The organism is Microbacterium sp. zg.B48 (assembly GCF_024623505.1).
In the GTDB taxonomy this organism is placed as follows: domain Bacteria; phylum Actinomycetota; class Actinomycetes; order Actinomycetales; family Microbacteriaceae; genus Microbacterium.
In genome coordinates this window covers 1-56,462 of the sequence record NZ_JANJFE010000017.1, presented here as the reverse complement: position 1 = coordinate 56,462, position 56,462 = coordinate 1, and the positions used below count along the sequence as shown (strand labels likewise).

Below are 56,462 nucleotides of genomic sequence, written 5' to 3'. Positions count from 1 at the left end.
GGAATGCGTCGACCAGCTCGACGTCGTTGCGCGCGGCACGCACGCGGCGCGAGTAGGTCGACCCGTCCGGTCCGCGCACGCCTTCCGGCGTGTGCATCACCGTCGCGCAGAAGGCGAAGCGCGCCTGCAACCGCCGCATCGGGTCCAGCTGCGGGGTGGCATCGGTGTACTGCGCGCAGACCCAGGAGTCCTCGTGCTCGCTGAAGCGCGCGTCGTTGAGCAGCTCGTCGAGGGACCCGCGCACGGTGGTCAGCGGTCGTGGGACGGGCAGGTCGAGCCATGCGACGGACGCGAGCCCGGCGGAGTCGAGCTCGACCAGCCACGAGCCACGGGGCTTGTCGGCCTCACCGAAGCTGTAGTGCAGCGGTGCCCCCGCGTAACGCACGCGCTCGGACAGCTGCTGCCGACCGTGGATGTGTCCCAGTGCCACGTAATCCGGCCCGTCGAAGGCACTCAGGGGCACCATGTCGAGGCTTCCCTGCCGGATCTCGCGCTCCACCCCGGGGGTCGAGTCCACGCCGGCCGCGAAGCAGTGTGCGATGGCCACCGACCGACCGCTCCGTCCGGCGAGGTCGGCGCGCACCAGGCCCATGACGTGCTCGATGGTGGCGCGTTGCGAGCGCAGTTCGGCCTCCGGCCAGAGGTGGCGGACCAGCGCCGGCTCGAGGAAGGGGATGCCATAGAAGTGGACCGCACCGTGGTCGTCGTCGATGGTGATCGGCGTGCCGGCGGACAGCGGAGCGGTGACGACGTGGATGCCCTCGCGCAGCAGCGCGGACTGGAATCCGAGCCGGGCGGCGGAGTCGTGGTTGCCGCTTGTCACGATGATCCGCGCTCCGGAGTCGGACAGCGCACGGAGGGCATCGGACAGCAGCGTGTAGCACGCGGCGGCCGGCGCGGCGGAGTCGAAGACGTCGCCGGCGACGATCACGACATCGACGTCGTTGTCGCGCACCTGCGCGGCGAGGGTCTCCAGGACGCCGCGCAGTGCGTCGAGCGTGGCGTGGCCGTGGAACGACCGCCCGATGTGCCAGTCCGAAGTGTGCAGGATGCGCATCCTCCCACGGTACGTGCGCCGTGCGACATCCCCCTCGAGGCGTGCGGGGGTTCGCTCATCGCGAAGTCCGTGCCGAGGGCGTCCCTGCTGCCCGGGATCAAGCGCCCTTCTTGCGGCGCCGCGAGCTCAGATCGATCACCGCGATCACGAAAGCGACGGCCACGAAGAGCGCGACGGCGGTCAGTCCGTAGGCGTACGCGTCGTGGTAGACGACGATGTCGCTGGCCGCCCCGCCCTGCTCGCGGTAGATCGTGGCGTAGAACAGTGACAGTCCGACGGCTGTGCCGATCGAACTGCCGATCCGCTGGCCCAGCTGGCCGATGGACCCGGCGATGCCGCCCTGTTTGACAGGGATGTCCGCCAGCGTCAGGGTCTGGTTCGGGGACAGCACCAGCCCGCCGCCCGCGCCGCCGAGGACCATCACTCCCGCCATGACCCACGCGACCCACTCCTGCGGGACGAACAGGGCCGTGGCAGCCAGCCCGAGGACGCAGAGGAGGACTCCGACCAGCCCCCAGACGACGATGGGACGTCCGTAGGTGCCGACGAGGTTTCCGCCGATCCACGAGAACAGCGCGTTCGCGAGGGCGAATCCGATCGTGACCATGCCAGCGAACACCGGCTCCAGGCCCAGGCCGGTCTGCAGGAACAGCGTCGTGAGCAGGAACAGCGCGGGTATCGCCGTGAAATACGCCGCGATCAGGAAGGTGCCGTTGCGGAACGACGAGATCCGGAACAGCGCGAACCGGATCAGCGGCTGCTTGCCGCGCGCCTCGTAGTGGCGCTCCCAGGCAACGAACGCGCCGGCGAACAGGACGAAGGCCACCAGGAGCCACCAGCGCCGCGGATCGTCGTCGGGGGATCCGGTCGTGAACAGGAACGGCCACATCAGGGAGAGCACGGCCAGCCCGAACAGGAACACTCCGAACAGATCGAACGAGAGGGCCCTGCGCGAGGGCGTCCGCGTCCTGGGCAGCAACCAGACCGTGAGGCCGATCGCGATGAGGCAGAGCGGCACGTTCACCCAGAAGATCCAGCGCCAGCCGTCGGTCGGGCCGCCCAGCAGGATCAGCAGTCCGCCCAGGGTCGGCCCGAACGCCGTGGCGATCCCCACCGTGGCGCCGAAGAGCCCGAACGCGCGACCGCGCTCCTTGCCCTGGAACAGCTGCTGGATGAGCCCCAGGACCTGCGGCATCTGGATGCCGGCTGCGACGCCCTGGAGCAGGCGACCGACCAGGAGCATGACCGGGTTGATCGCGAGTGCGCAGACCAGGCTGGTCACTGTGAACAGCGACAGGCCGACGATGAACAGGCCGCGCCGGGACCGCTGGTCGCCGAGCCGGCCCATCGGGACCAGGACGAGGCCGAAGGTGAGCACGTAGCCCGACACGATCAGCTGAAGCTCGGTCGAGCCGGCCCCGAGCGCGGACTCGATGGACGGCAGTGCCACGTTGACCTTGGACAGATCGAGGATGGTGATCGCCGCGACGGTGACGCACACCCAGAAGGCCCGCCAGCGCTGCGGCGAGGTCAGTGCGATGTCGGTGGTCGGAGGGTGCGCGCCCGGCCGGGCGCTGTCGGCGCGCGTGGGCGCCGGGGACGCCGCGGCGCTCGGGGAGATGGAATCCGACATCGCACCCAGGCTAGTCGCGCTGGTGGATTCCGGCATCAGGGGTTTCCGGTCGGTGGTATCCGAACCTCGGTTCAGTGCCCCTGGGAGGGCCCGGTCGGAGCCGCCTCGACCCGGATGAGCCGGAATTCGCGCCGGTGCAGCACACGGAGGATCGCGGCCGGCGCAGGGCCGTATGCGGCGAGGCCGGCTTCGGCCGAGAGAGGCTCGACCGAGACGATCCGGTAGGTGCGCCCGCGATGGATGACGTGCCCGCCGCCGTGCAAGATGTTCCGGTACCAGTTCACCCGATCGCCGTACGTCAGTTCCGCGACCAGACCGTCCGAGGACTCCGCGAGGATCACCGGCGTTTCGAACGTCCGCCCGCTCCTGCGTCCGACGGAGCGGATGACCGAGAAGGGTCCCCGGCCGCGCTTGGCCAGCCCCAGCGCGATCGGATTCAGCGTGCGGTTCAGCACGTGCAGGTAAGCCGTCTTGACCCGTCCCATGAGCACCGTTCCCGAATCGACCGCGCGTTGACCCCAGTCTGCCGCCGCGGCGTCCGCCGAGGTATCCGGTGCGGTCCGGATAGCCTCGACCGGTGAGCGACATCGCATTCTTCTCGCACGCGGGTGCGACTCTCGTGGCCGAGACCACCGTCGGCGCGGCCCCCGAAGCCGAGTCCCCCGTCTTCGTCCTGATCCACGGCATCGGCATGGGCCGGACCGTCTTCGCGGATCTGATCACCCGGCTGCACGCGCGCACGATCGCTATCGACCTGCCCGGTTACGGCGAAGCGCCGGAGCCCCGAAGCGTCCTGACGATGGAGCGCACCGCCGATCTGGTGGCCGCCTACCTACACAGCATCGACGCCGGACGCATCGTCCTGGTCGGACACTCGATGGGTTCGCAGGTGGCCGGTGAGGTGGCGGCGCGGCATCCGGAGCTGGTCGATCGGGTCGTCTTCATCGGACCGACGGTGGACGCGCGCCAGCGCACCGCCGTGCGTCAACTGCTGCGGTTGGCACAGGATCTCGCGGTCGAGAGCCCGCGCGTGATCGTGGTGGGTGCGCGCGAATATCTCCGCGCCGGCCCCAACCTGCGCGGCAAGCTCCGGGCGATGCTCGCGCACCGCCCCGAGCGGACGTACTCACTGGTGCGGGCTCCGGTGCTGGTGCTGCGCGGCGAGAACGACTACGTCAGCTCGCGAGACTGGTGCCGGATCGTCGTGGCCTCACTGCGGCAGGGGCGCCTCGCCGAGGTGCCCGGACACGGCCATGAAACGATGATCCGGGATGCCGCGCCGGCTGCGGAGTTGATCGCCGAGTTCGCGCGCGAGGGGTGAGCGCCTGCTCGGGGGGATAGCGGGAGCGGGCCGGGGGATAGCGGGAGCGGGCCGCGGAACCGGACCAGGTGGACCGGATCCGGTCGGCGATCCTCGGAATCCTGCCAACGCGGGAGGACCGGGCAATGTCGGACCCCCTCCCTACGTTGGAGTCATCGACACAGGAGGAATCATGCTCTCGATCGTGCACGCAGCCGAAGCGCAGTTCCATCACGAGGTCGCCACGCGCGCGCGTGAGTCGGCGCTCCTCGCCTCCATCCGAGAGCGACGTGCCGCGCAGGCCGAGTCCGTCGCCGTTCCGGTCGCCGTGTCCGATGGGGTCGCCGCGCGGCAGGGCGCGGAGCGCGGTACGGTACGGGCGGCGTGGCCACGGCCGATCGGAATCACGGCGTGCCCGGGATCGGCGTGCGCCGTCGCCTGAGGCTGGGTCGGCGGTGATCGCCGATTTCCCGTCGGGCGGGCCGTCCGCGGTCCGAAGCGTGCGTCTACCTGTCTGCGCAACACGGCGACGCGGCCTGCCGGGGCTGACCGCGCCAGGCCGCGTCGATGTCCGGCGTCAGACTCCGCCGCCGCCGGAACTCGGGTTGGCGTCCCGCGCCAGGCGCTGGCGATCCTCGTCGGTCATCTCGATGCCGGCGTCCTCGAGCCGCTGTCGCAGCACCTCCGAGTACCGCTCGTCGCTCTCACCGCCCAGGTCGACGCGCGTCTGCGCGACGAGCCCGTCGATCTTCTCCTGGCGGCTGGCCTGATTCTGCGCGAGCACCGGCTCGTCCTGCGTTTCCTGCCTGCGCGGTGCATCGTCCGACTGGTTCACGGCACCGCCCACGCCGGCGTCGCTGCGCTGCTCGGCGGGATCGGGCTGCACGCCCTCCTGGTCCCTGCGATCGGGGTGGTTGGCGCCCGGGTTCTCGAACTCGTTGGCGGTACCCGACATCAGGAGTCGCCCTCGGAGAGGTCGTCGTCCGTGAGCAGGTCCGGGTCGGCGCCCTGACCGGCCGCGTCGCCCTCAACCGTGCCGGTCGTGTCGGCGGTCGCGTCGGTGCCGTCCGGCGCGTTCGGGGGGAGTCCCGAGTCGCTCAGCGACGGGGAGTCGATTGCGTCCGCGTTACGCGCAGCCGTCTCGCGATCGGCGACATCGCCGCTTTCCCACCCGCCTGGGGGGTCAGCGTTCACGACACCCTCCGGTAGATATCCATCCGTGCTCATGACGTCTCCTATCGACGTCTCCTACACTCCCCCGCGCGGGCGGATCGTTCCAAGGGCTTGACGCACGCGCACGCCCCGGGTACGGAATCGGCTAGGTGCCCGGCGCGCCACTGCTCGCGCCCGCCGCCCTCCGGTCCTGGGCGATGGCGCGGCCGATCAGCTGGCCGCCGCTGGTGGTCAGCGCGCGGCGCCACGGCAGGACGCCTTCGATCTCGATCTGGATCGACATGGACAGCACGGTGCGGATCAGAACGATGACCCCGAGGATCAGCGCATCCTCCAGCGACGGCTTGGAGGTGATCGTTCGGATCAGGTCGGCGGCGACGAGCACCTCAAGACCCAGGAGGATCGCGGCACCGAGGGTGTTGCGCAGCACCGAGAAGGCGGTGCTTCCGCCCTCGCCACGGCGCAGCGAGCGCCAGCCGAGCACCAGGGCGATGACGAATCCGATCATCATGGACAGCGCACCGATCGCCTCGAACCCGAGGGCGACGTAGGTGAAGACGATCTCGAAGTCCACGGGCTCAGTGTAGGGCTGCACGGCGGCGCCCTCGGGGTTCGCCGCGGCTCCCCTCGAGCGCACCGTCCGGCCGCTAGGCGGTGGCGCGGTGCTGCAGGATGCCGGCGCGTTCGGGGTGCTCCGCGAACCAGTCCGCGACGTACCAGCACACCGGGATCACCTGCCGGTTCCCTTGGGCCTCAAGAAGCGCGACCGCGCGGTCGACGAGTTCGCCGGCGTACCCGTGACCGCGGAAGGTGGGCACGGTGTAGGCACGGGTCATCGCGACCGTGCGTCCGTCATCGCGGTAGTCCAGCACACTGACGAGGTCATCGCCCCGGTGCAGCGTGTAGCGCGAGGCGTCCGGTTCGTGGGTGAAGGTCAGCGATGTCACGTGGATAGGGTACGTCCGATCGGCCCTGCCGAGCGTGAATCCGGCTGGGCGTTCCCTGGACCCGGCAGGACGCCGGAGGCGGCCAGTTCGCGGAACCAGAGCCCGGAGTCCTTGACGGTGCGCTCCAGAGTGTCGAAGTCGACCCGGACGATGCCGAAGCGCTTGGCGTACCCGTACCCCCACTCGAAGTTGTCCAGCAGGGACCACACGAAATAGCCGCGCAGGTCCACCCCGCGCCTCAGGGCGCGGTGTGCGGCGGTGAAGTGACGGCGCAGGTAGTCGAGGCGCTCGGTGTCCGGCACGGAGCCGTCGGCGGCGACCGCGTCATCGAACGCGGCCCCGTTCTCGGTGATCATGAGCGGCTGGTCGGGGAACTGCGCCGACAGGTCCACCAGGAGCTCCTCGAGCCCCTCGGGTGCGATGTTCCACCCCATCGCGGTGTACGGGCCCGGCTGCTCGACGAACTCGACCGCGCGGTCGCTGCCCGGCCACGCCGTACCGCCCGCCGTGGTCTTGTGGCCGTCGTTCTGCTGGCGCGGGGACACGCCGTCCCACATGCGCACGGTAGCGGTGGAGTAGTAGTTGACGCCCAGCACGTCGATCGGCTGATGGATCGAGGCGAGATCGCCGTCCTGCACGAACGACCAGTCGGTGACGGATGCCGTGTCCGACAGCAGATCGGCCGGGTACTCTCCGCGCAGCATGGGTCCGGTGAACGCACGATTGGCGAGGGCGTCGATGCGACGCATGGCCTCGGCCGCGGCATCCCCCTGTCCGCGCAGGACGTGGAAGTTGAGCGTCACCGAGTACTCGGGAGAACCGGTTGAGGTGGCCCGCAGCGCCTGCAGGGCTCGGCCGTGGGCGAGATTGAGGTGGTGGACGGCGGCGAGCGCGGCGGCCGGCTCGTGCCGGCCGGGCGCGTGCCCGCCCTGGCCGTAGCCGAGGTAGGCGGAGCACCACGGCTCGTTCAGGGTGGTCCAGGTGTGCACACGGTCGCCCAGTGCCGAGCCCATGATCGCGGCGTAGTCGGCGAACGCGTCGGCCGTGGCCCGGACCGGCCAGCCGCCGGCGTCCTCGAGCGGCTGCGGCAGGTCCCAGTGGTACAGGGTCGCGACGGGCTTGATACCGCGCTCGAGGAGGCCGTCGACCAGCCGGGAGTAGAAGTCGATGCCGGCCCGGTTGGCCGGGCCGGTCCCGGTCGGCTGGATCCGCGGCCAGGCGATCGAGAAGCGGTACGCGTCCAGCCCCAGATCCTTCATCAGGTCCAGATCGCTGTCGAGCCGGTGATAGTGGTCGCACGCGACGTCACCGGTATCGCCGTTCCACACCTTGCCCGGCGTCTTGCTGAACGTGTCCCAGATCGACGGTCCGCGGCCGTCCTCGGCGGCGGCGCCCTCGACCTGGTAGGACGCCGTGGCAGAGCCGAAGGTGAAACCAGGAGGGAACACCAGCCCGGTGTCGCGGTAGTCCGGGCTTCCTTCGATCGACGACGCAGTCACGTGACTCACTTTGCCACCTCCGCGAGGTCGACCGGCTGCGCCGCCCCCGCCCCCCCGTCCGTTCTCCCCCCAGCCGGGCGGACTGAGCAATCTGTAACATTCCGTCACGCGCGTCCCGGCGTCGCGGTGCGATTTGACGCATGCGGACGCAGTCCGACATAATCGGGCACATGACTGACATCGCGCGTTCTCTGTCCGCCCGGGAGGCGAACGGGACTGCCGGCATGATGGCCGGCCGCGTCGTCATGTGCTGTCGAATGTGTCGCTGACACGGTGACCCCCGCCGGATTCGCGCGCTGCTTCTGAAACGCAGCGCAGAATCCCCGAGTGCTCCGCACGCGCGTCGATCACGCGCAGCCGGATCCCTCGCACCCCAGGCCCACCATCGGGGCCGCTCAGCAGCACAGCCGAACCCGCTCGGAGCCGATGGAGGCCAGGGTTCCGTCGCAAGGACCTCTCATGTCGCACACCGCCCTCCTGGAACGCCCGACGACCGCACGTCATCTCCCCGTCGTCTCTGCGCCCGCCGCCGTCCCGCCCGCTCCGGTCGACTCCGATCCCTCCCCCCGCCACCTGCCGCCGGGAACGGCCCCGCGCGGCTTCGCGCTCTACGTCGGCATCGATGAGGCCAAGGCCGCGGCATCCGGTGTCTCGCTCGGCGTTCTCGTCGACGCCCTGCGCCGGACTCTTGCCGACCTCGCACCGGATGCCGAGACCTATGCGACCGTCGCGCTCGCGCCGGTCGGCGCCGGCGGCCGGGACGTGGACGTGGTGCGCCTGGCCCTGCACGAGCCGTCCGCGATCGCCCGGACCAAGCATGACGAGCCCGTGGACGAAGACCGCTCGCACGGCGGCGTCGTGGTCGACATCTCGCGCAAGCGCGTGCTGATCGACGGGGAATCCGCCGCGTTCACCTTCAAGGAGTTCGAGCTGCTGCAGTACCTCGTGCTGCGCGAGGGACGCACCATCGAGCGGGCCGAGCTGGTCGGCTCGCTCTGGCAGGGCGTGACCGAGGACGACTCACCCGGCGAGCGCACGATCGACGTGCACGTGCGGCGTCTGCGCGCCAAGCTCGGCCGGTACGAGGACATCGTGCGCACGGTGCGCGGCGTGGGCTACCGCTTCGACCGTCACGCCGACGTGTCGATCCGCTACGGTCACGGCACGCCCTCCCCCGACCGCTTCTGAGTTCCCGCCGCCGGCCCCCGCCCCGCGCGCCAGATCCGCTCGCCTGTCACGACACGCCGACGCGGCACGCACATCGCGACAGGCGAACCGCGGAAACCCGCACCCCGCCCCACCAGATCGGCTCGCCTGTCACGACACGCCGACGCGGCACGCAGATCGCGACAGGCGAACGGCGGAAACCCGCACCCCGCCCCGCCAGATCGGCTCCCCTGTCACGACACGCCCACGCGGCACGCACATCGCGACAGGCGAACGAGGGATGTCCGGACCGGGGCGCGACTCACGAACGAGGGATGCCCGGACCGTGGGCGCGACTCGCGAACGGCGGATGTCCGGACCCGCCGCGTACTCTGGCCGCATGACGATCGCGGAGGTCCGGGGCGCACAGCGCACTGACGCCGCGGGACCACTGGAGACGGAGTACCGGCCGCGGCATCCGCTGGATCTCCCCCGGGTCGTGCTGTATCAGCGACACGGCCGCAACGACCCCACGATGCTGGTCTCCGGAGCGGTGATCTGGCGAGCCAGCCGCACCCCGGCGGGCACGGCGACCCTCGCTCTGCGCGAGATGGCCGGCGGCGTGATCCGCGCGGCCGCCTGGGGGGCCGGGGCCGCCTGGGCGCTGGACCAGCTGCCCGCGCTCTGTGGCGCTGAGGACGACCCGGGCGAGTTCGATGCGAGCCGGCATCCCCTGATCGCCTCGGCGCACCATCGCAACCCCGGCGTGCGCATCGGCCGCACGGACCTGTTCTTCGACGCGCTGGCCAGCGCGATCATCGAGCAGAAGATCACCGGCATGCAGGCCTTCGCCGCATGGAGGTGCCTGGTGACCTGGCACGGCGAGCGCGCTCCAGGTCCCACGCCGCGGCCGATGTACGCGCCGCCCAGCATCGACGGATGGCGACGCGTACCCTCCTGGTCCTGGCATCGCGCCGGCCTCGAACCGCCGCAGGCCCGCACCGTGGTGGAAGCTGCTCGACGCGGCGAGGCTCTCGGGCGCGTGTTCTTGTCCGCGACCGATGGTGAGGCGCGCGATCGCGTGCTGATCAGCCAGCGCGGGATCGGCCCCTGGACGTCGGCGGAGACCCGGATCCGCGCGATCGGGGATCCCGATGCGGTGAGTGTCGGCGACTTCCATCTCGCTCACGAAGTCGGCTTCGCCCTGTCGGGAACGCGCGTCGACGACGACGGGATGCTGGAGCTGCTCGCCCCCTGGGCAGGCCAGCGCCAGCGCGTCATCCGGCTCATCGAGGCCAGCGGCGTCCGGGAGCCGCGTCGCGGCCCGCGGCTGCACCCCGAGGACCACCGGGGTCGCTGACCCGTCCGCGGCGGCTGCGGCGGTCCGCGCACGCACCCCATTGCGGATGTCGGAGGCCGCGACGACACTGTGACCTGCCGCGGAACGCCTGCGGTATCCGCCTGACCGAACGCCCCACCGGCCGCCTGGCGATGCTGGACGGGGTTCCGATCGAATGACCCGGCGCTTGCGCGCCCCGACCCGGGAGTAGACATGCCCACCCTGAACCCGTATCTCTCGTTTCAGCGCGAGGCCCGCACCGCGATGGAGTTCTACCAGAGCGTGTTCGGCGGCGACCTCGAGGTCTCGACGTTCGGCGAGTACGAGGGGATGGTGCAGGATCCGAGCGAGAACGACCTCGTCATGCACGCGCAGCTGACCAGTCCCGACGGGATGGTGCTGATGGCTTCGGACACCCCCTCCGGGATGCAGTACACCCCGCCCGCCGGCATCGCAGTCTCGCTCAGCGGCGGCGACGAGCCGCAACTGGAGGGTCTCTGGAACGCACTGGCCGACGGCGGCACCGTCACCATGCCGTTCGAGGTGCCGCCATGGGGAGGACGGTTCGGGATGCTGCGCGACAAATTCGGCATCGAGTGGATGGTCGCGTACAGCCCGCAAGCCTGACCCGCGCCGCAGCCGGCACACCCGTGTTCCGGCCGTAGGCTGAGCGCATGTCTGAACCTCGCAGCGGCTGGCCCAGCGGCCGCGTCCAGTGGCTCCTCGGGACAGTGCTGATCCTCGCCCTCGGCGTGCTGTTCGGCCTGATCTGGGGACAGCTCTGGCTGGGCCTCATCCTGGCGTTCGCGCTGTCGATCGGATGGCTCATCGCCTACGAGTCATGGCGCGGTCGCCATGTCGGGCTGGACGACCCCGACGACAACGGCGCGCAGCTGTAGCGGGGGACCCACCGTGAGGATCGCCGTCGCCGGGGGAACCGGTCACGTGGGCAGTCATGTGGTCTCGCACGCGCGAGCGCGCGGTCACGACGTCGTGCTGCTGACCCGCGGCGCGGGAGTGGATCTGGTGACCGGCGCCGGCCTGACGGAAGCGCTTCGGGGTGCGGATGCCGTGATCGACGTGGTGAACGTCTCGACGCTCGACGCCGACGATTCCGTGCGGTTCTTCGAAACGACCTCGCGCATGCTTCTGAACGCACAGCGACAGGTCGGTGGCGTCGGTCACCATGTCGCCCTGTCGATCGTGGGTGTCGACCGCGCGCCGCACGGCTACTACGCCGGCAAGGCGGCCCAGGAGCGCGTGATCGAGGACGGCGATGCGCCGTGGACGATTCTTCGCGCGACGCAGTTCCACGAGTTCGCCGAGCAGGTCTACCAGCGCGCGAGGATCGGCCCGCTCCACGTCGCGCCGAAGATGCGCACACAGCCGATCGCCGCCCGGGAGGTCGGCGCGCACCTGGTCGCTCTGGCAGAGAGCGCCCCGGCCGGCCGGGCGCCTGATCTCGCCGGGCCGCGAGAAGAGAGGCTGGTGGACATGGTGCGCCGTTTCGCGCGCACGCAGGGGTCGCGAGCCTGGATCCCGGCCATCCCCCTGCCCGGCCCGGCCGGGCGCGCCCAGCGCGATGGTTCACTCCTTCCGGCTCCGGGGGCCCTGCTGGGCACGCAGACGTACACCGAGTGGCTCGCCGAGCTTCCCGTGCGGACAGCCCGAGGACGCTAGCGGCACCCGCGGAGACGCGAACGGACCCGCTCCCTCCCGCCCGCGCTACATCTCCTCGTGCGTATCCGGGTCGGCATCCCACAGCCGCCCGCGTTCGAGCGAGGAGATCGCCTCGACCTCGTCCGGAGTCAGCTCGAAGTCGAACACGTCCGCGTTCTCGCGCTGGCGGTCCGCGTCGGCGGATTTCGGAATCGGTGTGCTGCCCAGCTGCACGTGCCAGCGCAGGACGATCTGAGTGGGGGTGACGCCGTAGATCTCCGCGAGCTCCACCAGCACCTGCTCGTGCAGCAGCTCGGATCTGCGGGCCAACGGACTCCAGCTCTCGGTGCGGATGCCCAACTCGGCGTGGAAGGCCCGCAGCGAGGCCTGCGGGAAATACGGGTGCATCTCGACCTGGTTCACCGCCGGGGTGACACCGGTCTCGTCGACCAGCCGGGTGAGCATCGTCCGGGTGAAGTTGGAGACGCCGAGCGAGCGGATGAGACCTTGCTCGCGCAGGGCGATCATGGCGCGCCAGGTGTCGACATAGCGGTCCACCCGCGGGTTGGGCCAGTGGATCATCGACAGATCTATCCACTCCAGCCCGAGGACGGCCAGTGAGCCGTTCGTGCTCTCGATCGCCTGCTCGTATCCGTGACTGCGGCCGGGGATCTTGGTGGCGACCAGGATCTCCCGGCGATCCACGCCGCTGTCGCGCACCGCCTGCCCCACCTCGCGCTCGTTCTCGTAGTTGACGGCGGTGTCCAGCAGCCGGTACCCCGTCCGGATGGCGGAGACGATGGCGGCTGTGCCGTCCGGTCCGCGAAGCTTGTAGGTTCCGAAGCCGAGCTGAGGGAATTCACTCTGGTCGTTCAGGGTCACGGTGGGGATGGTGAGCATGATTCCATCCTGCCCAGGACGCGCAGCGCTGACCAGCGGAGGCGTGATCCGCTCGCCGCGGTGCCCGGGGCCGTGCCGTGCCCGATCTGGCAGGATCGGAGCATGCAGGCCGGCACGATCGCACTCGCCGTGGACATCGGGGGGACCAAGGTCGATGCCGCACTGGTCGACGCGGACGGTGCGGTTCTGCCCGGCACGCAGCATCGTGCGCCCACCGGACGGGATGCCGCCCGCGACGACATCGCGGAGGCCATCCGCGCCGTCGCCGCAGCCGCCCTCCACGACATCCGGCCGGGTGATCGGCTGAGCGGCATCGGCGTCGGCTCGGCGGGGCCGGTCGACCTGGCCCACGGGTCCATCGCGCCACTGAACCTCCCCGCGATCGCGGATCTGCGGGTCGTGGCGCTGCTGGAGGAGCTGAGCCCCGGCATCCCTGTCCGGCTCGCCCTGGATGGTGCGTGCATCGCGCTGGCCGAGCACTGGCGCGGCGCGGCGGCGGGAGCACGCGGTGCTCTGGCGATGGTGGTCTCCACCGGGATCGGCGGCGGGCTGATCGTCAACGGTGCGCCGGTGACCGGCCTCTCCGGCAATGCCGGGCATATCGGGCAGCTCCGCCTGCTGCCGCGACAGCCGGGCCGGGCTGCCACGGACGGCACGCTGGAGTCGATCGCCTCCGGACCGGCGACCGTCGCGTGGGCTCGCGCCCAGGGATGGCGCGGCAGCACCGGCGAAGAACTGGCGGCCGGCTACGCGGCGGGCGACCCGATCGCCACGGCTGCAGTGCGTCGATCGGCGGCGGCGGTCGGCCAAGCCATCGCCGATGTCACGACGCTGCTGGACCTCGAGGTCGCTGTCGTCGCCGGCGGCTTCGCCCGAGTCGCAGAGGACTACATCGATCTGGTGCGGTCTGCCGTGCGCGATGCTGCGGTGTTCGACTATGCCCGCCGGGTCCGTGTGGAGGCGACCGGTCTGGACGGGGACGGACCTCTGGTCGGCGCGGCCGCGCTCGTTCTGCGCTGACGCGGGCCGGCACCGGGTCCGGGGATCTCCGGCACCATGCCCGCGAAGTGAGCGCGGCTGCGGCGCGCGCCGCTGTTACCGCGTGCCGGCGATCGTGGCCGAGCCGGCCGAGACGGTGACGTCCACGACGTTGCGGGCGCCGGCGTCGGTGCGCAGCTCGTTGTTGAACTCACCCGCCGACACGTCGGAGCGGACATCGTACGCACCCTCGGGCACCCGCAGGTCCAGCGAGCCGGCGCTGACATCGACCGTCACCTCGCGCGGCGATGATCCTGTCAGACGAGCATCGACCGTCCCGGCGCTGACGGAGAACTGCGCCTCCCGCACGTCGGCGAGCTCGATGTCGGCCGCCCCGGCGCTCAGCTCCGCCAGGAGCGTCTGCGCCGATCCGTCCACGGTGAGCCCGCCGGCCCCGATCCGGATGTCGAGGTTCCCGAAGTCGCCGTCGACGGTCAGATCACCGGCGGAAAGATCCAGCACCGCATCCAGGGCCGCGCCTTGGATCTCGCTCGGGAGCGTCAGGGTCGCCTTCACGTCGTCGCCGAAGAAGAGCCACCGCGGCCCGAAGGTGCGCGGTGATGCGACGTTCAGCTCGTCGCCGTCGCGCTCCAGGGTCCACGGCCCGACGCCCCCGCCGCTGGTGACCTCCAGGGTCGCCTCGGTGACCTCGTCGAACTCGATGCGCAGGGCCGCCCCGTCGACGGAGACATCCAGCTCGGTGACGCCGGTCGCGTCGATCGACTGCGCCTCGCTGCGCACGCTCGCTGCGGCGATGGTCGAGAACGTCGCGGAGCCGATCGCGCCGAGCACGACCGCGCCACCGAGGGCGATGGTGAGGATCGCGACGACACGCGAGGCACCGCGCGTCTCGCCGGGCGGCGGCGTGGGGGTCCCGGGCTGCGCGGCCGTCGGCGGAACGGTCGGGACGGTGGGATAGGTCGGGTTCGTCGAGTAGCTCGGATCCGTCGGGTTCGTCGGGGTGCTCATGAGGGTGCTCCTGCCTGCGGCTGTCCGCCGCCGTATTCGAGATGGACGAGCGCTGCGAGCACCCGTCGGTTGCCGGATTCGTCCGGTTCGAGGTCGAGCTTCTGAAAGATCGCGGTGATGTACTTCTCGACGCTGGCCTCGGAGACGAAGAGCGTGGAAGCGATCGCCTGGTTGGATTTCCCCTCGGCGATCAGTGCCAGGGTGGACGCTTCGCGGTCGGTGAGGCGACGCATCCGTTCGTCCTTCGGCCGCCGGCTCAGCAGCTGGGCGACCACTTCCGGGTCGAGCACGGTGGCGCCCTGGCTGATCCGGGTGACCGCGTCGAGGAAATCGGTCACATCCGCGACCCGGTCCTTCAGCAGATAGCCCAGTGCGCCCCCCTGCGCGGTGATCAGGTCGGTGGCATAGCGCTCTTCGACGTATTGGGAGAGCACGACCACCGGAAGCGCGGGATGCTGGGCGCGCAGCCGCAGTGCGGCGCGGATCCCCTCGTCCGTATAGGTGGGCGGCAGTCGGACGTCCAGGATGCACAGGTCCGGCGCGGTGTCCACGACCGTCTGGTCCAGCTGAGTCGCATCCGGCAGCGCCGCGACGACGACGTGATTGGCGTCTTCGAGAAGGCGCACGAGGCCTTCGCGCAGCAGGACCGAGTCCTCGCAGATCAGGATGCGCACGGGACGCTCACCTCCAGCGATGTGGGTCCGCCCTGCGGGCTTTCCAGCCGGACGGTGCCGCGGGCAGCGAGGATCCGGTTCGAGATGCCGTCCAGCCCTCCCCCGGCGATCACCTGTGCGCCGCCGATTCCGTTGTCCTCGACGCGCGCCCAGAGCGTCCCGCCCTCCCGCTGGCGCACGATCACACGGCATTCACTGGCGCGGGAGTGCTTGGCGGCGTTGGTGAGGGTCTCCGCGATGGCGAAATACACGGCGGCTTCGGCGTCGCGGCTGCAGCGCGAGTCCAGCCGTACGTCCAGATGGACCGGGATGTGGGAGCGTCCGGCGAGGGCGGAGAGGGCGGCATCCAGACCTCGGTCATCCAGCACGGACGCGTGGATGCCGCGGGCGAGCTGTCGCAGTTCCGTGATCGCCGCCTTGGTGGAGGTGTGCGCTTCGGCGAGCAGCGCTTTGGCTGCCGCCGGGTCGTCGTCCATCTTCTGCTGGGCCAGGCCGAGGGTCATGCCCACCGACACGAGGCGCGGCTGCACGCCGTCGTGGAGGTCGCGCTCGATGCGCGTGCGTTCCACTTCGGACGCGCGCAGGGCGCCGGCGCGCTGGGCGTCGGAGGTGCGGGCCTGCTCCGTCAGCTGCGCCTCGCGGGTGGGGATCACGATGACGCGCGCCAGCACACCGTGCAGCAGCGCGATGCCCACGACGGCGGCGAGCGCGACGACGGCGGCGAGCACCCCCACCACCGATGCCCAGGCAACGGGCACCTCGAGCCCCGTCGCGGCAAGCCGCACGGCGGCGCTGCGTGCGAACAGCGGAGCGAAGGCGAGGACGATTCCGGACGCGAAGATCGAAAGAAGGGGAAGCACGACGAGGCCGAGGATGCTGGCGATCGCAGCGCTGGCGATCGCCCGCCACATCGACGGGTCGGTGAACTGGTCCCAGACCATCCGCAGGAATCCGCCGAAGCCGGGCCGCGTGCGGGTGCGGGGCCGCAGGCCCGGCAGCCCGAGCGAATAGAGACCGTCGACACGGGCGGTCTCCAGCCAGCCCAGGCCGTAGAGGCCGTAGACGAAGCCGAGCAGCAGCACCAGGCCGATTCCGAGCACGGGCACCAGGCCCAGCCCCACGGCCAGGAGGGTGACCAGCACGGTGAAGACGAGGGGGCCGACCACGCCGAGCGCGGCCAGCTGCGCCACGGCACCGGCTATCCGAAGCGGGGCGGCGAGGGCGGGAGCGCGCTGCGGTATCGGCGCCGGGGCGACGGGTCGCGTCGAGATCTGGGAGGTCATGTCACCACGGTACGGTCGCGTCCGGCCGGCCGCCGCCCGGTCGTCCCGAGTCCTCGTTCGGGTTATCCCGAACGGAGGACTCGGCCGGCGCGGCGGGCCGGGGACCGCACCGTCCGGGACGGACGGGTCACGCCGGGAACGTCTCCTCGACCGGGGCGACGTCGACGGAGACCCGCAGCGTCGAGTTCTGCGCGTCCGTGAAGATGACGCCCTTCACGGGCGGGACGTCACCGTAGTCCCGCCCCCACGCCACGGTGACGTGCCGGTCCGAGACCCACTGGTCGTTGGTCGGATCGAAGGCGAGCCATTGGTCCGACCCGGGCAGCCATGCCGCGACCCACGCGTGCGACGCGTCCGCGCCGACCACACGGGGTCTGCCCGGTGCCGGACGCGTCGCAAGATAGCCGCTGACGTACCTGGCCGCGATGCCGTGACTGCGCAGGCACGCGAGCGCGACGTGCGCGAAGTCCTGGCAGACGCCGGCGCGCTTGTCGAGGACGTCCGCGACCGTGCTCGTGACCGTGGTGGCGGTCTTGTCGTAATCGAAGTCGGCCTTGATGCGATGCATCAGGTCGGTGACCGCCTCGCCGATCGGACGGCCCGGTCGCAGCGAGGATGCTCCGTACTCGTGCGCGGTGCTGACGTGCCTCACCTTGGGCGATTCCAGCGCGAACTCGGTCGCCGCCCACGCGCGCGGCGAGATTCCGGGGTTCACCAGCGGTCGGGAGTGCTCCCATGGTTGGGAGAGCGCTACCGCGTCGTAGTCCGTCGGCTGGACGGTCACCTCACTGGTGGCGTCGATCGTGAGTCGCGTGTGGGGTGCGCTGACGTGGAAGTACGACACGACATTGCCGTAGCAGTCCACATCGTCGGTGATGTCACCGGGCATCGGATCGATCGCGACCGACCGCCCGGTCACCTGCTGCCAGGCCAGCTCGCGGGGTCGCAGGTGTGCCAGACCGAAGCTGCTCGCGACGTCATCGTCGTACGTGTACGTGGTGCGATGGGTGACCCGGTACTTCACCTGCTCACCTCGGTTGCCGGCGCGGCCGGCACTTCGGTCAGAGACAGCGCCGAGAGAGGCCGCGGGTGGGGTCCGCCACCGAAGTGGACGTGCACGATCGCATCGCCGATTCGCTCCAGCTGCGCTCGCGTCTCCCCGAGAAAGGCCTCCAGAGCCGCCCGGCGCCCGTCTTCGGGCACGGCGAGCGCTCGGATGTCGCTCTGCTCGAGCGTCTGCTCGAGCTGTTCGAGGAGCCGTTCCGGTCGGGTCGATCCGGTGGAGCCGGCCAGCTGCGACACGTGGTCCCGTACATGCCCGAGGGCGAAGGTCAGCGAGCGGGGGTTGCCGGCATCGGCGAGCAGCAGTTCGAGCACGTCGGCGGCGCGGACGCCGCCGCGGAATCGACGCCGGTGCGTGACGGAGCTCTCCGAGGCCATCAGCACGCCACCGAGCACGGCGCGCTCCGTGCCCGCGTCGGCCGAGGCGATCGTGGTGGCGGTGAGCAGGGTGCACACCTGCAGCCCACGCTCGAGGTGGCGCCCCGTCTCGATGGCGTGCCAGCCGTCGTCGCGCATCATGTTCGCCGTGACGCCCTGCAAGGACAGGATGCCGCCCAGCATGCGGCTGGCCGACTCGGCGATCTGCGGGCGAGGGGCTGTGCGCAGCGCCCGCATCGCACGGTCGGTGCTCCCGAACGCGCGCCAGGTGTCGCCGGAGAGCTGATCGCGCACCGCCTCGAGCGCATCGCGCAGACGTTCCAAGGAGTGCGCGGCCGAACCCGGACGATCCGCGTCCACCAGAAGTGACCGCTGTTCGAGGTCCGGATCGCTCCAGCGGGTCCCGCCCAGGCGCTGGAGCGCGCGGAACAGTGCCCGCAGTGCCGCGCCGCCCTGCGTGGTGGAGGTGAAGTCGAGCTGCTCCGCGTACGCGCTGACGGTGATCACCAGCCGCACGAGGTCCTCGGCACGCTCGGCGTACCTGCCGGACCAGAACATGTCCTCGACCGCCCGCGGGGACAGGACCGGGACCGCGCGGGAGAGCGGGACGGGAGCGGGTTCGACCATGCCCTGATCCGGCTCGCCCGGTGAAGCCTTGAGCACCCATACATCTTTGGTGGCCAGGCCGGCGGTGGGGCCGTCGACCAGGGTCGCCAAGCCCCCGACCAGCGGGCGGTAGATCGCACCGTCGCGCACGGTGAACGCCCGCAGCACGAGCGGATGGGGCTGCACGCGTCCGGACGCGCGACCGGACGAACCCCAGGCCGGAGCCTGGGACAGCGGCACGCGGGTCTGACCGACGAATCGGTGCGGCGCGGCCAGAATCCGGGCGCGGAGGGATGCCGGATCCAGGGCGGACAGCTCGGCGGCACGCCCGTCGATCTCACGCACGGTCATCTCTCCGCGGTCGTCGGCAACGGCATCCAGCACCCCGGCCAGCCCGTCGGGCTCGCCGCACCACAGCGTGGGCACGGACGGGAGCCGCAGCTGCTCGCCGAGCAGCCGCTCGCAGACGGCCGGCATGAACGGCATCAGCCCGGGGTTCTCCAGCACACCCGCCCCCAGCCCGTTCACGAGGCGCACGTTTCCGCGCCGCACCGCCTCCGTGAGACCGGCGACACCGAGCTGCGAGCCGGCACGCAGCTCCAGCGGGTCGCACCATTCCGCGTCGACGCGGCGCAGGATCACATCCACGCGCTCCTGCGGCTGCTGCTGCGGGAAACCGGCGGGTTTGATCCACACCGATCCTTCCTGCACGACCAGGTCTTCGCCCTGCACCAGGGGGAACCCGAGGATGTTGGCCAGGAAGGCCTGGTCGTATGCGGTCTCCGAATGTGTTCCGGGCGAGAGCACCACGATGCGGGGGTCGGCGAGCCCCGCCGGTGCCGCCTGCAGCAGCGCGGCCCGCAGCGCCGAGAAATACGGCTCCATGCGATGCAGTCCGGCCGCATCGTAGAGCTCGGGCAGCACCCGCGAGAGGACGCGACGGTTCTCCATGGCGTAGCCCAGTCCCGACGGCGCCTGCACCCGGTCGGTCAGGACGTGCCATTCGCCCGCCGCATCGCGGCCCAGATCGGTGCTGGCGAGGATCAGCGGGTTGGGGTCGAACCCGCGCGGGCGCACGATGGGGCGGAGGAATCCGGAGTGGCCGAACACGACCGCGGCGGGGATGACCCCTTCGGCCAGCAGTCGCTGCTCGCCGTAGATGTCGGCCAGCAGCGCGTTGAGCAGCTCGGTCCGCTGCGCCAGTCCGATCTCCAGGCGTCCCCACGTCACCGCATCCAGCACCAACGGCATGGGGTCCAGCTGCCAGGGCTGCGAGCCGGCGTCGCCGCTGCCGTACGTCACGCCGTCATCGGCCAGCAGAGTCGTGATCTCGGTGTCGATCCGGTCCACCTGGGCCGGAGTCAGGTCCACGGCGATCGCCGCCATGCCCCGCCACGCCGGTCGCAGGGCGCCATCGGCCCCCACCACCTCGTCGAACCTCGCGCCGGTGGCGGGCGTGAACGGAAGGGTCGGCTGGGCCAGCCCGGCCGCATAGTCGCGGAGCACGCTCATTGCGTCGCCCTTTCCCGGGAGGGACGTTCGGGCGTGAGCGCGTCCTCGTCGGAGCGACCCGCGGCTGTCAGTGGCACGGGAACACTCTGCCACGCGGGCAGACGTGTCCGATGCCGCGGCGGCGAGTCAGCGGGCGCCGGCGAACGGCGCGACGGAGCCGGCGGTGGCTGTCTCGGCCGCAGCCAGCGCCACCATCACGTCGTCGGTGAGATCGTCGACGTGCTCGAGCCCGATGGACAGACGCACGACGCCCGCCCCGGGCTTGGCCGGGCCGGCCACGGGCCGGTGGGTGAGCGAGGCGGGATGCTGGACGAGCGAGTCGATGCCCCCGAGCGAGACCGCGTGCTCGATGAGTCCGCACGACTCGGTGAAGCGTGCGGCCGCGTCGTACCCGCCGGCGAGTTCCACCGCGATGATCGAGCCCGGTCCCTCCAGTTGGCGGCCGAGGAGTCCCTTCGGGTCCTGCCCGGGCAGCCCAGGGTAGAAGACGCGTGCAACGGCCGTATGGCCGCTGATCCGCTCAGCCAGCGTCTGCGCGGTCTGCTGCTGTGCGCGCACCCGCAGCGGGAGGGTGCGCAGTCCACGGTGCAGCAGGTACGCGGCCATCGGGTGCAGCAGGCCGCCGGTCAGTGCCCGCACCCGTCGCAGCCGTTCCACCCACTCCTGGTCGGTGGCCACGACCCCGCCCATCACGTCGCCGTGCCCGCCGAGGTACTTCGTCGCGCTGTGCAGCACCAGGGCGGCACCATGGCGGGCAGGCTGCTGGAGGACGGGGGTCGCGAACGTGTTGTCCACGAGGACCGGCACCGCGCCGGCCGCGGCGACGACCTCATCCAGATCGAGCAACTCGAGCGTGGGGTTCGCCGGCGTCTCGACGATCACGAGCCCGGTGTCCGCACGCACCGCCGCGGCGATGGTGTCCGGCGACGCCCAGGTGACGGTCGTACCGAGCAGTCCGCTCTCGAGGACGTGATCGGATCCGCCGTACAGTGGCCGGACTGCGACGACATGGCCCCTGCCTGCCGTCACGGATGCGATCAGGCAGGCCGTGAGCGCAGCCATTCCGCTGGCGAACGCGACGGCGCCCTCGGTGGATTCCAGGTCGGCGAGCGCGTCTTCGAAGCGGGCAACGCCCGGCTGCCAGAGCCGCTGATAGACGGCGCTGCGGTCCGATCCGAGGCTCTGCCCAGTGGCGAGCTCCTCGTAGGCCAGACCGCCGCTTTCCACGTCGGGCAGCGGAAACGTGGTCGAGAAGTCGATCGGCGGGACATGCGTCCCGCTTTCGCGCAAGCCCGCCATGCCGGCGTGCACGGCGCGGGTGTCGAACCGGGGGTGCCTCTTGTCCATGCGCCCAGAACAGCAGAGACTTGCAGCATCAGCAATCCGCTCTGAAGGTCGGCGCCTACAACGGCGTCCTCGTCGAAGATGCTGCACCCGAGCCCTGACGGAGGAGCACCATGGCGCAGGTCCTTAACCTCGACAGGACCGACCGCGCGCTGCTGCGCGCGCTGACCGCCAACGCTCGCGCTTCGGGCGCAGCCCTGGCCTCTGCGCTGGGCATCGCCGAGTCAACCGTCTCCCTGCGTCTGCGCAGGCTGCAGACCAGCGGCGTGATCCGGCGCTACCGGGTCGACCTGAATCCGCTGGCGCTGGGCGCCACGGTTCAGGCGCTCATCGCGATCCGGCTCGTCAAGCATGCCCGCGAGGAGATCGAGGCGTTCCGGCGGGCCGCTCCGGGCCTGCCCGGTGTGCTCAGCCTGTTCCACATGGCCGGCGCCGACGACTTCCTGTTGCACGTCATCGCGCGGGACGCGGCCGAGCTCCGGGAGTTCGTGCTCGCCCACCTGACCGGGCATCCCGCCGTGGCGCACACCGAGACGAACCTCATCTTCGAGCACGCCGACGGGGACGGGTGGCAGCAGCTCATCGGCTGACCGGTGCGCGCGCCGGGCCTACTCGGCGTCGCGCAGCAGCTGCTCGCGCACCTCGCGGCGCAGGACCTTGCCGATGAGCGATCGGGGCAGCTCGTCCAGGGCGAAGAACTTCCGCGGAACCTTGTAGCCGGCCAGGTGCTTACGGCAGTATTCGCGCAGCGCATCGGCGTTCAGCTCGCTGCCCTCCCGCAGCACCACGGCGGCGACGACCTCCTCACCGCCCTTGCGCGGCAGCGCCACGACGGCGGCCTCCTCGACGTCCGGGTGCGCGTGCAAGGTCGCCTCGACTTCGGTGGGGGCGACGTTGAACCCTCCGGTGATGATGATCTCCTTGAGCCGGTCGACGACCGTCACGAAGCCGTCCGGCGAGACCGTGACGATGTCTCCGGTGCGCACCCACCCGCCCGGCAGCAGAGCCTCTGCCGTCTCGGTGGGGCGTCGCCAGTAACCCTGGAACACCTGGGGACCGCGAATGAGCAGCTCGCCCGACTCGCCCAGCGGCCGGTCGACGTGCCAGTCGACGGGGTCCACGACGCGGATCTCGGTGCTCGGGAACGGCACTCCGACGGTGCCCGGGCGCCGGGACGGGCCGATCGGGTTCCCGAGGGCGACCGGGGAGGTCTCGGTCATCCCGTAACCCTCGACCAGCAGTCCGCCGGTGGCTTCCTCCCAGCGCTCCACGGTATCGATCGGCAGGCTCATCGCCCCCGATATGGCGAACCGCACGCTGGTCAGATCGATCTTGCCCCGCTCGGCCGAGCGGGCCAGCTGGTCGTAGATCGGCGGTACGGCGGGCAGGAATGTGGGCGGACTCTTCGCCGCGGCATCCGCCACCAGCTTCGCGTCGTACTTGGGGAACAGAACCAGTCGCGCGCCCAGGCTCATCGCGAATGTCAGGCACAGTGTCATGCCGTAGGCGTGGAACAGGGGCAGCACCGCGTAGAAGGTCTCCTCGCCCTCCTTCAGGCCGGGCACCCAGGCGCGGCCCTGCATCGCGTTGGCACGCAGGTTGCGGTGCGTCAGGATCGCCCCTTTGGGCGCTCCGGTGGTGCCGCTGGTGTACTGCAGCAGAGCGATGTCATCCAGCGTGGGGCGCGGATGCCGTTTGCTCAGCCGCCGGCTATCGACGAGTTTCCGCCAGGTCAGCACGCGCCGTGCCTTCGGCGCCGACGTCAGCTGAGCGCGGGAGGCGCGCGCCCGGGGAATCGGCAGACGCAGCGCCATCCGGGTGGGCAGCGGCATCGCCTCGGTGATGTCCACGCTCACGATCCGTTCCAGCTTCAGATCGGACGGGAAGGCCTCGAGCGTGTCGTAGACCTTGTCCCAGGCGATCGCGAAGCGCGCCTGGTGGTCTTCGAATTGGTGCCGCAGCTCCCGCGCGGTGTACAGCGGGTTGTGCTCGACGACGATGGCGCCGAGGCGCAGCACGGCATAGAACGCCACGACGTGCTGCGGGCAGTTGGGCAGCACGAGGGCGACCCGGTCGCCGGGCACGACTCCGAGTCGGCGCAGACCTTCCGCGGCGCGATCGATCTGCTCGCCGAGGTCGCGGTACCCGGTGGTGGCACCGAAGAACTCCAGTGCGGTGCCGCGGCCGTAGCGGGCGATGCTCGCCTCGATCATGTCCGGCAGTGTCTGGGTGACTTCCGTGATGGAATCCGGCACGCCCGGGGCATACGCGGAGAGCCACGGACGGGATGCGTAGGGATTTCGCGAGTCCATTATTCGAGCCTATTACCGGACGCCTCGGGCTACCGTGGACGCATGACGAGCCCGATCGATCCCACATCCACCTCCGCCTGGGCAGCGCTCACCTCCTCCCGCGCGGCATTCACGCCGGATCTGCGCGGCTGGTTCGCCGCTGACCCCGGCCGGGTGGGACGGCTCAGCTTCAGCGTGGGCGACCTGCACGTCGACCTGTCGAAGAATCTCGTCACCGACGAGATCCTGGCCTCGCTGCTCGACCTCGCCGCGCAAACGGGCGTCGCTGAGCGATTCACGGCGATGCTCGCCGGCGAGCACATCAACACCACCGAAGACCGCGCCGTCCTGCACACCGCGCTGCGCCGGCCGGTCGGCGCCTCGCCGGCGCTCGTGGTGGACGGGCAGGACATCGACGGCGACGTCCACGAGGTGCTCACGGGGGTCTACGCCTTCGCGGAGCGCGTGCGATCCGGTCAGTGGCGCGGCGTCACCGGCAAGCGGGTCACACACGTCGTGAACATCGGGATCGGCGGGTCCGATCTCGGACCCGTCATGGTCTACGAGGCGCTCAAGCCCTACGCGGATGCCGGCATCTCCGCCCGTTTCGTGTCCAACATCGATCCCACCGATCTGTCTCAGACGACCGCGGACCTGGACCCCGAGACCACGCTGTTCATCGTCGCCTCCAAGACGTTCACGACCCTCGAGACGCTGACCAACGCGCGGCTGGCCAGAGACTGGCTGTGGACCGGGCTGGTCGCCTCGGGTGCGATCGACGGCAGTGCCCAGTCGAAGACGGATGCTGTCGCGCATCACTTCGTCGCCGTTTCGACCGCGCTGGACAAGGTCGCGGCGTTCGGCATCGACCCGGTCAACTCGTTCGGGTTCTGGGACTGGGTGGGTGGGCGCTACTCGGTGGACTCCGCCATCGGACTCTCTCTTGCCATCACGCTCGGACCGCAGGTCTTCAGCGAGCTGCTCGCGGGGTTCCACGACGTGGACGAGCACATGCGGACCACTCCGCTCGAGTCGAACGTGCCGGTGCTGATGGGGTTGCTCAACGTCTGGTACTCGAACTTCCTCGGCGCGCAGTCCCACGCGGTGCTGCCCTATGCGCAGCAGCTGCATCGCTTCCCGGCGTACCTGCAGCAGCTGACGATGGAATCCAACGGCAAGTCGGTCCGCTGGGACGGCACGCCGGTGACCACCGAGACCGGTGAGGTGTTCTGGGGCGAGCCGGGCACCAACGGCCAGCATGCGTTCTATCAGCTGATCCACCAGGGCACCCGGCTCATCCCCGCGGACTTCATCGCATTCGCCGAGCCCGCGTATCCGCTGGAGGACGACGGCCGCGACGTGCATGGCCTGTTCCTGGCGAACTTCCTCGCGCAGACCAAGGCCCTGGCCTTCGGCAAGACGGCCGACGAAGTCCACGCCGAGGGCACGACGGGCCCGCTCGTGGCGGCGCGAACCTTCGCGGGGAACCGCCCCACCACCTCGATCTTCGCCCCGGCGCTCACCGGGCGCGTGCTCGGTCAGCTCATCGCGCTGTACGAGCACATCACCTTCACGCAAGGCACGATCTGGGGCATCAACTCGTTCGATCAGTGGGGCGTGGAACTGGGCAAACAGCTGGCGCTGCAGATCGCTCCGGCGATCGAGGGCGACCCGGACGCGCTCGCCGCGCAGGATGCGTCCACCCGCGCGCTGCTGGAGTACTACGCCGCGCACCGGCGCCGCTGAAGCGACCGTCTCAGCTGGCGGGCGCCTCAACCGGCGCGGTGAGGCCGTCCAGGAACGCGCGATGACGCAGCAGAAAGGCGCGCTCGTCGAGGCGCTTCCGGCGCAGCCAGCTGGTGACCTCGTCGTTGCTCTTGCTGGCGTTGCAGGAACGACAGGCCGGCACGATGTTCTCCACCGTGTATCGACCTCCTCGCGACAGCGGCAGCACGCAGTCGCGCTGCAGAGCCGCGGCCGCCGCGCCGCAGTATGCGCAGCCGGCCCACGATGCCCGGATCTGCGCCCACTGCTGCGGGGTCAGATCGTTGTCCGCGGCATCCATCCGCCGTTTCCGCCGACGCGCGGCACGCGCGCGACGGGACTGGGAGACGGCCATGCTCGCCAGCGTAGGCCGAGCGGATGCCGCCACCCGCGCGACGCGGCGGTCAGAGCCTCTTCACCACCGTGAACAGGATGACCGAATCCTCGACCGCCTCGAGCGAGTGCAGACCGTCTGGAACGGTCAGCAGATCTCCGACGGAGCCGTTCCACGAGGCGTCTGCGAATCTCAGCAGCACCCGTCCGGTGAGCACCTGCACCGTCGCCTCGCCGGGATTCTCATGCTCCGAGAGCGCCTCGCCCGCGCGCAAGGCCATCACGGTCTGCCGCAGCCGGCGCTCATGCCCGCCCACCACCGTCTTCGCGCTGCGACCGCTCGGCGCTTCCAGCGCGTGTCCGAGCTCGTGCCGGGCGAGGGCGATCAACGACGTCTTCAGCATGTGCGGACCCCTTCTCGAGGTCACCCGCGCCGGCATGCGCGCCCGGCGGGACAGCGACATCTCGTTCCGCGGACACGGAGGCCGCGGATGCACCCCACGGTAGTCCCCCCGGCCGGTCCCAGCCACGATCACCGGTCTGCATCGACGTGGCCCGAAGCGGGCGGATCGGCACCTCGCGCGCACCCCCGCACCGTGCTGATCAGGACTTTCCCGCGGAGCCGTTCTCACGGTTCTGCCAGCGGGCGCGGAGGTTTCGTCCAGACCGGGAGAGCAGAGTGGAGGTTTCGCGCCCGACCCGAGGGCGCATGGGCCGCTGCGTCGGCCGCTGATCCCCAAGGAAGCCCTTCTCTCCCCATGCTCCACCCGAAGCAAGTTCGCCGTGCCCGCCGTCCGCTCCTCACCCCTCGCGCCACCGCCCTCGGCGTCGCGCTCGCCCTTGTCGCCGGGGCCGGTATCACCACCGCTCTGCCCGCAGCTGCGCTCACACCGGCCGTGGCCGCAGTCGCCCCCGAGGGCGCGGCAGCGGAGACCCTGCGCGAGATCTCGACGGACGCGCACGGGACGCTCGGTGCCGCACGCGCGGTGCTGGCGACGACCGGCACGGTGACGGCCGACATCGCGGCATCGGGCCTTGACCTCGGCGTGGACTCCACGATCATCAACACCGCCGCCCTGCGCGCGGACATCGATCGGCTGTCCGCGCTGAACATCGTCCCGGCGCTGATGCTTCCCGGACTCACCGCGGAGACCGCCGCCGAGACGCGCGAGGTGCGCGCCGAGGTGTCCGAGCTGCGCGATCGTCTCGAAGCGGCGCAGGCGCAGAAGGCGGCCGAAGAAGCGGCTGCCGCCGCCGCGGCCGCGGCACAGCGGGCAGCCGAGGAAGCCGCCGCCGAGGCGCAGCGTCAGGCCGAGGCCGCCGCCGCCGCGCGCGCCGCGGCCAACACCCCCGACGGCGCGAAGGTCATCGCTCAGCAGATGGCCTCCGCCACCTACGGCTGGGGAGGGGACCAGTTCTCCTGCCTCGTCTCGCTCTGGGACAAGGAATCGGGCTGGAACTACCAGGCGTACAACGACTCCAGCGGCGCCACCGGCATCCCGCAGTCGCTGCCGGGCAGCAAGATGGCCAGCGCCGGCTCGGACTGGCAGACCAACGCGGTGACCCAGATCGCGTGGGGCCTCGGCTACATCGACGCGGTGTACGGCTCGCCGTGCAGCGCGTGGGGCCACTCGCAGTCCACCGACTGGTACTGATCCCGCCTGAACCGAGGCCGCGGGCAGTCAGGGGTTCCCGATCGTCCACAGCAGACAGACCGCCGCGGCCTGCAGCGTCAGACAGGCCGCGACGCACCACCACTGACGTCGGCGCGACTGCGACAGCCGACCGTCCGCCAGCAGCGGACTGAGGGGCAGCACCAGCCGGAACAGGCTCTGGGTGGGCAGGAACACGGCCAACAGGTATAGGACGTAGCTCAGCGCGAACGCGACGATCTCCAGGCCCAGCGCGCGCACCGGCGCGGAGAGGATCCACCGGAAGACTGCGAACAGCGCGCACAGCGCCAAAACGACGCCCACCACCCCGAGCCAGGTCCAGGCCATGACCAGGCCGGGCGTGAGCGGAAGGAGATCGGCGTCGCCGAGGAACGGGACCCACCACGCCATTTCGGTCCGGACGTAGGCCCCCGGCTCCCCCGTCACGACCGCGGCGACGACCGGCCACATCAGGCCGGCGATGGCGGTCACCGCACCCGAAACGGCCAGCCCGGTGAGCTGCGATCGGGGTAGCGGATCCTGCGCCCGCAGCATCCATCGCGCCAGCAGCAGGATGCCCAGCGCCAATGCCAGCGCGACCGCCCCGGGCCGCGTGAACGCCGCGATGGCGCCGATCGGTGCGATCCACAGGTATCTGCGGCGCACGGCGAGCAGGAGGGCGGAGAAGATGAGCAGAAGGTAGAGCGATTCGGCGTAGCCGATCACGAAGACGAACGACAGCGGGCCGAGACAGAACAGCACGACGGCCCACCACGACGCGCCGGGCGCGGTGACGCTCCGCAGCAGCGCATACAGCACCACCGTGGCGCCCGCCGAGGCGCCCACGCTGATCAGCACGCCCGCGAGGTGCCAGGAGATGCCGGCCGCGTCGGACAAGGCGCGCTCCAGGAACGGGAACACCGGCAGGAACGCCCAGTTGTTGCGTTGGATATCGCCCTCGAGGTCGACAGGGAGCACGACGGGGTAGCCCTGGGTGGCGATGACACCGTAACGGTCCGCGTCCCACCCGGTCAGGAAGCGCAGGAATGTGGACACCGGCTCGCTGTCGGGCCCGAAGGTCCACTTCCCCGCTCTGGCGAGCTGGAAGGCCGCCCACAGGAAGGCGAGATTCACCGCACGGCCGATGGCCCACAGCAGCAGCACCGGCCAGGCCCAGCCGCGGGACAGGGGAACCTGCTCACGACGTGGGGCCAGCAACTGCGAAGCCGCGACGCGCAGGCGGATCCGCCAGCGGGCCAGAGTGGCCGATCCGCGCTGAAGCCTGTCCGGGGCGTAGGTCACGTCGCGTCCTCGGTGCTCAGCGGCCGCGGGTGGCCGGGGTCATGGTGTCCTCTCGTCGGGTCGCTCGCCGATAAGGGTCCGCTGCCGGAGAGCGACGCACAAAGGGGTTGACGGCACCGCGCTCGGCTGGCACGACCGTCGCGTCCGCCGCGACACGGAATCGCCATGTCGGTGCGTGGGCCCGGGCATCAACCCGGATAGCGCGGCGTCAGTCCCCCGGTGTCGCGGCGGAGTCCTCCGGCGAGCGCTCGCCGGCATCCGACTCGGCCGCCGCGGCATCCTCTCTCACCTCATCGGTGACGGCGTCGGTGGGCGGGGCATCGTCGGCACGGGCGTCGTCGGCGTGTCTGGTGTGCGGCGTGGGATCGCTCATGGGTTCTTCCTCTCGTCGCCGCCATTCTGGCCAGCACCGCGGACGCCCGGTGCCCGGTTGACAGCACCGATGCGCGCGCGTAGGCGGTCGCCGCCTGTCGGCAGGCCGCGACCGGGTGCCGAGCCGCCGTGCTCGCCCGCCGTCCGTCGCCGGACTCGGGTGCCGGCCGCGTCGTGCCACTGCCCTCAGGCGGGCTCCTCCGCGGCGGCGACCGCGCCAAGGCCGAGGTGGCGGCGCAGGGCGGTGGAGACGTCGGCGACCTCGGCGAGCTGCTCGGGGGTCAACGCCTCCAGGAACAACTCCCGCACGGCCTGCAGGTGCGGGACGGATGCCGCGCGGAAAGCCTCGCGGCCCGATTCGGTCGCGCTCACCTCGACACCGTGCACGTCGTCAGCGCAGGGGACCCTGCGGATCAGCCGACGCTTCTCCATCCGTCCGAGGTGATGCGAGAGACGGCTGCGCTCCCAGTCGATCAGCGCCGCCAGTGCGGAGGACCGCAGCGTCTGCTGCGGTGCCTCGGTCAGAGCGAGCAGGACCTGGTAGTCGCCGGCCGACAACGACGACCGGCTCTGCAGGCGGCTGCCCAGGCGCGTGCGCAGAATGTCCGCCGTCTCGACGTAGTCGCGCCAGATGCGCAATTGCTCGCGCGTGGGCATCGTCCGACGGTTCTGGACCATCTTGTCTCCTCGGGAATTGATACGTCAATACCGATGTTAGAGCATTGACACGTCAATCCGGAGGGACCGGCGACGAGGAGGAACGCAGAGCATGAGCGATTTCACCGAACTGGAGTTCGGCATCGACACATTCGGAGACCTGCCGCTCGACGATCACGGCGCCGTCGTCTCCTACGGGCAAGCGATCCGCGCCACCCTGGAGGAGGCGGTGCTGGCCGACGATCTCGGCATCGACGCTATTGCGATCGGCGAGCACCACCGCCCCGAGTTCGCGATCTCCTCCCCCGAGACCGTGCTCGCCGGGATTGCGACCGCGACCGACCGGATCCGTCTGGGATCAGGCGTCACCGTGCTGTCATCCGACGACCCGGTACGGGTGTTCCAGCGCTTCGCCACCGTCGACGCGCTGTCCCACGGGCGCGCCGAGGTCATCCTGGGCCGAGGGTCCTTCACCGAGTCGTTCCCTCTGTTCGGATACGACCTCTCCGACTACGAGGTGCTCTTCGACGAGAAGATCGACCTGTTCCACGCTCTGCTCGACGAGAAGCCGGTCACGTGGGAAGGAACCACGCGTGCCGCGTTGCACGAGGCCGATGTCTTCCCCAAGACCGACTCGGGGCGGCTGCGCACCTGGGTCGGCGTCGGCGGCACGCCGCAGTCCGTGGTGCGCACCGCGCAGTACGGATTTCGGCTCATGCTCGCCATCATCGGCGGCGCACCCGCCCGCTTCGCCCCGTACGTCGACCTGTACCGGCGGGCCGCGCAGCAATTGGGAACGACCGCATATCCGGTGGGCATGCACTCCCCCGGTTTCATCGCCGAGACGGATGCCGAGGCCAGAGAGATCTTCTACCCCGGTTACAAGGTGATCCGGGACCGGATCGGGGCATTGCGGGGATGGCCGCCCGTGCAGCGCTCCGAGTTCGAGGCCGACGTCGAGCGGGGCTCGCTCTACGTCGGCTCGCCGGAGACCGTCGCCCGGAAGATGGCCGATGCGATCAGGGCGCTCGATGTCGGCCGGTTCGACCTGATCTACACGGCCGGCGGCGCCCTGGCCGCCAGCGCCCGCCTTCGCGCCGTCGAGCTGTACGGCACGAAGGTGGTTCCCAGGGTCCGGGAGCTGCTCGCCGAGAGCCCGGCCCAGTCGGTCATGGCCGGCGCGTCGTTCCGGCGATGACCCAGCGCAACGGGGACGTCACGATGCGCGACCGCACCACCATCGGCATCCTGGGCGCCGGCAAGGTCGGCACGGTCATCGCCCGCCTGGCGCTGGCCGCCGGATACCGGGTGCTCATCGCCGGCTCGGGCCATCCGGATCGGATCGCCCTCACGGTCGAGGCGCTCGCGCCCGGCGCGGCCGCCGTGCGCCCGGAAGAGGCCGGCCGCGGGGCCGACATCGTCGTGCTCGCGCTGCCGCTGGGCAGGTATCGCCGCCTCCCGGTCGCGGACCTCGACGGCAAGCTCGTCGTCGACGCGATGAACTACTGGTGGGAGACGGACGGCATCCGCGACGACCTGAACGACCCGCGCACCTCCACGAGCGAAATCGTCCAGGGCTTCCTGGCCGGTGCACACGTCGTGAAGGCGCTGAACCACATGGGCTACCACGATCTCGAGGAAGAGTCCCGACCCGGCGGGGTCGCCGGGCGCAAGGCGATCGCGATCGCCGGCGATCGTCCGGGCGACCTGGCACGCATCGCCGATTTCGTCGACGATCTGGGCTTCGACCCCGTCGTCGCGGGCCCGCTCGCGGCGGGCGTGGTCCTGCAGCCCGGCAATCCGACTTTCGGAGCCGACCTCCCGGCCGAGGACCTGCACTCACTGATCGAGGCGACCTCTGCCACGGTTCGGTCCCGGCCGCTCATCACCCGCCCCGACAGCACCACAACGCACGGACCACACCACGAAGGAGCACTGCAGAAATGACCAAGATCGCCATCATCCTCGGAAGCACACGTCCCGGACGCAACGGCAAGCAGGTCGCCGACTGGGTCCTGGAGCAGGCCGCACAGCGGGAGGATGCCGAATTCGAGCTCGTCGACCTCGCCGACTACGCCCTGCCCCATCTGGACGAGCCGATGCCGCCGGCCATGGGCCAGTACCGCAACGACCACACCCGGGCATGGTCCGAGAAGATCGCCGGGTTCGACGGGTACATCTTCGTCACCCCCGAGTACAACCACTCCACGTCCGGCGTCCTCAAGAACGCGATCGACTATCTGCACGCCGAGTGGAACAACAAGGCCGCCGCGCTGGTGGGATACGGCGGGGTGGGCGGAGCGCGCGCGATCGAGCATCTGCGGCTCGTCTTGGCCGAGCTCCAGGTCGCGACGGTGCGCCAGACCCTCACCCTGTCGCTCATGACGGAGTTCGAGAACTACTCCACCTTCACCCCCGGCGAGTACCAGGCCACCCTCCTGAACGCGCAGTTCGACCAGCTCATCGCCTGGTCGGAGGCCCTCCAAGGGGTCAGGCACCCGGCGGACATTCAGGCGGCGGCCTGAGCCGCTGGGAACCACCGCCCGTCACAACGATCGTCCGGCACGTGGTTGCCGGTGAAAGGAAAGAAGCAATGGCAACTGTGACCTTCGACCAGGCGACGCGCGCCTATCCCGGCGTCCCGCGCCCGGCCGTCGACAGGCTCGACCTGGACGTCGCCGACGGCGAGTTCCTCGTCCTGGTCGGACCCTCCGGTTCCGGCAAGTCCACCTCGCTGCGGATGCTGGCCGGCCTGGAAGAGGTCAACTCGGGTCGGATCCTGATCGGCGACCGCGATGTCACCGATATCCCGCCGAAGGACCGCGACATCGCGATGGTGTTCCAGAACTACGCGCTCTACCCGCACATGACCGTCGCCGAGAACATGGGCTTCGCCCTGAAGATCGCCGGCGTCGGCAAGCACGAACGCGCCGAACGCGTCCTGGAGGCGGCGAACCTGCTCGATCTCGTGCCGTTCCTCGAACGCAAGCCGAAGGCGCTCTCCGGCGGCCAGCGTCAGCGCGTCGCGATGGGCCGCGCGATCGTGCGCCAGCCCCAGGTCTTCCTGATGGACGAGCCGCTGTCCAACCTGGACGCGAAGCTGCGCGTGCAGACGCGCACCCAGATCTCCTCGCTGCAACGCCGCCTGGGCGTCACCACCGTGTACGTCACGCACGACCAGGTGGAGGCGCTGACGATGGGAGACCGGATCGCGGTGCTCGCCGACGGTGCGCTGCAGCAGGTCGGCACGCCGCGGGACCTGTACGAGAACCCGACCAATCTCTTCGTCGCCGGATTCATCGGCTCGCCCGCGATGAACCTGTTCACCGCGGACGTGACCGAGCACGGTGTGCGGTTCGGCACCGACACCGTCCAGATCGGCCGCGACGTTCTCGCAACCACCGGCCCTCGTGTCACCATCGGCGTCCGACCGGAGGACATCACGGTCGCCGGCGCAGGGGGTTCGGGGCTCGCGCTGACGGTCGACCTCGTCGAGGAACTCGGCGCTGACGGCTACCTCTACGGGCATGCCGGCGTCGACGGCGAGCGCATCGACGTGATCGCGCGCGTCGACGGGCGGGTCCACCCGAGCACCGGTGACACGGTCACCGTGACCCCGAAGCGTGGCCGGATCCACGTCTTCGATCTGACCAGCGGAGTGCGGCTGAGCCGCACCGTCGCGGGCGCAGCCGTGTGAGTCGCAGAAGCCGTGGATGCCTGTCACACCCATCGCATCGGAGACGAAGCGCTCCACACGCAGGTGCAGGTCGAACCGGTCACGCAGCGTCGCAATCTGCTCCATCATCGGAGACTCATGATGGCGATCGTCGTCCCGTTCCGCCGCCTGCTGCAGGCACAGGGCGCGTGTGCGACGGGATAACAGTCGGCTCCGCCGCGGATGCGGCGGCGCGGCCGTGACCAATCGGTCCGTCTCCCGGAAATCGACGGCAGGTGGTCATGTGGCACTCTCAAAGAGTGCGGTCGAAGGAGAGGCTTGTTGTTGGCGTCGAGAACGCGGCAGCCCGGGATGGCTTCGCGCTCGATGCCAATCAGCGAGCGTTACTCGAGCGGCTGGCAACTCTCGGCGCATATCTCGATCGCGGCACCTCACGCCGATCCTCCCCGCGCAGCCTCTACATCCACGGCGACGCAGGACGAGGCAAGTCGTGGCTCGCTGATGCCTTCTACGCGGAGCTTCCGCGGGCTCAGAAGACTCGCGTGCATTTCCATGGCTTCTTCGACGAGCTGCACCGCAGCATCCACGATCACCGAAGTGAACGAGATGCCGTCGAACGCGCGATCGACGACATCACTCAGAACAGTCGCGTGCTCTTCTTCGACGAGCTCCATGTCCACGATTCCGGCGACGCGCGGCTCCTGACTCGTCTGCTGGATCATGTCTTCCAGCGCGGCTTGACCGTCCTCGCGACCTCGAACTATGCCCCGGACGATCTGCTGCCGAATCCGATCTGGCACCACGTCTTCGAACCGGGCATCGCGCTCATCAAGACACATATGGACGTGTGGAATCTCGACGGTCCCGTCGACTACCGCACTGTCAATGAAGACCACTGCCGCGGCTTCGCTGCCGGCACGTGGACAATGATGCCCGCCCGTGTCGCGCCGACTGAGGAGAAAATCATCGCCGTCCATGGACGGGCGTTCACGGTGACGTCAGCGGATGACGACGAACTGCTCGCCACTTTCGACCAGCTGTGCGCAACAGCAACGTCGACGATCGAGTACCTGCACTGGTCGCGAGCCTTCTCCCGATGGGCCATCACCGACATCCCCGCATTCGGAGACGCCGACGCGGAGGCTCAGCAGCGCTTCATCAACCTCATCGACGTGCTGGTCGACGCCGACGTACCAACGAGATTCTCATCGACCGTCGACCTACCCGTCTTCCTCGCGGACGCGTCCGAACGACCCGACGCCTTCCGCATGGCAAGCCGCCTTCAACTCCTCAAGGTCACTCTGTACGCCACGTAGCCGGCAGCAGAGACGCGTCAACTGTGGCAGGTCGCTTCACGATCTGCCAGTCATCCCAACCTCCGCCGGGCTGCACACGAAGCACGGCGCCGCGGTTTGTCACTCGCCCGTCGTCCAGCAGTTGCGTGCGCCGAACACCGGTTCAAAGAATCACAAAAAGATAACGGAAACCCCTTCCCTTCCGTTACCTCGTCGTTATAGAGTTCAGCTACGGAAGTTGTTTTGCTGTGGCAACGACCGCATGTGATTGCAGGAAACTCTTGGTGCAAGGGACAAGGGCCGGTCGGTAAGCCTCTCCGACCGGCCCTGACTTGTGCCCGCTCCGATCGGGCCGGGCGCACGCCGCCCTAGACCCCGCCGCCGCCTCCGCCGCCTCCGCCACCACCGGCCGAGCCACCGCCACTGGAGCCGCCGGAGGTCGACGCCGACGAGGACGAACTCGCCGACAGCGAGCTGATCCCGGCGGCGAAGGACGCCGCGCTGAACCCGTGCGAACCCGCATACCATCCGGGCGAATGATTCTGCTCGTAGAGCACGGCCAACTGCTCAGCCCACTGCTTCTCCTGGCCGAAGACGACCGCGTACGGCAGCAGCACCTCGTACAGCTTGAGCATCTGGGCAGGATCCCGAGGGTTGATCCGGACGCGCTCGGCGCCCTCCGGCGACTGAAGCATCCGGATGCGGTCGGCTTCAGCCCATTCGATGAATTCCTTGAGTCCCTTCAGGTGATCGCGCACCTCGGCGCCCGCGGCGGTGAGCGGTTTCCGGGAGATCAATCCGATCACGATCAGCAGTCCCAGAACTGCTCCGATGATCATCAGGATGGGCACGCCGGGATCGACCGCGCTGCCGAGGGCGAAGACTCCGGCGAAGGCGACGAGGATCAGCGCGCCGATGGCGATCAGCACCGGCCATGCCCGCACGGAAGCCGGAACTTCGCGGCGCAGCCCACGCTGCGTGAGTTCTTGATTGGCCAGTTTCAGGATCTTCTGCGCCGCGGAAGAGAACCGGGTGTCGGTGCCGCCGAACTCGTACTCGGCGCCCGGTTCCAGAGCCGGGAAAAGACCTTCCAGCAGCAGCATTCCGTCGCCGTCTGCGCGTGAGGGATCGATCAGCTGCGCTTTGAGCTTCACGCCTCCGAACAGCTTCCGCGTTCCCTCGATGATGCGGATGCTGCCCACCACCGCCTGCTCGAGAACCTCGGCCGGTATCGCCTTGGTGGTGTGCCCGAGCAGCACCGCGCTCTCCAGCGCGTCGATCCCGGGTGGGGGCGTGTATTCGGCGATGATCGTCCGCCGCCCTGGGGCGTCGCGCAGCCGGCGTGCGCGCGTGACGATGGCGAAGAGCACCGCAGCCAGCACACCGAGTCCGCCGATCCCCTGCACCCAGCCCCATGGCGAGGCGAGATAGGACGAGTCGAACGCCGTGAAGGTGCCCTCCTCGAATGCGATCGCAATGGTCACAGTCTGGTAGGCGTACACCGGGGCCGCAGCGGCCACGATCGCCGCGGCCCCGTCAGCGGCCGCCTCTGTACTGATCGGACACGTCTGCTCCGATCCCTGGGAACCCACGTAGCAGGCCTGGGAGCCGGTCAGGGAGCCGGCGAGGTCGGCCGGAACGGTCACGCGGACGTTGACGCGACCGAACTCCTGCGGCCACGCCGTCCCGTTGACGTCCCAGTAGAACTCGTCGACGCCGGTGTCCTGGAAGAACCGTGTGACGTTCTGCAGCCTGTAGGTGAACACGTAGGTCTGAGCACCGTGCACGTAGTCGTCGGCGCGCGAGGTCATGCTGTACTCGCCGTCCTCGGAATCGGTCTCCGCCTCGCGCGGGTTGCCATTGCCGTCGGTGATCGAGACCAGCTCGGGGTGCAGCGGCGCGCCCAGATACGTCTCGGGGATGGTGCGGCGCATGCCACGGTTCTGGTCCGCCTCGGGAAACAGCGCGACGAACCGCTCCTGCACCAGCAGCGTGCTCGCCCCGTCCGGGTCGCGGCCGAGGGTGTACTCCACGTCCAGGCTCTCGAAGGAGAAGTCTTCGACGTCGTGGGACACGGAGGCGACGACATCCGCAGCGGAGGCCCGGTCCGGGGGCGCCGCCAGCAGGGCCAGCGGCAGCCCGACGGCGATGAAAGCGATCCCGAGCACGCGCATCAGCTGTGAACCCATATCGGTCAGCCTATGCGCGGGGCCGTGCGACCCAGTAGCCCGGGAGGTTCGCCTACAGTGGTGCGTATGACCGACCGCCGCCTCGCGATCGAAGCCTGGGAGAGCCTGTTCCGCGCTCAGCACGAGGTCTTCGGCGTGATCAGCTGCGACTTCGACGACACCGGTCTGTCCCAAGCGGAGTACGACGTCCTGCTGACGGTCACGCGTGCGCAGGACATGACCGCGCGGCTGCGCGACGTGACCGCGAACATGCTGATCAGCCAGCCCAGCGTGTCCCGCCTCGTGGACAAGATGGCCGCCCGCGGACTGGTCTCCAAATGGCCGGACCCCGAGGATGGTCGCGGATCCCTGGTGCGCGCGACCGCCGAGGGCGCCGCCGCGTTCCGCAAGGTCGCCTCACTGCACGGCAGGTCGATCGCGGAGCGCATGTCGCGGCTGGATGACGGGGAACTGCAGCAGCTCCGGGACCTCACCGCCAAGCTCCGCGAGAAGAAGGACGCCTGACCGCTGCCGCGCAACGGCACGCCGTCACGGCGTACGTCGCCGGAGTGTAGCGGAGGCGACGACCAGCGATGCGGCTGCGAAGGCCGCCACGACCAGCAGCGGTCGGTAGAGGTCCCATCCCTCCTCCCCTGCCGTCACCGCGTTGACCGCGTCGATCGCATAGCTCAGGGGCAGCCAGTCCGATATCGCGGACAGAACATCCGGCATCTGATCCCGCGGCATGAAGAGCCCGCCGAGGAGGATCTGCGGGAACACGATCAGCGGCATGAACTGCACCGCCTGGAACTCGGTCCGCGCGAACGCGCTGGCGAGCAGGCCGAGCGCGGACCCCAGGATCGCGTCGAGGACCGCCACCACGCCAAGCTGCCACACCGGTCCGTCGACCTGCAGCCCGCACACCAGCACCGCGAAGGTCACCGTGAGGATCGCCTGCAGCATGGCCATCAGCCCGAAAGCCAGGGCGTACCCGATGATGAAGTCCGCTTTGCCGAGCGGTGTCGTCATCAGCCGCTCGAGCGTGCCCGACCGCCGTTCACGCAGCGTCGTGATCGAGGTGACGAGGAACATCACGATGAACGGGAACAGTGCCAGGATGCCGCCCCCGAACTGGTCGAACACGCCGTCCTGATCGCTGAACAGCCACGCGAACAGCCCGACGAGCAGGCTCGGCGCGATCAGCATCAGGGCGATCGAGCGCGGGTCATGGCTCAGCTGCCGGAGTACGCGGCCGGCGGTGGAGAACGTGCGGGTGATGGTCATCTCCCGTCCCCCCATCCGCGAGGCCCGCGTCTGCGCCGGCGGCCGTCCGGTTCGGGGAGGTCATGCCCCTGCGTGGCGAGCGGGCGAGCCGCTGCTTCCGCGCGGGGGTGCGCGGCGGCGTCGCGCTCGACGAGTGTGAGGAAAGCGGCATCCGGATCGTCCGCACCGGTCTCGGCCCGCAGGCCGTCCGGCGTGGTGTCGGCGATGATGCGACCAGCGCGCATCAGCAGGAGCCGGTCGCAGCGCAGGGCCTCGTCCATCACATGGCTGCTCACGATCAGCGTCGTCCCGGCGTCGGCGAGACGGCGGAAAAGCGTCCACAGCTCGGCGCGCAACACCGGGTCCAGTCCGACCGTCGGCTCGTCCAGCACGATCAGCTCCGGTGCGCCGAGCATCGCGACGGCCAGCGAGACGCGGTTCTCCTGCCCGCCGCTGAGCGAGCCGACGCTCTGATGGCGCTGCGCTGCCAGTCCCACCTCGGCCAGGACGCGATCAACGTCCCGGCGCGGTGCGCCGATCAGGCGGGCGAAGTAGGTGAGGTTCTGGCGGATCGTGAGGTCGTCGTACACCGACGCCGCCTGCGTGTCGTAGGCGACCCGACGTCGCTGCGACGCGGTGCCGGCCGGATGCCCGAGCACGGACACCGTGCCCGCACGGATCCGCTGGACACCCACGATCGCGCGCATGAGCGTCGTCTTACCGCACCCGGAGGGCCCGAGAAGCCCGGTGATCTGGCCGCGGGGGATGTCGAGTTCCAGTCCGTCGAAAACCGTGTGCGAGCCGCGCTGCACCGTCAGGCCGCGCACCGCGACCGCGCCGGCAGCAGGCGTCGCCCCCCTCGACGAACGCAGTTCACTCATCACAGCGAAATCGGAGATCGGTCATGGATTCGGATGCTGTGCCCGCCGGCATCCGAATCCAGCGCGCCCGTCCGCATCGGCCCGTCCGAACCTCAGCCGGCGGGACGAGACGCTTTGCCATCCAGCCACAGGGTGTCGGAGGCGTCGCTGTGCGTGCCGCCTGAGTCCACATGCTTGGCGCCGATCGCGGGACCCTTGGTGATCACGTGGACGAGCGCCATCGCGTGACCGCGTCCGAGACCATAGTCATCCGCGAGCCAGCTCACGATCTCGCCCGCCTTGGTGCCTGGCCCGAACCCCTTCTCCGACGCCAGTTCGATGAACTGACGAGGGGTGAGACCGGTCTTGTCCTCGATGGTGTCGAGGTATGCCTGGAACGACATGTCATTGTCCTCTCCGCCGCTCTTGCGGTTCGCTCGATCAGCCCGGTGGAGCCGCACGGTGGGTGCGAGCCGCTCCACCATATCGTCCGCCGTCACGGAAGGAATCCCCGGTACCGAAGCGGGACCCGCGGCCACGCCGGCGGCACTCCTCACCAGCGGTTGTGGACTTCCTCGGCCCACCCGAGGATCCCGGTGAAGGGGATGACCTCACCCGCCGCGGTCGCGAACGAGCCGGCCCAATACCCGAAGCACTGATCCGTCCGCGACGCCACGACGCCGAGGTTCGTGCGGGTCACCTTGTCGTAGAACGGTGCGAAGGACGCCGTCAGCCCTCCGCCGTGGATGCGCCACGGTCGTCGCCACTGCGCGAGGTCGTACTCCCAGTGCAGGTCGTCGTGGATCTTGTGCAGGCGCCCGTCGACGAGCATCGCGTTCTCGGTGATGCCGGTGCCATCCGTCCACCCGCCGCCGACCTGGATGCCGATCACCCGTCCGTCGCTGCGGCCCGAGCCGGCGCCCCAGTTCCAGCGGATGTCGTACGGCCAGCGCCCCCTTCCGTGATCGAGCACCGCCCAGGATTCCCCGGCGGGGACCACGTGCGTGACGCCCGCGATCGTGACACTCCCGGATGCGGGCCGGGCGATGTCCTTCACCGTGTACTGGAACCGCGCATCGCTCCACGGCACCACGACAGCGAGCCGTTCATGGCCGACCGGAAGCTCGGCGATCACGTCGAATGAGGCATTCCGGATACTCGCCCGCAGGCGCGTCCCGGTCTGCGATGGCACGGCGCCGGCGCTCATGACCGGATCGATGTCGATCTCCAGTCCCTTCGCCCGAGCGCGCGCAGGCCCGTCCTCGAGCGAGCCCGGCAACCGGACGCCGCGCGCGGGGATGACGGTGACCGCCTCGCTCCACACCGTCTCGGTCCGGCGGTCGAAGATCCACACCTCATGCACGGCCGCATAGTCGATCGCGGATACGGTCAGCGCGAGGATGTGCGTGGGGGTGGTGACGTTCCAGTACTCCCACCGCTTGTTGCGTCCCCGTCCGCGGCCGAGCCCGGTCGTGTCGATGATCGGCTGCCTGGCCCAGCCGACGGCGTCCGGTTCCAGGCGCCCGGCCCGCGTCAGCGAGACCGGCGCGGTCAGTTCGCGGGGAATCATCCGTTGATCCTAGATTCCGCACGTCGACGCATCGCGCAACCCGCCGCACCGTGATGGCCGCTCGTCGAGGCCCGTCGCGCGTCTTCGAGCGCGGGAGGATGACCGCGCGCCGGCGTCACCGGGTCGCGGGGACGACGAGCTTGCCGATGACGTTGGTGGCGAGCTCGGTGAACCAGAGCACGCCCTGCGCGCCGGGACGGATGCGGTGCATGATCGTACCGGTGCTGGGCACATCGAACGCGGTCACCGAGTCGACGTGCAGCGGGGTGGCGGAGCCTGCGGCCTCGCGAAGCGCCTCCCCCCGTACGCGCAGCAGCTTGTCCGGGCCGGCCGGCTCGGGATTGTTCCCGTCGACGTATTGCTGGACCCAGACATCCCCGTTCTCGTCGAACGACAGGGCGGCCAGCAGTAGGTTCTCCTGCGAGGCCGGCAGCGCCACCTCCACGATCGTGCCGTCCAGACTCACGCGGCCGAGGCGGTTGGTCGCCTCCTGCGTGAACCAGAGCGCGTCACCGGCGGGATCGACCGCGAGCGCGATGGGGCGGGAGTTCGGAGTCGGGATGTCGTACTCGGCGAGGGTGCCGTCGGCGTCGATGCGGCCGATCCGGTTGGCGATCAGCTCCGTGAACCACATCGCCCCGTCGGGCCCGGCGACGATGTAGATCGGCTTGCTGTCGGCGTCCTGCAGCGGGAACGCCGTGACCGTGCCATCCGGGTCGACCCGGCCGACGTTGCCGCCCTCCTTGCCCGTGAACCAGAGCGTCTCGCCGTCGGGCGCCACCGCCAGCCCGTGTGGGCCAGGGTTGCTTACGACGCAGGTCGCGCAGCTGCCCACCAGGTCGAAGGTGCGCGCGATTCCGCCGTCCGCGCCCAGCTGCACGACCGCGCCGGCGAACTCCAGCCCGACGAACAGCCGGCCCGCGGTATCGAACACGATGCCGTGCGGCCCTGACCCCGCCGGGAGCTCGGTGAAGCTCATGCTGCCGTCGTCGCGGACGCGCGTGACGGTGCCCTCGTTCTGGCCGGTCACCAGGACCTCGCCGGTGTCGGGATCGTAGGCGATCTCGTGAGTCGAGCCGTCGCCGCCGTGTTCGTGCCCTCCCGCGGCGGGTGCGCTGGGCATGGCAGGCTGCCCCGGATCGCGGTCCGGGTAGGCGATCGGGAACTCGGTGACGGTCGGCGCGATGTCCGGGCTCAGCGACGAGCACGCCGCACAGCACAGCAGCAGGGTGACGCCGAGGGCGGCGATGCGCGCTTTCATGGTCCTCCGTCGGTCCGGGCTACCGGAAGTCGATGATCGCGAGGTTCAGCGGGAGCTGCGTGGTTCGCGCATCGGGCTTCGGCAGCTTGCCCGCCAGGAACGTGCCGCTGAGGTAGTCGTCCGCATCGGCGATCGACTGCGGCGAGACCTGCCCGTCATAGTCGAAGCTCTTCAGTTCGTACGGCAGCGAGTCCGCTTCCACCAGGCTCGGTCCGTCCATCAGCTGGAAGTGCAGGTGGGACGCGTTGGCGTTGCCGGTGTTCCCGAGGTGCCCGAGCACTTGGCCCTCGACGACCGTGTCTCCGACCTTGACCGTGAGGGATCCGGAGATCATGTGGGCATACATCGCGTACACCCCGTCGCCGAGGTCGAGTACGACGTGGTTTCCGTCGACGTTCTCGACGGTCAGCTTCGCGGCCAGTTCCGGGTCGTGCGCGGGCAGGACGCCCGGTGCGTTGGCCGGCATGCCGTCCAGGATCGAGACCACCGTGCCGTCGGCGACCGCGAGGATGTCGGTGCCGTAGTCGACGTAGCTCTCGTTGCTGGTCTTGTCCCCCGAGTAGAACTGCCCCTTGTCGTCGGTGCGCTTCCAGTCGATCGCGAAGCGCTGGCTGTTGTTCAGCTTTCCGTTGACGGACATGAGGGAGCTGCGGTGCGGGAAGCCGGGCTCGCAGCATCCGTTCAGCGCGATCCAGTTCTCTCCGCGCACGGGCGGTGCGATGACCGGCACGGCCTGGCTCGAGAAGGCCACCGGCGTGGTCAGGTAGTCGATCGGTCCGGGCGCGCCGAACGCGGGCGAGAGCGCGCCCGTTCCGACGATGCGGTGAAGCAGTGCCGCGGGTGCGCGGTCCAGCGAGTCGAAGGCGAAGTCGATGAAGACGACGCGGCTCTCCTGGGGCGGGACGGTCGCGCTGTCGATGTAGCCGGCCGGAAGATCCCGCAATCGGTTGCAGTCGCCGAAAGCGCAGGTGGGGTCGATGAGTGCTGTGCCGGAGAAGCTGGCCACGATCTTCGCCGGGTCCGCTGCGTCGACGACCTCGATGGTGTCGAGGCTCGCCGGCACCTGCGTGGCGTTCATCAGGTGCAGGTCGTACGCGACGTGGTATTTGCCGTCGGTTCCGCGGAACGGCAGGGGCGGGTTGCCGATCGCGGTCAGGGTGAGTGCGGTGAACGTGTCGGGCACGCTCACGCCTGGAACGGACCCGGTCGGCGGTGCCGCAGTCGTGGCGGCTGAGGCACACCCCGTCGCGAGAAGTGCGATCGCGGTGAGCAGGGAGACGAACAGGGCGGGTACACGGCGAGATGTCACGCAGGGGGCTCCGAATCTGAAGTTTCCCTCGAAACTACCAGCCCTCCGCGAGCCTTCTGGCGAGGTCATGCAGTCACGGCGCTACGTCGGAACGGCGTATCACCAGCGCGGAATACGACCGGGCGGATGCCGCAGCTCGCGTCTCCGCGCCCGTCAGCATTCGATGACGTTGACGGCGAGCCCGCCCTCGCTGGTCTCCTTGTACTTGTGGGACATATCGATGCCCGTCTGGCGCATCGTCTCGACGACGGTGTCGAGCGAGACGTAATGGCTTCCGTCGCCGCGCAGCGCGAGACGCGCCGCCGTCACCGCGGTCGACGCCGCGATCGCGTTCCGCTCGATGCAGGGAATCTGCACCAGCCCGCCGACCGGGTCGCAGGTGAGACCGAGATGATGCTCCATCGCGATCTCCGCGGCGTTCTCGATCTGGCGATTGGTGCCGCCCATGACGGCGGTCAGGCCCCCCGCCGCCATCGCGCACGCCGAGCCCACCTCGGCCTGGCAGCCCCCTTCGGCGCCCGAGATCGACGCGTTCGCCTTGAACAGCGAACCCAGGGCGGTCGCGGTGAGAAGGAATCGACGGATGCCGCGCCGGCGGTTCGCTTCGGCGATCAGCGCCTCGTCCGCGGCGTCCGGCACGATCGGGCCGAGCTGCTGCCGGCCGGCGAAGCCCATCAGGGCACTGCCGACCAGCTCGCCGTAGGGCGTGACCGCATTGCGGGCCCCGAGGCCGGAGTCGGCCAGGAAGCGCCACCAGTACATCGCGACGGCCGGCAGGATTCCGGCTGCGCCGTTGGTGGGAGCCGTGACGACGCGACCGCCGGCCGCGTTCTCCTCGTTCACCGCGAGGGCGAAAGCTCCGAGCCACTCCCCCGGCAGCTCCCGGCGTCCGTCGTGCTCGGCCGCCTCCAGCTGCACGCGGATGGCCGGTGCGCGGCGCTTGACCTTCAGGATGCCTGGGAGCACGCCATCGTGGCGAAGACCGGCTTCCACGCACTGCGACATCGCGTCCCAGATCGTGTCCAGTCCGGCGGCGATCTCGTCGTCGCCGCGCAGCGCCTCTTCGTTCATGCGCGCCGCCTCGGCGATGGTGATGCCATGCTCGTCGCACAGCTGGAGGAGGGCGTCGGCGCTGTCGAAGCCGAACGGGAAAGCCGACGAGGACAGCTGCGGTGGTTCGCCGTCGCGCCGAATGAAGCCCCCGCCGATCGAGTAATACGTCTCGCGGAGCAGGAGATCCTCCTCGCCGGTCCGCCGCACTGCCGGTGCCGGCGCACTGCCGGTGGTCCGGATGCCGGATGCCGCCAGCTGCCCGGCCTCGTCGGCCGCGTGCGGCCGTGCGGTCGCCCACGCCTCCAGCGTCAGCGCGTTGGGGTGGCCGGGCAGTCGGGTCCGGGGGGCGAAGGCGATGTCGGCCTTGTGGAAGGGCACGGGGTGCGTGCCGTCCAGCGCCAGCGGCCGCCCGGTCGGCCACCCGGTCCACAGGCCCCGCACGGCATCCGGGTCGACGCTTTCCGGTGAGTGTCCGTGCAGTCCGGCCATCACCGCGTCCGGCGTACCGTGTCCGATTCCGGTTGCACCGAGCGACCCGTACAGCGTGCACGTCACCTGTGCCACGGAGTCGAGCACGCCCGCGCCGCGCAGTCGGACGACGAAGTCGCCGGCAGCGCGCAACGGACCGACCGTGTGGGAGCTCGAGGGTCCGATGCCGATGGAGAACAGCTCGAACGCGGAGACGTAGGCGCTCACGCGGTCCAGGCTAACCTGGACCGCGCGCCGGGCTCCGAACGCCCCGGACGGTCCGGTCCGGGGCGTTCGTCGGAGCCGGCTGAGGGCCTACTGCTCGACCGGCTGCGGTCCCTCGGAGCTCTCCTGCGCCTGCAGGACCGGACCGGAGTCCTCGCTGGAGACCTCGATCTTGCGCGGCTTGGCCTTCTCGCTGACCGGGATCGTCACGGTCAGCACGCCGTTGTTGTAGGTGGCGGAGATGTGCTCGGTGTCCACTCCCTGCCCGAGGTTCAGCTGGCGCACGAAGCTCGCCCCGTCGCGCTCACGCGTGATCCATTTGACCCCCTCGCCGGCGGAGAGGGTCCGCTCGGCCCGGATCGTCAGCAGCTGACCGTCGACGTCGATGTCGACCGAGCCCGGGTCGATGCCGGGCAGGTCGGCGGTGAGCACGTAGTGGTCACCATCGCGGTACAGGTCCATCGGCATGCGACGGGGACCCCGGCGGGCGTCGAAGAGCGTCGACGCGAAGCGGTCGAGTTCACGGAACGGGTCGTATGCGGCCATGATTCGTCTCCTTTGTCGTTCGGCCCGGATGACTGTCCGGCGCGAGGGTGCGAGGGAGTTGAGTCGTGTCGGCTCAACTGCGTTCAGATTAGCACTCCTCCTCGACGAGCGCCAAGACTCGGAGCGGATGGAATGGACGCATGCCCAGCGGTCCCGGGCGGCAGGCGGAGGACGCCGGCGCCGGGAATCATGCGGGCTTCAGGGCGCCTGGAAGGCGACGAGACCCACGGTGTTGCCTTCGGAATCCGTGATGAACGCCTGCCATTCGTCGTGGCCGGCCGGCCCGAGCGAATCGTCGTGGTGCGAGAAGATCACCCGGGGCGGCTCGACCACGTCCGCGAGGCCGTCGAGCTTGTCGAGCGTCTCGTGCACGTTGTCGACCCGCAGATACAGGAGGGATGCCGGGGCATTCCGGTCCAGCAGCAGCCGGACGCCGTCCAGATCGAAGAAGACCAGCCCCGGATCGAAGCGGGCGAGCGGCGGCGCGTCCAGCAGCACGGTGTAGAAGTCCGCGGCCCGGTCGAGATCTTCGGCGTGGACGGCCACCTGAACAAGTCGCATCGCGACCTCCCCGATCGAATTCACGCCAGTCTGCCAGCCGATCCGGATGGGCGCGACGGGCGCCTCCGCGGCGGACAGACCGGGCGCCGAGACGGGCGCCCGGTCTGTTTCAACCCGCGTGCGCGAGCTGCGGCGCCTCCTCGGGCGAGGAGGGTATCTCGGCCTTGGCGGCACGGATCATCGTCACCGCGATGACCGCGGCCACCAGCATCCCGATGGCCGCGGCGATGAACGTCGCCGAGTACGCGTCGGCAAGGGCAGCCGGCTGGGTGACGGGTTGACTGCCGAGGGCAGCGACGTAGACGGCTGTGAAGATGGACAGGCCGATCGAGCCGCCGATCTGCATCGCCGAGTTGGTCACCGCCGAGGCCGCGCCGGCGTCATCCGGGGCCACGCCGCTCAACGCCACGTTCTGCAGCGGCACGAACACCAGTGCCATTCCCGCGCCCATCACGATGAGCGCGGGGAGCACCTGGACGACGTACGCGCCGCTTGCGGTGATGAAGCTGAGATACCACAGGCTCGCGGCCACGATGAGGGGGCCGGCCGTCAACAGAGGACGAGCGCCGATGCGCGGCAGCAATCGCACCACCAGCGGCGCCACCACCATGGTGGCAAGCGGCAGGGGCAGGCTCGCCAGACCGGCTTGCAGCGCAGACATCTGCAGCACGATCTGCAGGTGGAAGGTCAGGTACAGGGTGGACCCGATCATCACACTGCCGGCGATCGCCTGGATCAGGAACGCACCACCGCGCACGCGGTCTGTGACGATCCGAAGGGGAAGCAGCGGCTGGGCGGTGCGGGTCTCGATCCACACGAACAGCACGAGCAGCGCGACCCCGGCGGCCGAGAAGGTGATCGTGAGCGGGCTGCCCCACCCGGTCTCGGCCAGGCTGAAGCCGTAGACGAGCGATCCGAGCCCGAGGGTCACGGTGACCGCGCCGAGGACGTCGTATCGGTTCTCGCCTTCGGCCCTGCTCTCGGTGAGAACGGCGAAGGCACCTACGAGGCCGACCACGACGAAGACGACGTTCACCAGCAGGCACCATCTCCAGTCCAGGAACTCCGTCAGCACGCCGCCGAGGACGAGGCCGACCGAGGCGCCGGCACCGGCGACCGTTCCGAAAACCGCGAAGGCGACGTCGCGGTCCCTGCCGGTGGGGAAGGTCACGGTCAGCAGGGCCAGCGCGGCCGGGGCGAGCAGAGCGGCGAACGCGCCCTGCAGGCCCCGCGCGATGATCAGGTCGAGGCCGGTCAGCGCGATGCCTCCGTAGACGGAGGCGAGGGCGAAGCCGACCATTCCCACGATGAACGTGCGCTTGCGTCCCCAGTAATCGGCGACTCGCCCGCCGAGCAGCAGCAGCGCGCCGAATGCGAGCGCATAGGCGGTCACGACCCACTGACGCTGGCTGTCCGTGAGGCCGAGGCTCGCCTGCGCCTGGGGCAGGGCGATGTTCACGATCGTGCCGTCCAGGACGACGACGAGCTGGGTCAGAGAGACCACGGCGAGAACCCACCATTTGCGGCGGGAGGGCATGGGCGTAGACATGGAGAAACCTCCGAATCGTTTGACGGATGCCGGAGGTTTCTAGCCCCGGATCGAGTCTCACGAGGAGGCTCGACCGCCTCGGCCTAGGGGGCCGAGCAGACCGCCATTCTATCGCACGAGCGCCGCCTGCTGCTTCGCGAGGCGCAGCCAGGTCTCCACGACGGTGTCGGGATTCAGCGACATGGATTCGATGCCCTGGCCCACGAGCCACTCGGCCAGATCGGGGTGGTCGGAGGGCCCCTGCCCGCAGATGCCGACGTACTTGCCGGCGCGACGGCACGCGTCGATCGCCATCGCCAGCATCTTCAGGACGGCCGGGTCGCGTTCGTCGAAGGTGGCGGCGACCAGGCCGGAGTCGCGGTCCAGGCCCAGCGTGAGCTGGGTCATGTCGTTGGAGCCGATCGAGAACCCGTCGAAGTACTCCAGGAACTCATCGGCCAGCAGCGCGTTGGAGGGCAGCTCGCACATCATGATCACGCGAAGCCCGTTCTCGCCCCGGCGCAGCCCGTTCTCGGCGAGCAGCTCGATGACCGCGTGCGCCTCTCCGACGGTGCGGACGAACGGGACCATGATCTCGACGTTGGTCAGACCCATCTCGTCGCGGACGAACTTCAGCGCCTCGCACTCCATGTCGAAGCACTCGCGGAAGTCCGAGGAGATGTACCGGGACGCGCCGCGGTAGCCCAGCATCGGGTTCTCCTCGTGCGGCTCGTACAGCTCACCGCCGATCAGGTTCGCGTACTCGTTGGACTTGAAATCGCTCAGCCGCACGATCACGGGCTCCGGCGCGAAGGCCGCGGCGATCATCGATACTCCCTCCGCGACGCGCTGCACGAAGTAGTCGCGCGGCGTCGGGTACGCCGCGATCCGGTCGGCGATCTCGGCGCGCAGCGCCGGCTCGAGACTGTCGTGATCCAGCAGCGCGCGCGGATGGATGCCGATCTGACGGTTGATCAGGAACTCCAGCCGGGCCAGGCCGACGCCCTTGTTCGGCAGCTTGGAGAAAGCGAACGCCTGGTCGGGGGTGCCCACGTTCAGCATGATCTTGGTGGGACTCTCCGGCATCTCGTCCAGACGGGTCACCACCTCTTCGAATCCCAGGATGCCTTCGTACACGAAGCCGTTGTCGCCGTCCGCGCACGAGACGGTCACATCCCGCCCGTCCTGCAGCACCAGCGTCGCATCGCCCGTTCCCACGACGGCGGGAATGCCGAGCTCGCGCGCGATGATCGCCGCGTGGCAGGTCCGGCCACCGCGGTTGGTCACGATCGCGGACGCCAGCTTCATGATCGGCTCCCAGTCCGGATCGGTCATGTCCGCCACCAGGACGTCACCGGCGACGAACTGGTCCATCTGCGCCAACGAGGTCATCACGCGCACCGCTCCGGCGCCGATCTTCTGACCGATGGCCCGCCCGATGGTGATCACGGTGCCCGGCTCGCCGAGCACGAACCGGCGGGTCACGTTGCCATCGGTGCGCGAGACGACCGTCTCCGGTCGCGCCTGCAGGATGTAGAGCTTGCCGTCGATCCCGTCCTTGCCCCATTCGATGTCCATCGGGCGTCCGTAGTGCTCCTCGATCGTCAGCGCCTGCCGGCCGAGCTCCTCGACCTCGGCATCCGTGATGCTGAACTGCGCCCGCTCCGTCCGCGGAACATCCGTGAAGACAGTGCTTGCTCCGATGTGGGTGCCGTCGGCGTAGACCATCTTCAGAGCCTTCTCGCCCACCGAGCGCTTCAGGATGGCGGGGCGTCCTTCGCGGAGGGCGGGCTTGTACGCGTAGAACTCGTCGGGGTTCACCGCCCCCTGCACGACCGCCTCGCCCAGACCGTAGGAACTGGTGATGAACACGGCCCGGTCGAAGCCCGATTCGGTGTCCACCGTGAACAGCACACCCGAGGCTCCGACATCCGATCGCACCATGCGCTGGATCCCCGCAGAGAGGGCGACATCGTGGTGCTCGAATCCGTGGTGCACGCGGTAGGCGATCGCCCGATCGTTGTAGAGCGAGGCGAACACGCTGCGCACCGCCGCCAGGATGTTCTCGATGCCGCTGATGTTCAGGAACGTCTCCTGCTGACCGGCGAACGATGCGTCCGGCAGATCCTCCGCCGTCGCGCTCGAGCGGACCGCCCAGGACACGGTGTCCGGCTGCGGGTCGGCCGCGACCAGCGCCGCGTAGGCGGTGCGGATGTCGGCCTCGAAGGCCGCCGGAAGCGGCTGCTGCTCGATCCACTCCCGGACGTTGGCCCCGACGCGGGCGAGTTCTGCGACGTCGGCGACGTCGAGCTCCTCCACAGTGGATTTGATGCGGTCGTAGAGTCCGTCCGCGGCGAGGAAGTCGCGGTAGGCGTCCGCGGTGGTCGTAAAACCGCCCGGCACGCTGACCCCGAGATGGGACAGGTTCGACACCATCTCGCCCAGCGACGCGTTCTTGCCGCCGACCTGGTGGACGTCGGCCATGCCCATCTGCGTGAACCAGAGGATGTTCGTCATGAGGTCTCCTGAATTGTCGTGCGTGAGGCGGGGCGGATGGTCAACTGCGCAGGCGCATGGATTGCATGATGACGGCGGACATCTCCTCGACCGATTTCGTCGAGGAGTTGAGGAAGGGCACCCGGTTGCGCCGGTACAGGTCTTCGGCGCGGCGCAGCTCCAGCGTGCATTGGGCGAGGCTGGAGTATGTCGAGCTGGGTCGCCGCTCGTGCCGGACCTGACTCAGCCGCAGCGGCGTCGTGGTCAGTCCGAAGCATTTGTCGACATACCGGGACACGGCGGCGGGCAGTCCGTCGGAGGGGAAGTCGTCGTCGGTGAGCGGATAGTTCGCCACCAGGAGTCCGTACTGCAGTGCCAGATACATCGTCGTCGGTGTCTTGCCGCACCGGGACGGCGCGATGATGATGACATCCGCCATATCCAGCGCCCGCATGCTCTGCCCGTCGTCGTGCTCGATGGCGTACTCCACTGCCCGCATCCGGGCGAAGTACCGCTCCAGGTCACCGACGCCGTGGAACTGCCCGAGCTGCTCGGACGCTGTGCTGCCCAGCGCCGCCTCCAGCTCGCGTAGGTGGCCCCCCAGCAGGTCGATGACGACGGCACCGGAGCCGACCAGCTCCTGCAGGATCTGCGCGGATTTGACCGTCGCGAACACGATCGGCTCGGCCCCGCCCTCGGCCGAACGCTGAATGTCGGCGACGACGTCGCGGGCGCCTCCGGCCGTGTCCACGAAGGGAATGGTGTGGCGGCGGAACGTCACGCCCGGGAAATTCGCCAGCAGGGCGCTGCCGAGGGTTTCCGCGGTGATTCCCGTGCTGTCCGAGACGAAATAGGCCGCGCGGGCGACCGTGCGCGCGCCGGTCGGCCCTGCCGTGCTGCTCGGTGGGTTCGCCACGCTCCGCTCCTCCGCGGCACCGGTGTCGTGACCGGCTCGCTCTTCGAACGTATGCAGGTGTGTCAGTTCCTCGCGGCCCGTGTCACGAAAAGAATCGCCGAACTTTCCGGCAAGTTAACCGGTGTGCCCGGTCGCCGGGCGGCACTCGGCGTTGCGAACCGGCCCGATACGATGGCGCGGGAGCGTCCGGACGCTGATCCGCCGTCCACAAGGATCGAGGGGACATGAACCGACCGCTGGAGATCGTGGTGGGAGTCACCGGCGGCATCGCCGCGTACAAGGCCGTGCAGGTGGTGCGCGACTTGGTGCTGGCCGGGCACACGGTGCGGGTGATCGCGACGGATGCCGCGCTCCGTTTCGTCGGCGCCCCGACCTGGGAGGCGATCAGTCGGCAGCCGCTGAACACGTCGATCTTCGACGATGTCGCGGCCGTGCGCCACGTCGCCCTCGGGCAGCGGGCCGATGTGGTGCTCGTCGCTCCGGCGACGGCGAACACGATCGCAAAGCTCGCCGCCGGGATCGCCGATGACCTGCTGGGCACGACGGTGCTCGCCAGCCGGGCACCCCTCGTGGTCGCACCCGCCATGCACACGGAGATGTGGCAGCATCCGGCCACCGTCGCCAACATCGACACGCTCCGCGCGCGCGGCGTCAGGATCGTGGGGCCGGGCACCGGCCGCCTCACCGGTGCGGACATCGGCGCGGGGAGGATGAGCGAGCCCGACGACATCGTTTCGGCGGTCCTCGCCGCGGTCGGCGCCGAGCAGGACGGCGCCGGGCAGGACGGCGCCGGGCAGGACGGCGCCGCGCCGCCTGAAGCGGCGACACGCCGGGACCTCTCCGGCCGACGGGTCGTGGTCACGGCCGGTGGCACCCGCGAACCGATCGACCCGGTCCGCTTCCTCGCGAACCGCTCCAGCGGCAAGCAGGGCGTGGCCTTCGCGCTCGCCGCGGCCGCGCGCGGCGCCGACGTCACCGTCATCGCCGCTCACCTGGAGCACCAACCGGCGTCCGCCCTCGCTGCCGCGGGGCTGAAGACCATCGAGGTTCTGACCGCAGCCGACCTGGCTCGGGCGGTCGCGGAGGCAGCGGCCGCAGCATCCGTCGTCATCATGGCTGCGGCCGTCGCGGATTTCACGCCCGCCGAGGTCTCGGAGCAGAAGATCAAGAAGACCGAGCGCGGTGAGCGAATGGAACTGGTGCTCACCCGGACCGTGGACGTGCTCGGCGAACTGGTCGCGCACCCGGTCGCGGGCCGCGTGGTGGTCGGCTTCGCCGCCGAGACGGCGGCGGACCGGGACGAACTGGTCTCTCTGGCCCGGGCGAAGCTCGCTCGCAAGCCCGCCGACCTGCTGGTGGCCAATCCCGTGGGCAGGGGCCGCGGCTTCGGAGCCGACGTGAACGAAGCCGTCGTGGTGGCAGCATCCGGCAAGATCCTCGCCGACGTGTCCGGCAGCAAGCGGGCCGTCGCGGACGCGGTCCTGGACCAGGTGGTCGTGCTGCTGGAGGAGGCGTGATCCGGGCCACCCCGACTCTCAGCGGCTTACGATCTGAGAGCCACCTAGTGAACCGGGAGCACCGCCATCTGCACCGTCATCGTCCGCGTCCCCGCATCCTCGAATCTGCCCACGCGCGTGCTCGCGATCCGCGACGAGGATCCCGAACGCCCGTGGAGTCCGCTCGGCCGCTGGTGGCCTGAATCCCACGGCGGCGTCGTCGGGGTGCGCGACCTGCGCGCCGGCGGGGCATGGCTGGCCGCTGATTCCGCGGCGGGGCGACTGGCCGTGCTGCTCAACCGCGCCGATGTCTCGACGCTGCCCGAGTCGCAGCTGGTCTCGCGCGGCGGATTGGCTCTGGACTCCGTCGCGGGCAGGACGCCCGCCCAGCCGCGCACGCACGGGTTCAATCTGGTCGAGGTGGAAGGCGCCCGCACGAGCGTGGTCTCGTGGGACGGGCAGCGACTGTCCCGAGTGGAGCTGACTCCGGGAACGCACATGGTCGCCCACGACGACGTCGATGACCCGTCGACGGCTCGCATCGAGCGCTGGCTGGCTGAGTTCGCCGCCGTGGAGCTGCCCGAGACCGATACCTGGTGGACACCCTGGATCGAGCTGCTCGAACGCTCCTCGGCGCTGGAGAGCACCGACGACGAGGCGATCATCCGGGACAATCGCCCGCACGGTTACCCCACGCAATCGCTGCTGGTGTGTGTCGCATCCGTGACCGCCGACGACGTCCAGGTGCGTTATCGCGCGTTGCGCGAGCCCGGCCGCTGGAACCGGCAGCTGGACGGCGTCCTCTGAGCGGCGCGCCCGTCGACCCGCCCGGGCTCGGTGTGCCCGGGCGGGGGGCGGGGGTCGCCCGGCTACGCGCGGTCGGCGTGCTGAGGCACCGGAGGCATCTGGTACTTCGGGCGCCCCTTGATCACGAGCGGGCCGTTCCACGGAACCTGGTCGAAAGAATTCCATGCGTTCACGTGAAGGGACTGGAACAGCCAGCGGCCCTCCTTCTTGGTGAGGTGGTCCTGGCGGGTTCCGATGCCGAACACGAAGTTGTTGTTGTAATCGACGTTGAACTGCAGGATCTGGAAGAAGAGCTTGGCGTCGACCTCGCCCTCCTCCTCGCGCTCAGTGAACAGTTTGGTGTTCTGGATGTGCTGACGGCCGTACCACCAGGACTGCCGGTCCGTCCACAGGGATCGGAAGTTCTCCAGGATCGCCTCGTGCCCCTGCACCTTCCCCTGCCACAGGTGGTCGAACCATCCGTCCTGCGCGAAGACGCTGCGCACCAGGTCCTCATCCGCCAGATCGATCCCCCACGCGTAGCGGGAGTAGAGGTCCTCGATCTCGAATCGGTCTTCTGCCGTGAGCTTCCAATGTGCCATTTGCGATCTCCTGTGTCAGCGGTCTTCGTACTTGTCGTCGAGAAGGTCGGCCGGTTCACCGTTCTGGATGAGCAGGCCCTTGCGGCGGACGAACCGCAGAATCGATTCCGGTCCGGTGCGTCCCCCGCCGACGCCGGAGACGCCGAACGAGTTCGTCCCGATGGTGCGGCCCTTGCCAGCCATCAGGAACGTGTCCTGGATGAAGATCGAGCCCGCGTCGATCCGGCTGCCGATCTCCAGAGCCTCCTGCGCAGTCCCGGCGATCACCGATGCCGTCAGGCCGTACTCCGTGTCATTGGCCAGCCGGATCGCGTCGTCGATGTCCCGGTACGCCATGACGGGCAGGCACGGTCCGAAGGTCTCATCCACCATGATCTGCATGCCGTGGTCGACGCCGGTCAGGACGGTCGGACGCATGTACAAGCCGCCGCCGTGTTCCTCGAGCTCTCCCCCGGTGAGAACCTGTGCGCCCTTCGCGGTGGCGTCGGCGATGTGCGCCAGCACCGTCTGCGGCTGCGCCGCGAACGTGAACGGCCCGATGTGCCCCGCCTTGGCGTTGTCGTGGCTGAGGTGCACGCGCTGCGCCTTGCGCACGAGCTCGGCGACGAATTCGTCGTGGATGGACTCGTGAACGTACACCCGCTCGACCGAGAAGCAGACCATGCCCGTGGCGTACGCGCCGCCCCGAAGGATCGCGGTGGTCGCCCGATCGATGTCAGCGGACTCGGTGACGATCGCCGGGTCCTTGCCGCCGAGCTCCAGATAACACGGGATGAGACGCTCGGCGCAGGCGACGGCGATCTTGCGGCCGGTCACCACGCTGCCGGTGAAACACACGATGTCCGCGCCGGCGACGACCTCCTGGCCGGTCAGACCGTCGCCGAGGACGAAGTCGAACACCGCGGCGAGCTCGGGGACCTCGGCCACCGACTCGAAGAACAGCCGGGTGAACCGCGGCGTGACCTCCGAGGGCTTCCACAGGACCGCGGAACCGGCGCACAGCGCGGGAATCGCATCGAGCATTGCGAGCATCGTCGGCGCATTCCAGGGGGATATCACTCCGACCAAGGGGTACGCGACCAGCTGCGAGCGGACCTCGACCGTCGGCATCGACACCGCGGTGCGCTGCACCGCGGCCGACTCCAGCGACGACTCGGCGTCAGCGATCCAGCCGTTGACGGTCTCCAGAGTGATGTATCCCTGGACGAACGACGTGTGGGTCCCCCCGGTGTCCACCGCTTCCAGCTCGCCGAACTGCTTCGCGATCTTCGCGAACTCCCCCGCCCAGCGGCGCATGACATCGAGACGCTCGCCGATCGACAGCGCCGCCCAGGCCGGCTGATTCCGGCGCAGGGTGGCAGCCTTGCCCGCGACCTCTGCCGCGTCCGCCACGTCGATCTGGTAGTCGATGTCACCGGTGCGCGGGTTGCGCACCGGGAGCGTGCGAGTGCTCATGTCGTGGTTTCCTTTCACACGGTGCACGCGTCAGCGCAGCACACCGCTGTGTCTCCTCATCATCGTCAATCCGGACGGCGGTGAGCACCGCCGTGGGCGACAGTCGCGGGAGCGACGAATGGCGCGTGCGACAGCCCTCTAGACTCGACACGATGGAGTCGGTCCGGATGCTCACGCCCCACGGTGGCGCATGGACCGAGGACGAGTTGCGATCGCGCGCGCTGAGCCCGCCCGAGCTCCTGGCCCGGTCGGTGGAGATCGTGGGTTTGCCGGCAACGTCGTGGGCAGTGGACGTGTCCGCGCGTGCCGCCGAGCAGATCCGCGGCCTGGAGCGCACCGGAGGATTCCCCACCACCTCGTCCGGCCATGTGCGGCGCGCGAGCGAGGTCGCCTTCCTCCAGTTGCTCATCGCCGTCACCGCCGACCCCGCCGACGAGGTCTACCACACGCTCAGCGACGACCTCCTCGACATCGTCCGGCTCGGGGTACGACGGGGTCTCCCCCTGGATGTCCTGCTGAACCGGGTCTGGGGGATCCACACCGTGACCCGCGATGAGATGATCGCCGAATTGCAGCGCATCCTCCCGGAGCATGAGCGCGCAGCCACGCTGCGTGAACTCGGCGCCGCAATGCTGGACTACGCCAACTCGCACGCCTACCGCGTCGCCATGGCGTACGCGGAAGAGCAGCGGGCGTGGCGCGGGTGGCGCACGGAGACGCAGCGTCGCACGATCGCCGCAGTCGTCGACGGCTCCGCACCGCCCGACCGCGACGGGGGACCGCTCGATGTCCATTGGCCGGGCGGCCACCTCTACGCCCTCAGCTGGTTCGAAGAGCAGTCCGGCATCCCCGACGTCGAGCAGGCGATCAGCGAGTTCGCCGACGGCGTGGGCGAGCTGATCGGCGCCGAGCGGGTCGTCGTGATCGACTACGAGGGCACCACCCAGCTGTGGTGGAGTGCGTCGGCGGCCTTGGCCGCCGACGCCGCGGCCCGGCGGGGGGCCATACACCCCCCCGCCAGGGTGCGCCAGGGCATCG

General features: G+C 69.8%; 56 protein-coding genes (1 of these 56 running past the window's edge). 20 read left to right on the top strand and 36 right to left on the bottom strand.

Annotated elements, in window-relative coordinates:
• The 3 genes from NQ152_RS13635 to NQ152_RS13625 form a co-directional block, all read right to left on the bottom strand.
• On the bottom strand, positions 1-1,057 hold the 5' portion of the coding sequence (locus NQ152_RS13635; RefSeq protein WP_257524397.1) for an exonuclease SbcCD subunit D. Its footprint begins 98 nt before the window's first position; only the first 1,057 of its 1,155 coding nucleotides appear in the window; its start codon is at positions 1,055-1,057; the stop codon falls past the left edge of the window.
• A gap of 97 nt (positions 1,058-1,154) precedes the next feature.
• A complete protein-coding gene (locus NQ152_RS13630; protein WP_257524396.1) occupies positions 1,155-2,690 on the bottom strand; it encodes an MFS transporter in 1,536 nt (511 codons plus the stop codon).
• Between the two features lie 71 nt (positions 2,691-2,761).
• Positions 2,762-3,175 (bottom strand): nitroreductase family deazaflavin-dependent oxidoreductase, encoded by a 414-nt coding sequence (locus NQ152_RS13625; protein ID WP_257524395.1) that lies wholly within the window; start codon positions 3,173-3,175, stop codon positions 2,762-2,764.
• 92 nt (positions 3,176-3,267) lie between these two features.
• Between NQ152_RS13625 and NQ152_RS13620 the strand changes: the two genes are divergently transcribed.
• Entirely contained in the window at positions 3,268-4,011 is a 744-nt protein-coding gene (locus NQ152_RS13620) for an alpha/beta hydrolase (protein ID WP_257524394.1), read from the top strand.
• A 172-nt stretch (positions 4,012-4,183) separates the two neighbouring features.
• Positions 4,184-4,432: a hypothetical protein gene (locus tag NQ152_RS13615; protein ID WP_257524393.1), complete on the top strand. Its 249-nt coding sequence runs from the start codon at positions 4,184-4,186 to the stop codon at positions 4,430-4,432.
• A 135-nt stretch (positions 4,433-4,567) separates the two neighbouring features.
• Here the strand turns inward: NQ152_RS13615 and NQ152_RS13610 are convergent, their stop codons facing one another.
• The 5 genes from NQ152_RS13610 to NQ152_RS13590 form a co-directional block, all read right to left on the bottom strand.
• A complete protein-coding gene (locus tag NQ152_RS13610; protein WP_257524392.1) occupies positions 4,568-4,945 on the bottom strand; it encodes a hypothetical protein in 378 nt (125 codons plus the stop codon).
• A complete protein-coding gene (locus tag NQ152_RS13605; protein ID WP_257503546.1) occupies positions 4,945-5,217 on the bottom strand; it encodes a hypothetical protein in 273 nt (90 codons plus the stop codon). Before NQ152_RS13605 ends, NQ152_RS13610 begins: the two co-directional genes overlap by 1 nt.
• 91 nt (positions 5,218-5,308) lie before the next feature.
• Positions 5,309-5,737, bottom strand: a complete 429-nt coding sequence (locus NQ152_RS13600) for a DUF1622 domain-containing protein (RefSeq protein WP_257503547.1) — start codon at positions 5,735-5,737, stop codon at positions 5,309-5,311.
• A 73-nt stretch (positions 5,738-5,810) separates the two neighbouring features.
• The gene (locus NQ152_RS13595; protein ID WP_257503548.1) at positions 5,811-6,110 is read right to left on the bottom strand and encodes a GNAT family N-acetyltransferase; all 300 of its coding nucleotides are present in this window, start codon (positions 6,108-6,110) and stop codon (positions 5,811-5,813) included.
• Positions 6,107-7,609 (bottom strand): family 1 glycosylhydrolase, encoded by a 1,503-nt coding sequence (locus NQ152_RS13590; protein ID WP_257524440.1) that lies wholly within the window; start codon positions 7,607-7,609, stop codon positions 6,107-6,109. The genes NQ152_RS13595 and NQ152_RS13590 overlap by 4 nt, the downstream gene beginning before the upstream one ends.
• Before the next feature lie 459 nt (positions 7,610-8,068).
• Between NQ152_RS13590 and NQ152_RS13585 the strand changes: the two genes are divergently transcribed.
• The 5 genes from NQ152_RS13585 (at position 8,069) to NQ152_RS13565 (ending at position 11,774) form a co-directional block, all read left to right on the top strand.
• Positions 8,069-8,797: a winged helix-turn-helix domain-containing protein gene (locus NQ152_RS13585; RefSeq protein WP_257524391.1), complete on the top strand. Its 729-nt coding sequence runs from the start codon at positions 8,069-8,071 to the stop codon at positions 8,795-8,797.
• 358 nt (positions 8,798-9,155) lie between these two features.
• Complete coding sequence (locus NQ152_RS13580; protein ID WP_257524390.1) at positions 9,156-10,115, top strand: DNA-3-methyladenine glycosylase; 960 nt, start codon at positions 9,156-9,158, stop codon at positions 10,113-10,115.
• A gap of 192 nt (positions 10,116-10,307) precedes the next feature.
• Positions 10,308-10,721, top strand: coding sequence for a VOC family protein (locus NQ152_RS13575; protein ID WP_257503551.1), 414 nt, complete (start codon positions 10,308-10,310; stop codon positions 10,719-10,721).
• Positions 10,722-10,768: 47 nt separating this feature from the next.
• Positions 10,769-10,993 (top strand): hypothetical protein, encoded by a 225-nt coding sequence (locus NQ152_RS13570; RefSeq protein WP_257503552.1) that lies wholly within the window; start codon positions 10,769-10,771, stop codon positions 10,991-10,993.
• 13 nt (positions 10,994-11,006) lie between these two features.
• Positions 11,007-11,774, top strand: a complete 768-nt coding sequence (locus NQ152_RS13565; protein WP_257524389.1) for an SDR family oxidoreductase — start codon at positions 11,007-11,009, stop codon at positions 11,772-11,774.
• Positions 11,775-11,819: 45 nt separating this feature from the next.
• Here the strand turns inward: NQ152_RS13565 and NQ152_RS13560 are convergent, their stop codons facing one another.
• The gene (locus tag NQ152_RS13560; RefSeq protein WP_257503554.1) at positions 11,820-12,653 is read right to left on the bottom strand and encodes an aldo/keto reductase; all 834 of its coding nucleotides are present in this window, start codon (positions 12,651-12,653) and stop codon (positions 11,820-11,822) included.
• A 102-nt stretch (positions 12,654-12,755) separates the two neighbouring features.
• On the opposite strand from NQ152_RS13560, the gene NQ152_RS13555 reads away from it, so the two are divergent.
• On the top strand, positions 12,756-13,673 hold the full coding sequence (locus NQ152_RS13555) for an ROK family protein (protein WP_257524388.1): 918 nt from the start codon (positions 12,756-12,758) through the stop codon (positions 13,671-13,673).
• Positions 13,674-13,748: 75 nt separating this feature from the next.
• Here the strand turns inward: NQ152_RS13555 and NQ152_RS13550 are convergent, their stop codons facing one another.
• The 6 genes from NQ152_RS13550 to NQ152_RS13525 form a co-directional block, all read right to left on the bottom strand.
• Positions 13,749-14,660 carry a DUF4097 domain-containing protein gene (locus NQ152_RS13550; RefSeq protein ID WP_257524387.1) on the bottom strand — a complete coding sequence of 304 codons (912 nt, stop codon included), beginning with the start codon at positions 14,658-14,660 and terminating at the stop codon, positions 13,749-13,751.
• A complete protein-coding gene (locus NQ152_RS13545) occupies positions 14,657-15,334 on the bottom strand; it encodes a response regulator transcription factor (protein WP_257503557.1) in 678 nt (225 codons plus the stop codon). Before NQ152_RS13545 ends, NQ152_RS13550 begins: the two co-directional genes overlap by 4 nt.
• Positions 15,322-16,617, bottom strand: a complete 1,296-nt coding sequence (locus NQ152_RS13540) for a histidine kinase (protein ID WP_257503558.1) — start codon at positions 16,615-16,617, stop codon at positions 15,322-15,324. The genes NQ152_RS13545 and NQ152_RS13540 overlap by 13 nt, the downstream gene beginning before the upstream one ends.
• Before the next feature lie 127 nt (positions 16,618-16,744).
• The gene (locus NQ152_RS17300) at positions 16,745-17,641 is read right to left on the bottom strand and encodes a transglutaminase family protein (RefSeq protein WP_257524386.1); all 897 of its coding nucleotides are present in this window, start codon (positions 17,639-17,641) and stop codon (positions 16,745-16,747) included.
• A complete protein-coding gene (locus tag NQ152_RS13530; protein ID WP_257524385.1) occupies positions 17,638-20,175 on the bottom strand; it encodes a circularly permuted type 2 ATP-grasp protein in 2,538 nt (845 codons plus the stop codon). Before NQ152_RS13530 ends, NQ152_RS17300 begins: the two co-directional genes overlap by 4 nt.
• A 126-nt stretch (positions 20,176-20,301) precedes the next feature.
• Positions 20,302-21,522, bottom strand: a complete 1,221-nt coding sequence (locus tag NQ152_RS13525; protein ID WP_257524384.1) for a PLP-dependent aspartate aminotransferase family protein — start codon at positions 21,520-21,522, stop codon at positions 20,302-20,304.
• Positions 21,523-21,632: 110 nt separating this feature from the next.
• On the opposite strand from NQ152_RS13525, the gene NQ152_RS13520 reads away from it, so the two are divergent.
• Positions 21,633-22,109, top strand: a complete 477-nt coding sequence (locus NQ152_RS13520; RefSeq protein WP_257503562.1) for an Lrp/AsnC family transcriptional regulator — start codon at positions 21,633-21,635, stop codon at positions 22,107-22,109.
• 18 nt (positions 22,110-22,127) lie between these two features.
• Here NQ152_RS13520 and NQ152_RS13515 read toward each other — a convergent pair whose 3' ends face one another.
• On the bottom strand, positions 22,128-23,831 hold the full coding sequence (locus tag NQ152_RS13515; RefSeq protein ID WP_257524383.1) for a long-chain-fatty-acid--CoA ligase: 1,704 nt from the start codon (positions 23,829-23,831) through the stop codon (positions 22,128-22,130).
• A 42-nt stretch (positions 23,832-23,873) separates the two neighbouring features.
• Here NQ152_RS13515 and pgi point away from each other — a divergent pair, with 42 nt between their 5' ends.
• The gene (gene pgi, locus NQ152_RS13510) at positions 23,874-25,556 is read left to right on the top strand and encodes a glucose-6-phosphate isomerase (RefSeq protein WP_257503564.1); all 1,683 of its coding nucleotides are present in this window, start codon (positions 23,874-23,876) and stop codon (positions 25,554-25,556) included.
• Between the two features lie 10 nt (positions 25,557-25,566).
• Here the strand turns inward: pgi and NQ152_RS13505 are convergent, their stop codons facing one another.
• Together NQ152_RS13505 and NQ152_RS13500 are read right to left on the bottom strand one after the other, a co-directional pair.
• Complete coding sequence (locus NQ152_RS13505; RefSeq protein WP_374113595.1) at positions 25,567-25,875, bottom strand: HNH endonuclease; 309 nt, start codon at positions 25,873-25,875, stop codon at positions 25,567-25,569.
• 103 nt (positions 25,876-25,978) lie between these two features.
• Positions 25,979-26,311: a cupin domain-containing protein gene (locus NQ152_RS13500; RefSeq protein ID WP_257503566.1), complete on the bottom strand. Its 333-nt coding sequence runs from the start codon at positions 26,309-26,311 to the stop codon at positions 25,979-25,981.
• A gap of 354 nt (positions 26,312-26,665) precedes the next feature.
• Here NQ152_RS13500 and NQ152_RS13495 point away from each other — a divergent pair, with 354 nt between their 5' ends.
• Positions 26,666-27,562: a phospholipase gene (locus tag NQ152_RS13495; RefSeq protein ID WP_257524382.1), complete on the top strand. Its 897-nt coding sequence runs from the start codon at positions 26,666-26,668 to the stop codon at positions 27,560-27,562.
• 27 nt (positions 27,563-27,589) lie between these two features.
• Here the strand turns inward: NQ152_RS13495 and NQ152_RS13490 are convergent, their stop codons facing one another.
• The 3 genes from NQ152_RS13490 to NQ152_RS13480 form a co-directional block, all read right to left on the bottom strand.
• The gene (locus NQ152_RS13490) at positions 27,590-28,861 is read right to left on the bottom strand and encodes a hypothetical protein (protein WP_257524381.1); all 1,272 of its coding nucleotides are present in this window, start codon (positions 28,859-28,861) and stop codon (positions 27,590-27,592) included.
• Between the two features lie 208 nt (positions 28,862-29,069).
• Positions 29,070-29,234, bottom strand: a complete 165-nt coding sequence (locus NQ152_RS13485; RefSeq protein WP_257524380.1) for a hypothetical protein — start codon at positions 29,232-29,234, stop codon at positions 29,070-29,072.
• A 185-nt stretch (positions 29,235-29,419) separates the two neighbouring features.
• A complete protein-coding gene (locus tag NQ152_RS13480; protein WP_257524379.1) occupies positions 29,420-29,911 on the bottom strand; it encodes a MarR family winged helix-turn-helix transcriptional regulator in 492 nt (163 codons plus the stop codon).
• A 91-nt stretch (positions 29,912-30,002) separates the two neighbouring features.
• Between NQ152_RS13480 and NQ152_RS13475 the strand changes: the two genes are divergently transcribed.
• The 5 genes from NQ152_RS13475 to zapE all read left to right on the top strand — a co-directional run bounded on the left by NQ152_RS13475 (position 30,003) and on the right by zapE (position 34,882).
• On the top strand, positions 30,003-31,088 hold the full coding sequence (locus tag NQ152_RS13475) for an LLM class flavin-dependent oxidoreductase (protein WP_257524378.1): 1,086 nt from the start codon (positions 30,003-30,005) through the stop codon (positions 31,086-31,088).
• Entirely contained in the window at positions 31,085-31,837 is a 753-nt protein-coding gene (locus tag NQ152_RS13470; RefSeq protein WP_257524377.1) for an NADPH-dependent F420 reductase, read from the top strand. The genes NQ152_RS13475 and NQ152_RS13470 overlap by 4 nt, the downstream gene beginning before the upstream one ends.
• On the top strand, positions 31,834-32,415 hold the full coding sequence (locus NQ152_RS13465; RefSeq protein ID WP_257524376.1) for an NADPH-dependent FMN reductase: 582 nt from the start codon (positions 31,834-31,836) through the stop codon (positions 32,413-32,415). The genes NQ152_RS13470 and NQ152_RS13465 overlap by 4 nt, the downstream gene beginning before the upstream one ends.
• Positions 32,416-32,483: 68 nt before the next feature.
• Positions 32,484-33,587 carry an ABC transporter ATP-binding protein gene (locus NQ152_RS13460; RefSeq protein ID WP_257524375.1) on the top strand — a complete coding sequence of 368 codons (1,104 nt, stop codon included), beginning with the start codon at positions 32,484-32,486 and terminating at the stop codon, positions 33,585-33,587.
• Between the two features lie 278 nt (positions 33,588-33,865).
• The gene (gene zapE / locus NQ152_RS13455; protein ID WP_257524374.1) at positions 33,866-34,882 is read left to right on the top strand and encodes a cell division protein ZapE; all 1,017 of its coding nucleotides are present in this window, start codon (positions 33,866-33,868) and stop codon (positions 34,880-34,882) included.
• A gap of 347 nt (positions 34,883-35,229) precedes the next feature.
• Here the strand turns inward: zapE and NQ152_RS13450 are convergent, their stop codons facing one another.
• Positions 35,230-37,050, bottom strand: a complete 1,821-nt coding sequence (locus NQ152_RS13450; protein WP_257524373.1) for a DUF2207 domain-containing protein — start codon at positions 37,048-37,050, stop codon at positions 35,230-35,232.
• A 66-nt stretch (positions 37,051-37,116) separates the two neighbouring features.
• Between NQ152_RS13450 and NQ152_RS13445 the strand changes: the two genes are divergently transcribed.
• Positions 37,117-37,554: a MarR family winged helix-turn-helix transcriptional regulator gene (locus NQ152_RS13445; protein WP_257503575.1), complete on the top strand. Its 438-nt coding sequence runs from the start codon at positions 37,117-37,119 to the stop codon at positions 37,552-37,554.
• 24 nt (positions 37,555-37,578) lie between these two features.
• Here NQ152_RS13445 and NQ152_RS13440 read toward each other — a convergent pair whose 3' ends face one another.
• From NQ152_RS13440 to NQ152_RS13385, 12 genes are all read right to left on the bottom strand, one after another.
• The gene (locus NQ152_RS13440; protein WP_257503576.1) at positions 37,579-38,313 is read right to left on the bottom strand and encodes an ABC transporter permease; all 735 of its coding nucleotides are present in this window, start codon (positions 38,311-38,313) and stop codon (positions 37,579-37,581) included.
• Entirely contained in the window at positions 38,310-39,173 is an 864-nt protein-coding gene (locus tag NQ152_RS13435) for an ABC transporter ATP-binding protein (RefSeq protein ID WP_257503577.1), read from the bottom strand. The genes NQ152_RS13440 and NQ152_RS13435 overlap by 4 nt, the downstream gene beginning before the upstream one ends.
• A 92-nt stretch (positions 39,174-39,265) precedes the next feature.
• On the bottom strand, positions 39,266-39,556 hold the full coding sequence (locus NQ152_RS13430; protein ID WP_257524439.1) for a DUF4287 domain-containing protein: 291 nt from the start codon (positions 39,554-39,556) through the stop codon (positions 39,266-39,268).
• 149 nt (positions 39,557-39,705) lie between these two features.
• Positions 39,706-40,722, bottom strand: a complete 1,017-nt coding sequence (locus NQ152_RS13425; protein ID WP_257524372.1) for a DUF2804 domain-containing protein — start codon at positions 40,720-40,722, stop codon at positions 39,706-39,708.
• 115 nt (positions 40,723-40,837) lie between these two features.
• A complete protein-coding gene (locus tag NQ152_RS13420) occupies positions 40,838-41,983 on the bottom strand; it encodes a hypothetical protein (RefSeq protein ID WP_257524371.1) in 1,146 nt (381 codons plus the stop codon).
• A 19-nt stretch (positions 41,984-42,002) separates the two neighbouring features.
• Positions 42,003-43,172: a M23 family metallopeptidase gene (locus NQ152_RS13415; RefSeq protein WP_257524370.1), complete on the bottom strand. Its 1,170-nt coding sequence runs from the start codon at positions 43,170-43,172 to the stop codon at positions 42,003-42,005.
• A gap of 273 nt (positions 43,173-43,445) precedes the next feature.
• The gene (locus tag NQ152_RS13410) at positions 43,446-45,041 is read right to left on the bottom strand and encodes an L-serine ammonia-lyase, iron-sulfur-dependent, subunit alpha (RefSeq protein WP_257524369.1); all 1,596 of its coding nucleotides are present in this window, start codon (positions 45,039-45,041) and stop codon (positions 43,446-43,448) included.
• Positions 45,042-45,128: 87 nt separating this feature from the next.
• Positions 45,129-45,584, bottom strand: coding sequence for an Hsp20/alpha crystallin family protein (locus NQ152_RS13405; RefSeq protein WP_257503582.1), 456 nt, complete (start codon positions 45,582-45,584; stop codon positions 45,129-45,131).
• A 198-nt stretch (positions 45,585-45,782) separates the two neighbouring features.
• Positions 45,783-46,145, bottom strand: coding sequence for a VOC family protein (locus NQ152_RS13400; protein WP_257524368.1), 363 nt, complete (start codon positions 46,143-46,145; stop codon positions 45,783-45,785).
• 109 nt (positions 46,146-46,254) lie between these two features.
• On the bottom strand, positions 46,255-47,694 hold the full coding sequence (locus NQ152_RS13395; protein ID WP_257524367.1) for an MFS transporter: 1,440 nt from the start codon (positions 47,692-47,694) through the stop codon (positions 46,255-46,257).
• A gap of 108 nt (positions 47,695-47,802) precedes the next feature.
• On the bottom strand, positions 47,803-50,190 hold the full coding sequence (gene ppsA / locus NQ152_RS13390) for a phosphoenolpyruvate synthase (RefSeq protein ID WP_257524366.1): 2,388 nt from the start codon (positions 50,188-50,190) through the stop codon (positions 47,803-47,805).
• A gap of 40 nt (positions 50,191-50,230) precedes the next feature.
• Positions 50,231-51,085 carry a pyruvate, water dikinase regulatory protein gene (locus NQ152_RS13385; protein WP_257503586.1) on the bottom strand — a complete coding sequence of 285 codons (855 nt, stop codon included), beginning with the start codon at positions 51,083-51,085 and terminating at the stop codon, positions 50,231-50,233.
• 224 nt (positions 51,086-51,309) lie between these two features.
• On the opposite strand from NQ152_RS13385, the gene NQ152_RS13380 reads away from it, so the two are divergent.
• On the top strand, positions 51,310-52,602 hold the full coding sequence (locus NQ152_RS13380; RefSeq protein WP_257524365.1) for a phosphopantothenate--cysteine ligase family flavoprotein: 1,293 nt from the start codon (positions 51,310-51,312) through the stop codon (positions 52,600-52,602).
• Positions 52,603-52,668: 66 nt separating this feature from the next.
• Positions 52,669-53,388 (top strand): NRDE family protein, encoded by a 720-nt coding sequence (locus NQ152_RS13375; RefSeq protein ID WP_257524438.1) that lies wholly within the window; start codon positions 52,669-52,671, stop codon positions 53,386-53,388.
• A gap of 62 nt (positions 53,389-53,450) precedes the next feature.
• Here the strand turns inward: NQ152_RS13375 and NQ152_RS13370 are convergent, their stop codons facing one another.
• Complete coding sequence (locus NQ152_RS13370; protein ID WP_257503588.1) at positions 53,451-53,969, bottom strand: nuclear transport factor 2 family protein; 519 nt, start codon at positions 53,967-53,969, stop codon at positions 53,451-53,453.
• A 15-nt stretch (positions 53,970-53,984) separates the two neighbouring features.
• Positions 53,985-55,424 carry an aldehyde dehydrogenase family protein gene (locus tag NQ152_RS13365; RefSeq protein WP_257503589.1) on the bottom strand — a complete coding sequence of 480 codons (1,440 nt, stop codon included), beginning with the start codon at positions 55,422-55,424 and terminating at the stop codon, positions 53,985-53,987.
• 152 nt (positions 55,425-55,576) lie between these two features.
• Here NQ152_RS13365 and NQ152_RS13360 point away from each other — a divergent pair.
• Positions 55,577-56,462: hypothetical protein (locus tag NQ152_RS13360; protein WP_257524364.1), on the top strand; the 886-nt coding region annotated here is incomplete at its 3' end.

Bases quoted from the DNA above. Each gene is read 5' to 3' on its own strand.
- NQ152_RS13630 (WP_257524396.1), bottom strand. From the start codon at position 2,690: ATGTCGGATTCCATCTCCCCGAGCGCCGCGGCGTCCCCGGCGCCCACG.
- NQ152_RS13625 (WP_257524395.1), bottom strand. From the start codon at position 3,175: ATGGGACGGGTCAAGACGGCTTACCTGCACGTGCTGAACCGCACGCTG.
- NQ152_RS13615 (WP_257524393.1), top strand. From the start codon at position 4,184: ATGCTCTCGATCGTGCACGCAGCCGAAGCGCAGTTCCATCACGAGGTC.
- NQ152_RS13610 (WP_257524392.1), bottom strand. From the start codon at position 4,945: ATGTCGGGTACCGCCAACGAGTTCGAGAACCCGGGCGCCAACCACCCC.
- NQ152_RS13605 (WP_257503546.1), bottom strand. From the start codon at position 5,217: ATGAGCACGGATGGATATCTACCGGAGGGTGTCGTGAACGCTGACCCC.
- NQ152_RS13585 (WP_257524391.1), top strand. From the start codon at position 8,069: ATGTCGCACACCGCCCTCCTGGAACGCCCGACGACCGCACGTCATCTC.
- NQ152_RS13580 (WP_257524390.1), top strand. From the start codon at position 9,156: ATGACGATCGCGGAGGTCCGGGGCGCACAGCGCACTGACGCCGCGGGA.
- NQ152_RS13575 (WP_257503551.1), top strand. From the start codon at position 10,308: ATGCCCACCCTGAACCCGTATCTCTCGTTTCAGCGCGAGGCCCGCACC.
- NQ152_RS13570 (WP_257503552.1), top strand. From the start codon at position 10,769: ATGTCTGAACCTCGCAGCGGCTGGCCCAGCGGCCGCGTCCAGTGGCTC.
- NQ152_RS13560 (WP_257503554.1), bottom strand. From the start codon at position 12,653: ATGCTCACCATCCCCACCGTGACCCTGAACGACCAGAGTGAATTCCCT.
- NQ152_RS13555 (WP_257524388.1), top strand. From the start codon at position 12,756: ATGCAGGCCGGCACGATCGCACTCGCCGTGGACATCGGGGGGACCAAG.
- NQ152_RS13550 (WP_257524387.1), bottom strand. From the start codon at position 14,660: ATGAGCACCCCGACGAACCCGACGGATCCGAGCTACTCGACGAACCCG.
- NQ152_RS13540 (WP_257503558.1), bottom strand. From the start codon at position 16,617: ATGACCTCCCAGATCTCGACGCGACCCGTCGCCCCGGCGCCGATACCG.
- NQ152_RS13530 (WP_257524385.1), bottom strand. From the start codon at position 20,175: ATGAGCGTGCTCCGCGACTATGCGGCCGGGCTGGCCCAGCCGACCCTT.
- NQ152_RS13525 (WP_257524384.1), bottom strand. From the start codon at position 21,522: ATGGACAAGAGGCACCCCCGGTTCGACACCCGCGCCGTGCACGCCGGC.
- NQ152_RS13520 (WP_257503562.1), top strand. From the start codon at position 21,633: ATGGCGCAGGTCCTTAACCTCGACAGGACCGACCGCGCGCTGCTGCGC.
- NQ152_RS13515 (WP_257524383.1), bottom strand. From the start codon at position 23,831: ATGGACTCGCGAAATCCCTACGCATCCCGTCCGTGGCTCTCCGCGTAT.
- pgi (WP_257503564.1), top strand. From the start codon at position 23,874: ATGACGAGCCCGATCGATCCCACATCCACCTCCGCCTGGGCAGCGCTC.
- NQ152_RS13505 (WP_374113595.1), bottom strand. From the start codon at position 25,875: ATGGATGCCGCGGACAACGATCTGACCCCGCAGCAGTGGGCGCAGATC.
- NQ152_RS13500 (WP_257503566.1), bottom strand. From the start codon at position 26,311: ATGCTGAAGACGTCGTTGATCGCCCTCGCCCGGCACGAGCTCGGACAC.
- NQ152_RS13495 (WP_257524382.1), top strand. From the start codon at position 26,666: ATGCTCCACCCGAAGCAAGTTCGCCGTGCCCGCCGTCCGCTCCTCACC.
- NQ152_RS13485 (WP_257524380.1), bottom strand. From the start codon at position 29,234: ATGAGCGATCCCACGCCGCACACCAGACACGCCGACGACGCCCGTGCC.
- NQ152_RS13480 (WP_257524379.1), bottom strand. From the start codon at position 29,911: ATGGTCCAGAACCGTCGGACGATGCCCACGCGCGAGCAATTGCGCATC.
- NQ152_RS13475 (WP_257524378.1), top strand. From the start codon at position 30,003: ATGAGCGATTTCACCGAACTGGAGTTCGGCATCGACACATTCGGAGAC.
- NQ152_RS13470 (WP_257524377.1), top strand. From the start codon at position 31,085: ATGACCCAGCGCAACGGGGACGTCACGATGCGCGACCGCACCACCATC.
- NQ152_RS13465 (WP_257524376.1), top strand. From the start codon at position 31,834: ATGACCAAGATCGCCATCATCCTCGGAAGCACACGTCCCGGACGCAAC.
- NQ152_RS13460 (WP_257524375.1), top strand. From the start codon at position 32,484: ATGGCAACTGTGACCTTCGACCAGGCGACGCGCGCCTATCCCGGCGTC.
- NQ152_RS13450 (WP_257524373.1), bottom strand. From the start codon at position 37,050: ATGGGTTCACAGCTGATGCGCGTGCTCGGGATCGCTTTCATCGCCGTC.
- NQ152_RS13445 (WP_257503575.1), top strand. From the start codon at position 37,117: ATGACCGACCGCCGCCTCGCGATCGAAGCCTGGGAGAGCCTGTTCCGC.
- NQ152_RS13440 (WP_257503576.1), bottom strand. From the start codon at position 38,313: ATGACCATCACCCGCACGTTCTCCACCGCCGGCCGCGTACTCCGGCAG.
- NQ152_RS13435 (WP_257503577.1), bottom strand. From the start codon at position 39,173: ATGAGTGAACTGCGTTCGTCGAGGGGGGCGACGCCTGCTGCCGGCGCG.
- NQ152_RS13430 (WP_257524439.1), bottom strand. From the start codon at position 39,556: ATGTCGTTCCAGGCATACCTCGACACCATCGAGGACAAGACCGGTCTC.
- NQ152_RS13425 (WP_257524372.1), bottom strand. From the start codon at position 40,722: ATGATTCCCCGCGAACTGACCGCGCCGGTCTCGCTGACGCGGGCCGGG.
- NQ152_RS13420 (WP_257524371.1), bottom strand. From the start codon at position 41,983: ATGAAAGCGCGCATCGCCGCCCTCGGCGTCACCCTGCTGCTGTGCTGT.
- NQ152_RS13405 (WP_257503582.1), bottom strand. From the start codon at position 45,584: ATGGCCGCATACGACCCGTTCCGTGAACTCGACCGCTTCGCGTCGACG.
- NQ152_RS13400 (WP_257524368.1), bottom strand. From the start codon at position 46,145: ATGCGACTTGTTCAGGTGGCCGTCCACGCCGAAGATCTCGACCGGGCC.
- NQ152_RS13395 (WP_257524367.1), bottom strand. From the start codon at position 47,694: ATGTCTACGCCCATGCCCTCCCGCCGCAAATGGTGGGTTCTCGCCGTG.
- ppsA (WP_257524366.1), bottom strand. From the start codon at position 50,190: ATGACGAACATCCTCTGGTTCACGCAGATGGGCATGGCCGACGTCCAC.
- NQ152_RS13380 (WP_257524365.1), top strand. From the start codon at position 51,310: ATGAACCGACCGCTGGAGATCGTGGTGGGAGTCACCGGCGGCATCGCC.
- NQ152_RS13370 (WP_257503588.1), bottom strand. From the start codon at position 53,969: ATGGCACATTGGAAGCTCACGGCAGAAGACCGATTCGAGATCGAGGAC.
- NQ152_RS13365 (WP_257503589.1), bottom strand. From the start codon at position 55,424: ATGAGCACTCGCACGCTCCCGGTGCGCAACCCGCGCACCGGTGACATC.